At 59.2% G+C, this 57,671-nt stretch carries 50 protein-coding genes and 1 riboswitch (1 of these 51 running past the window's edge); of the genes, 29 read left to right on the top strand and 21 right to left on the bottom strand.

All coding sequences use genetic code 11. The annotated features are described in order from the left end of the window. From Q0J60_RS02470 to Q0J60_RS02455, 4 genes are all read left to right on the top strand, one after another. Positions 1–1,593, top strand: the 3' portion of a protein-coding gene (locus Q0J60_RS02470; protein ID WP_294438647.1) for an MFS transporter. Its footprint begins 87 nt before the window's first position; only the last 1,593 of its 1,680 coding nucleotides appear in the window; its start codon lies off the left edge, out of view; its stop codon occupies positions 1,591–1,593. A 206-nt stretch (positions 1,594–1,799) separates the two neighbouring features. Then, a complete protein-coding gene (locus tag Q0J60_RS02465) occupies positions 1,800–2,168 on the top strand; it encodes a 3-hydroxyisobutyrate dehydrogenase (RefSeq protein WP_294438646.1) in 369 nt (122 codons plus the stop codon). Between the two features lie 198 nt (positions 2,169–2,366). After that, a complete protein-coding gene (locus tag Q0J60_RS02460; RefSeq protein ID WP_294438645.1) occupies positions 2,367–2,999 on the top strand; it encodes an NUDIX hydrolase in 633 nt (210 codons plus the stop codon). Between the two features lie 248 nt (positions 3,000–3,247). Further along, the gene (locus tag Q0J60_RS02455) at positions 3,248–5,065 is read left to right on the top strand and encodes a hypothetical protein (RefSeq protein WP_294438644.1); all 1,818 of its coding nucleotides are present in this window, start codon (positions 3,248–3,250) and stop codon (positions 5,063–5,065) included. 54 nt (positions 5,066–5,119) lie between these two features. Here the strand turns inward: Q0J60_RS02455 and Q0J60_RS02450 are convergent, their stop codons facing one another. Further along, the gene (locus tag Q0J60_RS02450; protein WP_294438643.1) at positions 5,120–5,374 is read right to left on the bottom strand and encodes a hypothetical protein; all 255 of its coding nucleotides are present in this window, start codon (positions 5,372–5,374) and stop codon (positions 5,120–5,122) included. Between the two features lie 199 nt (positions 5,375–5,573). Between Q0J60_RS02450 and Q0J60_RS02445 the strand changes: the two genes are divergently transcribed. Further along, positions 5,574–6,683 (top strand): hypothetical protein, encoded by a 1,110-nt coding sequence (locus Q0J60_RS02445; protein ID WP_294438642.1) that lies wholly within the window; start codon positions 5,574–5,576, stop codon positions 6,681–6,683. Between the two features lie 36 nt (positions 6,684–6,719). Next, on the top strand, positions 6,720–7,670 hold the full coding sequence (locus Q0J60_RS02440; RefSeq protein ID WP_294438641.1) for an EcsC family protein: 951 nt from the start codon (positions 6,720–6,722) through the stop codon (positions 7,668–7,670). Between the two features lie 64 nt (positions 7,671–7,734). Here Q0J60_RS02440 and Q0J60_RS02435 read toward each other — a convergent pair whose 3' ends face one another. Together Q0J60_RS02435 and Q0J60_RS02430 are read right to left on the bottom strand one after the other, a co-directional pair. Then, a complete protein-coding gene (locus Q0J60_RS02435; protein ID WP_294438640.1) occupies positions 7,735–8,187 on the bottom strand; it encodes a hypothetical protein in 453 nt (150 codons plus the stop codon). Positions 8,188–8,219: 32 nt separating this feature from the next. Further along, positions 8,220–8,999 carry an alpha/beta hydrolase gene (locus Q0J60_RS02430; RefSeq protein WP_294438639.1) on the bottom strand — a complete coding sequence of 260 codons (780 nt, stop codon included), beginning with the start codon at positions 8,997–8,999 and terminating at the stop codon, positions 8,220–8,222. 494 nt (positions 9,000–9,493) lie between these two features. Here Q0J60_RS02430 and Q0J60_RS02425 point away from each other — a divergent pair, with 494 nt between their 5' ends. From Q0J60_RS02425 to Q0J60_RS02410, 4 genes are read left to right on the top strand one after another with little or no spacing between them, the layout of a single operon-like run. Continuing rightward, the gene (locus Q0J60_RS02425; protein ID WP_294438638.1) at positions 9,494–10,744 is read left to right on the top strand and encodes an ATP-binding protein; all 1,251 of its coding nucleotides are present in this window, start codon (positions 9,494–9,496) and stop codon (positions 10,742–10,744) included. Between the two features lie 43 nt (positions 10,745–10,787). Beyond that, on the top strand, positions 10,788–11,327 hold the full coding sequence (locus Q0J60_RS02420; RefSeq protein ID WP_294438637.1) for a DUF6933 domain-containing protein: 540 nt from the start codon (positions 10,788–10,790) through the stop codon (positions 11,325–11,327). 49 nt (positions 11,328–11,376) lie between these two features. Then, positions 11,377–13,524, top strand: a complete 2,148-nt coding sequence (locus Q0J60_RS02415; RefSeq protein ID WP_294438636.1) for a Tex family protein — start codon at positions 11,377–11,379, stop codon at positions 13,522–13,524. A gap of 46 nt (positions 13,525–13,570) precedes the next feature. Next, complete coding sequence (locus Q0J60_RS02410) at positions 13,571–13,687, top strand: DUF2200 family protein (protein ID WP_294438635.1); 117 nt, start codon at positions 13,571–13,573, stop codon at positions 13,685–13,687. Positions 13,688–13,712: 25 nt separating this feature from the next. On the opposite strand, the gene Q0J60_RS02405 is transcribed toward Q0J60_RS02410, so the two are convergent. Then, positions 13,713–13,910, bottom strand: a complete 198-nt coding sequence (locus Q0J60_RS02405; RefSeq protein ID WP_294438634.1) for a hypothetical protein — start codon at positions 13,908–13,910, stop codon at positions 13,713–13,715. 257 nt (positions 13,911–14,167) lie between these two features. Between Q0J60_RS02405 and Q0J60_RS02400 the strand changes: the two genes are divergently transcribed. Next, positions 14,168–17,608: a hypothetical protein gene (locus Q0J60_RS02400; protein ID WP_294438633.1), complete on the top strand. Its 3,441-nt coding sequence runs from the start codon at positions 14,168–14,170 to the stop codon at positions 17,606–17,608. A gap of 97 nt (positions 17,609–17,705) precedes the next feature. On the opposite strand, the gene Q0J60_RS02395 is transcribed toward Q0J60_RS02400, so the two are convergent. Next, entirely contained in the window at positions 17,706–19,247 is a 1,542-nt protein-coding gene (locus Q0J60_RS02395; RefSeq protein WP_294438632.1) for a response regulator transcription factor, read from the bottom strand. 155 nt (positions 19,248–19,402) lie between these two features. Here Q0J60_RS02395 and Q0J60_RS02390 point away from each other — a divergent pair, with 155 nt between their 5' ends. The 4 genes from Q0J60_RS02390 to Q0J60_RS02375 all read left to right on the top strand — a co-directional run bounded on the left by Q0J60_RS02390 (position 19,403) and on the right by Q0J60_RS02375 (position 23,899). Continuing rightward, positions 19,403–21,151 carry an FAD-binding protein gene (locus Q0J60_RS02390; RefSeq protein ID WP_294438630.1) on the top strand — a complete coding sequence of 583 codons (1,749 nt, stop codon included), beginning with the start codon at positions 19,403–19,405 and terminating at the stop codon, positions 21,149–21,151. Positions 21,152–21,409: 258 nt separating this feature from the next. After that, positions 21,410–21,943 (top strand): cysteine hydrolase family protein, encoded by a 534-nt coding sequence (locus Q0J60_RS02385; RefSeq protein WP_294438629.1) that lies wholly within the window; start codon positions 21,410–21,412, stop codon positions 21,941–21,943. 127 nt (positions 21,944–22,070) lie between these two features. Further along, positions 22,071–23,123, top strand: coding sequence for an alcohol dehydrogenase (locus tag Q0J60_RS02380; protein ID WP_294438628.1), 1,053 nt, complete (start codon positions 22,071–22,073; stop codon positions 23,121–23,123). Continuing rightward, positions 23,120–23,899: a class I SAM-dependent methyltransferase gene (locus tag Q0J60_RS02375; protein ID WP_294438627.1), complete on the top strand. Its 780-nt coding sequence runs from the start codon at positions 23,120–23,122 to the stop codon at positions 23,897–23,899. The genes Q0J60_RS02380 and Q0J60_RS02375 overlap by 4 nt, the downstream gene beginning before the upstream one ends. Before the next feature lie 79 nt (positions 23,900–23,978). On the opposite strand, the gene Q0J60_RS02370 is transcribed toward Q0J60_RS02375, so the two are convergent. Further along, the gene (locus Q0J60_RS02370) at positions 23,979–24,284 is read right to left on the bottom strand and encodes a hypothetical protein (protein ID WP_294438626.1); all 306 of its coding nucleotides are present in this window, start codon (positions 24,282–24,284) and stop codon (positions 23,979–23,981) included. Between the two features lie 195 nt (positions 24,285–24,479). After that, positions 24,480–25,148, bottom strand: a complete 669-nt coding sequence (locus Q0J60_RS02365) for a nitroreductase family protein (RefSeq protein ID WP_294438654.1) — start codon at positions 25,146–25,148, stop codon at positions 24,480–24,482. 142 nt (positions 25,149–25,290) lie between these two features. On the opposite strand from Q0J60_RS02365, the gene Q0J60_RS02360 reads away from it, so the two are divergent. The 3 genes from Q0J60_RS02360 (at position 25,291) to Q0J60_RS02350 (ending at position 27,976) form a co-directional block, all read left to right on the top strand. Next, complete coding sequence (locus Q0J60_RS02360; RefSeq protein WP_294438625.1) at positions 25,291–25,878, top strand: TIGR00730 family Rossman fold protein; 588 nt, start codon at positions 25,291–25,293, stop codon at positions 25,876–25,878. Between the two features lie 148 nt (positions 25,879–26,026). Continuing rightward, complete coding sequence (locus Q0J60_RS02355) at positions 26,027–26,650, top strand: alpha/beta hydrolase (protein ID WP_294438624.1); 624 nt, start codon at positions 26,027–26,029, stop codon at positions 26,648–26,650. A gap of 390 nt (positions 26,651–27,040) precedes the next feature. Then, entirely contained in the window at positions 27,041–27,976 is a 936-nt protein-coding gene (locus tag Q0J60_RS02350) for a DMT family transporter (protein WP_294438623.1), read from the top strand. A gap of 689 nt (positions 27,977–28,665) precedes the next feature. Here Q0J60_RS02350 and Q0J60_RS02345 read toward each other — a convergent pair. Further along, on the bottom strand, positions 28,666–30,177 hold the full coding sequence (locus Q0J60_RS02345; protein WP_294438622.1) for a sodium:alanine symporter family protein: 1,512 nt from the start codon (positions 30,175–30,177) through the stop codon (positions 28,666–28,668). A gap of 139 nt (positions 30,178–30,316) precedes the next feature. After that, positions 30,317–30,414, bottom strand: a riboswitch (glycine riboswitch). A gap of 316 nt (positions 30,415–30,730) precedes the next feature. Beyond that, positions 30,731–31,504 (bottom strand): SDR family oxidoreductase, encoded by a 774-nt coding sequence (locus Q0J60_RS02340; RefSeq protein WP_294438621.1) that lies wholly within the window; start codon positions 31,502–31,504, stop codon positions 30,731–30,733. 510 nt (positions 31,505–32,014) lie between these two features. Between Q0J60_RS02340 and Q0J60_RS02335 the strand changes: the two genes are divergently transcribed. Next, positions 32,015–32,914, top strand: a complete 900-nt coding sequence (locus Q0J60_RS02335; RefSeq protein ID WP_294438620.1) for a proline iminopeptidase-family hydrolase — start codon at positions 32,015–32,017, stop codon at positions 32,912–32,914. Positions 32,915–33,165: 251 nt separating this feature from the next. Here the strand turns inward: Q0J60_RS02335 and Q0J60_RS02330 are convergent, their stop codons facing one another. The 3 genes from Q0J60_RS02330 to Q0J60_RS02320 form a co-directional block, all read right to left on the bottom strand. Next, complete coding sequence (locus Q0J60_RS02330) at positions 33,166–33,744, bottom strand: DJ-1/PfpI family protein (protein WP_294438619.1); 579 nt, start codon at positions 33,742–33,744, stop codon at positions 33,166–33,168. Positions 33,745–33,951: 207 nt separating this feature from the next. Next, positions 33,952–35,370: an FAD-binding oxidoreductase gene (locus Q0J60_RS02325; protein WP_294438618.1), complete on the bottom strand. Its 1,419-nt coding sequence runs from the start codon at positions 35,368–35,370 to the stop codon at positions 33,952–33,954. A 232-nt stretch (positions 35,371–35,602) separates the two neighbouring features. Then, positions 35,603–36,454, bottom strand: coding sequence for an ADP-ribosylglycohydrolase family protein (locus Q0J60_RS02320; RefSeq protein WP_294438617.1), 852 nt, complete (start codon positions 36,452–36,454; stop codon positions 35,603–35,605). Positions 36,455–36,654: 200 nt separating this feature from the next. Between Q0J60_RS02320 and Q0J60_RS02315 the strand changes: the two genes are divergently transcribed. Next, positions 36,655–37,212, top strand: coding sequence for a hypothetical protein (locus Q0J60_RS02315; protein ID WP_294438616.1), 558 nt, complete (start codon positions 36,655–36,657; stop codon positions 37,210–37,212). Here the strand turns inward: Q0J60_RS02315 and Q0J60_RS02310 are convergent. After that, entirely contained in the window at positions 37,196–38,185 is a 990-nt protein-coding gene (locus Q0J60_RS02310) for a YafY family protein (RefSeq protein WP_294438615.1), read from the bottom strand. The genes Q0J60_RS02315 and Q0J60_RS02310 overlap by 17 nt on opposite strands. A gap of 119 nt (positions 38,186–38,304) precedes the next feature. Here Q0J60_RS02310 and Q0J60_RS02305 point away from each other — a divergent pair, with 119 nt between their 5' ends. After that, on the top strand, positions 38,305–38,637 hold the full coding sequence (locus Q0J60_RS02305; protein WP_294438614.1) for an HIRAN domain-containing protein: 333 nt from the start codon (positions 38,305–38,307) through the stop codon (positions 38,635–38,637). Between the two features lie 239 nt (positions 38,638–38,876). Here the strand turns inward: Q0J60_RS02305 and Q0J60_RS02300 are convergent, their stop codons facing one another. Continuing rightward, positions 38,877–39,617 (bottom strand): YdcF family protein, encoded by a 741-nt coding sequence (locus Q0J60_RS02300; protein ID WP_294438613.1) that lies wholly within the window; start codon positions 39,615–39,617, stop codon positions 38,877–38,879. 37 nt (positions 39,618–39,654) lie between these two features. Further along, on the bottom strand, positions 39,655–42,354 hold the full coding sequence (locus Q0J60_RS02295; protein ID WP_294438612.1) for an RNA helicase: 2,700 nt from the start codon (positions 42,352–42,354) through the stop codon (positions 39,655–39,657). On the opposite strand from Q0J60_RS02295, the gene thpR reads away from it, so the two are divergent. From thpR to Q0J60_RS02270, 5 genes are all read left to right on the top strand, one after another. Beyond that, positions 42,353–42,877 carry an RNA 2',3'-cyclic phosphodiesterase gene (gene thpR, locus Q0J60_RS02290; protein ID WP_294438611.1) on the top strand — a complete coding sequence of 175 codons (525 nt, stop codon included), beginning with the start codon at positions 42,353–42,355 and terminating at the stop codon, positions 42,875–42,877. The two genes, Q0J60_RS02295 and thpR, sit on opposite strands and share 2 nt — an antisense overlap. A gap of 520 nt (positions 42,878–43,397) precedes the next feature. Continuing rightward, entirely contained in the window at positions 43,398–44,576 is a 1,179-nt protein-coding gene (locus Q0J60_RS02285) for a cation diffusion facilitator family transporter (protein ID WP_294438610.1), read from the top strand. A 128-nt stretch (positions 44,577–44,704) separates the two neighbouring features. Continuing rightward, entirely contained in the window at positions 44,705–46,540 is a 1,836-nt protein-coding gene (locus Q0J60_RS02280; RefSeq protein WP_294438609.1) for a radical SAM/SPASM domain-containing protein, read from the top strand. Positions 46,541–46,550: 10 nt separating this feature from the next. Further along, positions 46,551–46,961: a hypothetical protein gene (locus Q0J60_RS02275; RefSeq protein ID WP_294438608.1), complete on the top strand. Its 411-nt coding sequence runs from the start codon at positions 46,551–46,553 to the stop codon at positions 46,959–46,961. A gap of 254 nt (positions 46,962–47,215) precedes the next feature. Beyond that, positions 47,216–48,640 carry an amidophosphoribosyltransferase gene (locus Q0J60_RS02270; RefSeq protein WP_294438607.1) on the top strand — a complete coding sequence of 475 codons (1,425 nt, stop codon included), beginning with the start codon at positions 47,216–47,218 and terminating at the stop codon, positions 48,638–48,640. A gap of 101 nt (positions 48,641–48,741) precedes the next feature. Here Q0J60_RS02270 and asnS read toward each other — a convergent pair whose 3' ends face one another. Beyond that, on the bottom strand, positions 48,742–50,145 hold the full coding sequence (gene asnS, locus Q0J60_RS02265) for an asparagine--tRNA ligase (RefSeq protein WP_294438606.1): 1,404 nt from the start codon (positions 50,143–50,145) through the stop codon (positions 48,742–48,744). 360 nt (positions 50,146–50,505) lie between these two features. Here asnS and Q0J60_RS02260 point away from each other — a divergent pair, with 360 nt between their 5' ends. From Q0J60_RS02260 to Q0J60_RS02250, 3 genes are all read left to right on the top strand, one after another. Beyond that, positions 50,506–51,006 (top strand): YbaK/EbsC family protein, encoded by a 501-nt coding sequence (locus Q0J60_RS02260; RefSeq protein ID WP_294438605.1) that lies wholly within the window; start codon positions 50,506–50,508, stop codon positions 51,004–51,006. Positions 51,007–52,399: 1,393 nt separating this feature from the next. Further along, positions 52,400–52,990, top strand: a complete 591-nt coding sequence (locus Q0J60_RS02255; RefSeq protein WP_294438604.1) for a hypothetical protein — start codon at positions 52,400–52,402, stop codon at positions 52,988–52,990. 136 nt (positions 52,991–53,126) lie between these two features. Further along, entirely contained in the window at positions 53,127–53,801 is a 675-nt protein-coding gene (locus Q0J60_RS02250; RefSeq protein ID WP_294438602.1) for a DUF3800 domain-containing protein, read from the top strand. Between the two features lie 27 nt (positions 53,802–53,828). On the opposite strand, the gene Q0J60_RS02245 is transcribed toward Q0J60_RS02250, so the two are convergent. The 5 genes from Q0J60_RS02245 to Q0J60_RS02225 all read right to left on the bottom strand — a co-directional run bounded on the left by Q0J60_RS02245 (position 53,829) and on the right by Q0J60_RS02225 (position 57,258). Beyond that, complete coding sequence (locus Q0J60_RS02245; protein ID WP_294438601.1) at positions 53,829–54,719, bottom strand: metallophosphoesterase; 891 nt, start codon at positions 54,717–54,719, stop codon at positions 53,829–53,831. Positions 54,720–54,984: 265 nt separating this feature from the next. Beyond that, the gene (locus Q0J60_RS02240; RefSeq protein WP_294438600.1) at positions 54,985–55,485 is read right to left on the bottom strand and encodes a pyridoxamine 5'-phosphate oxidase family protein; all 501 of its coding nucleotides are present in this window, start codon (positions 55,483–55,485) and stop codon (positions 54,985–54,987) included. A 19-nt stretch (positions 55,486–55,504) separates the two neighbouring features. Continuing rightward, positions 55,505–55,933, bottom strand: coding sequence for a PIN domain-containing protein (locus Q0J60_RS02235; RefSeq protein ID WP_294438598.1), 429 nt, complete (start codon positions 55,931–55,933; stop codon positions 55,505–55,507). Next, entirely contained in the window at positions 55,926–56,204 is a 279-nt protein-coding gene (locus Q0J60_RS02230) for a type II toxin-antitoxin system RelB/DinJ family antitoxin (RefSeq protein WP_294438597.1), read from the bottom strand. Before Q0J60_RS02230 ends, Q0J60_RS02235 begins: the two co-directional genes overlap by 8 nt. 40 nt (positions 56,205–56,244) lie before the next feature. Continuing rightward, entirely contained in the window at positions 56,245–57,258 is a 1,014-nt protein-coding gene (locus Q0J60_RS02225) for a VanZ family protein (RefSeq protein WP_294438596.1), read from the bottom strand. Between the last annotated feature and the right edge of the window lie 413 nt (positions 57,259–57,671).

Genomic DNA, 57,671 nt, shown 5'->3' with positions numbered 1-57,671 from the left:
CTCGCGCAGATGGGCGCGACCGGAGACAACGGCGCGCTCTCGCTGTCTGCGACGGCGCTCACGCAGGAGCTCCACGCAACCACCTCGGAAATCCAGCTCGCCAATATGGTGTATCCCCTGGTGGGAGGCGCGTTCATGATTGCCGGCGGCCTCATGGGAACAACCATCGGATGGAAGAGGACGTTCCGCATCGGCATTCTGCTGTGCGCCGCGGGCGAAGTGGCGCTTGCGTGCGCGCCCAACATGACCGTGTTCATCTGGGTGGGGCGCGTTCTGGTGGGATTCGGCGCCAGCTTCATGATTCCCTCCGTGCTGGGGCTTATCCCGCTGCTCTACCACGGCTCCAACAGGATGGTCGCCTTCGGCTGCATCGGCGCCGCCTCCGGCCTTTCGGCGCTGCTGCCGCTGGTGCTGGGCGTGGTGCTTGAGGCCGCCGGCATGCATGTGACGTTCCTCGTTCTGGCGGCGTACTTCCTCATCCTGTTTTTGGCGTCGTTCCTTTTGCCCGCCATCAACCAGACCGACGAGAAGCTTCGGTTCGACGGCGTGGGCGTGGCTCTCGCGGCATCCGGCCTGTTCCTGTTCCTCGTGAGCATCTCGAGCATCTCGTCCTGGGGCCTCATCGAGCCGCTCTCGGGCTGCCCGTTCACCATCTTCGGCATCTCCCCCGCGCTTCCCATCGCGCTTGTGGGGCTGCTTGTTCTCATCGCGCTCGTGCCAATCGAAAAGCGCATCGAGACGAAGAACGGCGTGGCGCTGCTTCCGCGATCGTTCCTGAAAACGCCGCAGGTGCTTGCCGGCCTTGTGGCGAACGCCCTCATGTTCTTCTTCATGGGCGCGCAGTCCATCCTGATGGCACCGTACCTGCAGCTTGTGTCCGGCTGGACGCCCATCGAGGTCGGAGTGATTTCCATCGTGACCGGTGTGCCCACCTTCGCCCTGGCGCTCGGCATACCCAAGCTCCTGCCCAAGGCGAACCCGCGCCACGTGCTTCAGTTCGGCTACCTTGCCATGGCGGCGGCGCTCATCATCATGGCGGCATCCGTCACCTCAGACGGCTCGAACGCCGTAGCCGTCTACCTTGGCGCGTTTATGGCAGGCGTCGGCGCCGGAGCCGTGTCGTCCCACGCGAGCAATGTGGTGGCCCTGGCGCTTCCCGAGCGCGACGCCTCCCAGTCCGGCGGCATCCAAAGCACCATGCGCAACGTGGGCCAGGCAATGGGCGTGGCGCTTCTGGGAGCAATCCTTCTGCTGGGCATCACCAACGCCATTCGCGCGAACGCCGCGGATGACACATCGATCTCGCCGCAGGTCAGCGACCAGATTTCCACGCTCACCATAGACCTTGGCAGCAACGAGGTGTTCGAGCAGCAGATTGCCGGCATCCAGATGAGCGACGCCGAACGCGCCCAGCTTGTTTCCATCGAGGAAAAGGCACGCTACAACTCTGTGCGCTTGGCATACGTCGCCGGAGCCGTCATCGTTTTGCTGGGCCTTGCCACCACCCCATGGATCAAAATAACCTCGCCAAAGAGGAGCGAGCAAGAAAGCGATGGCGAGAAGGACGAAAAGGGAGAGAAAGACCTCTCTTGATTTCACCTTCGCCCGCTAGGCCTTGAGAAGAAGTACGCCGAGGCCGGCAACACCGAATCGGTGGATGCCGAGCTTGCGAAGCTCAAGGCGGAGATGGGTCTGTAGCATCGACAAGCTTCCCGGCGCCGCCCCTTCGCCCTGCCACCCCACAAACCGTTCTTGCGCTATAGTGGAACCCACAGTGCACTGAGCGAAAGGAGCCCACCATGGACAAAGAACTGTTCGATTTCGTGGCAGAGCGCGCCGACGTCCTTGCGACCGCCGATAGCGCCAAGCAGGCGACCAAGGATGCCGCCCTTGCCTGGAAAGAGGCCGTCGCCGCCGATTCGAGCGACGCCGCCGTGGAGGCAGCCACCGCGAAGCTGGTCGATTTCCTCGAGGGGCGCCCGAACACCATCGAGGGCGTGATCGCTTTCCTGGAAGGCCTCGCCAAGGAGATGCTCGGCGAGGAGGCCGCAGCTGCCGGGCTTGCCGCCCAGCTTGAGCGCAAGGAAGCGGGTGCCAAGTGGTGCGACTGCCCCGCCTGCACCGCCGCGACCGAGATTCTCGCGAAGTTCGGCCGCATCGAGTTGTAAGCCCATCGCAAACGGCACCATCGAGGAGCGCTGGAAGCCCGGCGCTCCTTTCTTTTTGACGGCACAGAGCCCTTTCGGCAATGCGCGCGCTTTATACGCTGCATTCGGAATACGCTACGTCGCATTCTGAAATACGATGCCCGCATAACTTGTCGTGGTGCGATATTATGCCGAACATGCAGCGCAGGAGGAGAAGCCATGATTCGCACCAATGATAACGACATGCAGCACGACGCAAGCGAGGAAGAAGTGGCAAAGCTGCGCGATGCCATCGTCGCTTTCGAGCCCTTCAACGAACAGGAAGCGGCCGACAAACAAGTCATTCTGCGAGCTCTGGAAACCGATCAGGATTGCTTCAACCGCAGCGCCCAAGCGCATATGGCCTGCTCGATTTGGGTAGTTGACCCCGCATACGCGCAAACGCTGCTGGTGTACCACAACATCTACGACTCATGGAGCTGGATTGGCGGCCATGCCGATGGCGAACGCAATCTAAGGGCAGTGGCATTGTGCGAGCTCGAGGAAGAAACCGGCGTGCGTCATGCGCGCATCGTGCCGTGCGGCCCGGGAGACATCTTCTCTCTCGAAGTACTCACCGTGGACGGCCATGAAAAACATGGGCAATACGTGAGTTCGCATCTGCACCTTAACGTGACCTATCTCGCGGTAGCCGACCCCGAAGAAGCAACGCGCATCAAGCCTGATGAGAACAGCGGAGTGAAATGGGCACCTCTCGAAGATGCCATTCGCCTGTCCACCGAACCGTGGATTCGCGACCGCATCTATCGCAAACTGATAGATAAGCTTGCCCAGATCCAGCCCCGCATCTAGGCGGCTAGCAAATCGCATAAAAGCGGAGGCAGCATCGGGCGCGGCCCTTGTCCAGCGAAGACACATGTCTTCCATGCCTAAACAACTTTCTGCATCAAGCGAGCCAGCTGCACCAAAACAGCAACCCCCGGATAGAGAGTATTTCTTGCTTGAACTTTTTTCAGTAGTCGCATCGGTCCGATTTGGACGATAATCGCAAGAGAAAAAAGAGGACACCCCGGCTCGTTACTCCATAAGAAAGGCAACCCATGCCCGCCACCATTCAAGACATCCTCGCCAATGCCCCCGAAGGCGTGCGCGACGCGCTGCAGAACCCGCGCGTCCGACGCTGGGCACTTTACTTTATCAAGGCCATCGTTGTGGTGGGACTGTTCTGCCTGCTGACGCAGCTTGCTCCCCACATGCCCGCGGCGTGCGTAGCGCTGTTCTGGGCAGCATTGAGCGCGGTTTCGGCGTTGGGCATGGCGTACGCACTCGTCATCAAGAAGACCCACAAGCGTTCCAAGTACACCGAAGGCGGCCTCATGTATCGCTTCAATGAGGGCCGCGTGTTCAGCCTTATCGCGGCGTTCGTGCTGTCGGCCGTGTGCGCGGCGGGCCTCATCCTGGAAGCCCCCAAGTGGGGCCTTGGCATCTGGGGGCTCGTCGTGGCGGCGATTCCCGTATATGCCGTGGCGTTCTCGCTCATCAGCAAACGCATGCAGAAGGAATACGCGGCGCCGTACCAGGCGGCGAGCGCCGTTAAGTGGAGCGGATGGATCGTAGGCCTGTTGCTGTGCGCGGCCTATGCCGCCATCGTGCTCACCCAGCCCGCGACCCACTTCGCCAACGCCACTGAGGCGTTCGCGGCAGCGCAGCAGCCTTTTGAGGGGTCGCCCTCGATCATCATGTCCGAAGTGGGCATCCTTAACTCGTTCGTCGACGGGCTTACGGCATACGGAGCCTCCGAGGCGGCGGGCGCGTTCTTCCCCGTGTACGTGGCCATTCGCATCGTGCTGGTGGCGTCGGCGTTCTTTGGCATCGCCAACCTGCTGGGCACCTGCGCACTTGAGTTCGAGGAGCTGAAACGCGTGTTCGCCCGCCTGGATGCACGCGAGGCGCAGGGGGCGCATTCCTCCGTGGTCAAGCGCTATGCCGTTATCGCGGGTGTACTGCCGGTCGTACTTGTGGTGGCGTTCGTGGGCGCCAACGCCAAGATGAACCAGATTGCCAGCACCAGCGAGTTTACGGCGGCGGAAAGCTTCGTGCGCAGCCAGGCCAGCGTGGCGGTGGCCGTGCTGGACGGGAAATACTACGACTATCAGCAGGTGGAAGACCTGATCGCGCAGACCGAGGAGAAGTCTGCCGCGCTTTCGCAGGAAGCGCAGGAGAAGCTGGTGCCGCTGATCAACGAGTCGTACGACAAGCGCCTCGAGAACGTGGATAGCTACCTGGACTGGTATTACAGCCTGCCGGCCGACTACGAGCGCTTGGTGAAAATGGTCACGGGCTCGGCGGAAGAGTTCGTGAGCGAACAATTCACGACCAAGATCGAGGCCGGTATCGACGATTCCGCGATTGAGGAAGAACTGAGCGCGTTCACCGAGCAGGCGGAGCAGATCAAAGCCGAAGCGGAGGCGGCGCTCGAAGGCACCGAGATCACCGGCGTGCCCGAATGGTTGATGGAGACGAAGGCCACACTGAGTACGGACTTCCTCTCCAAACCCATGGAGCCCACGCAGAAGCTGATGGACGCCAACGTGCGCCTGGGCGTGAGCGCGGGCGCCGGATTGGCGGCGGGCGTGATGACGAAGGCGGTCACCAAGCCGTTCTTCAACAAGTTCGTGAGCAAGATAACCACCGCCCTGGGCTCGCGCGCCGCGGGCGCAGCTGCCGGTGGAGCCGTAGGAACGCTCGCTGGCCCGCTGGGCACCATCGCTGGCATAGCCGCAGGTACGGCGCTCGGCGTAGGCGTGGATGCCGCCATGCTGGCATTCGACGAGATGCAGAACAGGGACACCTACAAGCAAGAGATCGTGGACGCAATCGAAGAGGAACGCGCAGCTACCTTGGCGTTGGTGGAATAGAGGGTCGGCTAAATCTGGCTCAATCCCCTCACCTCGTCCTTGCTCTGAAAGCATCTACTTTCTTCTCCATAGATCAGCGTCGCTGGTTGGCATCTCGTCATCCTCAAATTCTCCCAGATAAGTGAAGTGATGGTACTTCTCCCCATTAAACTCATATCCTGTGTAGTCATAGCCACGCTGAGTAATCCCCTTATAAGGCTTAAATTCCGCTTCAGCTTCCTCTTTCGTGAACTCATCTGCGTCAAACCAGACGCCCTCAGTCTTGTCGTCTCCCCAGCCAAATTTCTTCGCTTTGAACACATGCCTCATGATTCCCCCTTCCTAGCGCATTCATCAATTATCGAAATTCTAACGTCAGAATTGTTCAAATGATTCAGTTGCCAACCGAATTCCTCAAGACTCTTCAGTGCTATCATCTCTCCACCGCCAACGGCAAATGCATATCCGCTGCCAGCGACAAGCTAGTCAGCGTTTCAACTGGAACGATAAACAAAACAAAAGGACGCCCATGCCTAATACCGCTCAAACACCCTTGGTCAAGGCCTTCATAAAACGCTGGACACCCTATCTCATCAAGGCAATTGTTGTCCTCGGATTGTTTTATGCGGGCATTCAGACAGCACCAACCCTTGAGCCTGTTCCGTTTGCTCTTTTCTGGATAGTATTGAGCTTCATCGGCGCAGTCGGTATCGCCTATCGCGCTATCATTCGAAAAACCCTTAAACGGTACAAATTCCAAGAGGGCGAAATGTTTTATAGGCGCAACGAAGGCCGGTGGATTGCCGTAGTCGGCGGATTCTTCCTGTCCGCCGCAAGCATGGCAACGTTAATTCTCGAAGCGCCAAAATGGGACGGCTTCGAATGGGGGCTGGTAGCAGCGGCAGTCATCGCATACGTCGTCATTTATTTATGCATCGAGAAAAAATACGGGAAGCAGTACACGCCATTATTCAGAACCGCTAGCGTCATCAATTGGAGCAGGGGGATTATCACCGGACTGCTCGTACTAGTCTATATCGGCCTTTCTGCCGTATTCCCACAAGAAACCTGCAATAGCGTCGAGGAGGCGTTTTCAGAAGCATGGCAGCCCTATAGCAACTCCCCAACGGCAATTATTTTCGAAACAGAGAAACTGACAGGGTTCGTTAACGGCCTGACGGTATATGCGCTATCCGAAGCGCAGACCTTTTCATTTGTCTCCTACCTCATCATTCGCGGGATTCTCATCTGTTCTTCGTTTTATGCCGTTGCCAATCTGCTGAGCTTTTGCAGCCTGGAGCTCAGTGAAATGAAACGAATCGTCGTGCCGCTTTGCACGGAGGAAAACGTGAGCAGTAATATCCCAATACAAAAGTATTACGTAATGGTTGCTGCCGTTGGCCCCGCTTTGCTGCTGGTTGCCTTCCTCATAGGCAATCACTGCACAGCTCAAGCAATCAACTCCGACGGACTCACATGGGTAGATAAATTCGTCGAAGAGAAGAAAGAGGTCGCCATATACGTCGTCGATGGCCACTACAAAGAGGACCAGCTACAGATTGGCGTAATCAATGAAAGCAGAAGAGTATCTGACGCCGTTAGAAACGTTTCAGAGGATAAAGAGCAGAATTTCGACTAACATTGCCTTTGCAAAAGCCCAGAAAGGAGCACGTTCATGTCAAGCAATCCTCTACAGAATATAGGCGAAACAATTCAGAATGCAGCAAGCAACGGAGCGAAAGCAGTAGCTCAAGGAGTTCAGGATGCCGGACGCGCCGCTCGAGATGGCGCAGCATCCGCCGCAGACGCCGCGCGAAACGCAGGAAAAGCAGCGGCTGGTGCGGCACAAAATGTAGGCAAAGTCGAAATCTCACCTGAACAAATACAGGAACTTCTCGGAGTTTGTTATGACAAGGCGCTGAATGGCGTTCCGGGCATTAGCCGCTCTCTAGAGGACTACGTTTCGGACTACACCTCACGTTACAAAACCCCAGAAAAGGCCGCCCAGGAACTCATCAAGAACCAGCTCATAAAGTGCACCACATCCGGTGCCCTTTCCGGCGCGGCAGGCTTCTTTGCGCTGCCCATCACGATTGCGGCTATTCCGGCAAATATCGCAAATGTGCTGTATGTTCAGTTAAGAATGATTGCAGGAGTTGCCGCAATCGGAGGATATGACGTTAGAACCGACCAGGTCCAAACCCTTATATACGCTTGCTTGGCTGGCACTTCGGCAACTGATCTCCTCAAAGAAGCAGGATTAAAAGTCGGCCAAAAAATCGCGATGGGGGCTATCAAGAAAATCCCAGGAGAAGTTCTCGTAAAAATAAATCAGAAGGTGGGATTCCGCCTTATCACAAAGTTCGGGCAAACCGGCATCGTTAACCTGGGAAAACTCGTTCCAATCGTAGGTGCTGTCATCGGAGGAGCATTCGACTTTGGCACTACTAAAGTTATTGCGGATACGGCATATAAATACTTTATCGATGCCTCCACGAACAATATTGTCGAAGACAACAATTTAAGCGCCGAAGCGGAGGCAAATTTGAACATGATGGGCGCCAATACGGAGAATGTCGACGATACGGCAGAAAGCAATCATCCTATCGACGAAAAACGCGAGTAGCCGAAAGCTGGGTATTTACATGCAATAAGCTGCGCTCCGTGATGGCACCTGCACGGTGCGCAGCTTATTGCTCCTCCCCTTCCACGCACCTCAAGAACGAACCAATTGAAAAGCTTTCAACGTCCTCAAAGCAGAGCGACAAGGTTTCGAGATACCATTCAGGAATCTCCCTTCCCCGATATGACATCATTTCGCGCCCTCGACACTCAAACCGATTACCCCGCTCGTCTTCATACCAATCTCCTGTTTTACCGCCACCAATATGCTTGCTGACAATAACAGACGTTATCATTCTCGCGCAGTCCGGGATATGCAAAGTGTCTTTGAATATGATCTTATGGAATACATTCCCATCAACGATTAAGGTTTTGTCGTCCGAAGCGAGATAGTCCTCGTATAGCACGTCCAGAGCAGAGAACCCATCTGCAGCATCCTTTGCATCTCTGCTTCTATTCTGTCTTTCCAAAATCGAATCCGATGCCTGCATATCCGCCTCTTCACTCTTCTTGTTTCCCAATTGCAGCACACAATCCCGCGGACCTTCTCGCCCTATCCCATCCACCGGCGAAAGCTCGTCATCAAAAACTCTGCAGCTTCGCGAGCCGGTGTGCTTTTCGGACACACGATATCGAACCCGTGGAAGCACCCCTCAAACTCACGGAAATCAACCGGTACACCCGCCGCCCGTAAACGCCCCACATACGCAACCGTCTCGTCATGGAACGGCTCGATATCGCCTACATAGGTGCAGCATGGCGGCAGACCCGACAGATTCTTCGCCCGTGCCGGTGCCGCGTATATGGGCACATCCTCTACCCCATACAACTCGCCCAGGTACATGCGCCACGCGCTCTCGTTCGCCTCGCTGTTCCATACGGGCGCATTGTTGTCACGCGACGAGGACGTGGGCCGATCATCAAGCATGGGATACAACGGCATCTGGAAACGCACAGACACGCTCCTCTCGTCGCGCGCCCTTAAACACACGGCGGCGCACAGGTTGCCTCCCGCGCTATCGCCGCCCACGGCAATCGGGCGTGACGATCCGTCCGCATTCGTACAATTGTCTTGCATCCATAAAAGCGTGTTGTAGCAATCGTCAAACGCCGCCGGGTACGGTTCATCAACCGACACGCGATACATCGGCGACACCACCACGCATCCTTCGGCCACGAACCGATCGATGAACATGAAATCTTGAAGCGGCGCGCCTAAGGCGAATCCCCCGCCGTGAATCCACAACACCGCAGGCGCCCCATCTGCTGCGCCGCCCTCGGATTCGAAAACCGACACGGAGAAGCTGCTGCCATCCGCACGGCGAATAGACACACGCTTCGGTCTGGGACTTTTCCCTGGCCATATGCGCATTGCATCCGCCACTTTCATCGCTGCCGCGGCAAGACGCAACATCACCGGCCCGTACGAAACCGGAAATCTGCGAGCCATGCGTCCGAATGAGCGCAGCTCAGGATGAATTCTTTCGTCAGGAATGCGCATCTAGCCCTTTCGCCTTCAACTTCCACCGGCATCAGTTTAGCCCATGCTCCGCATCGAAAGCCAAGATTCCGTCTGCATCCTCACCTCGACGTGCACTTCCTCCCAAAAAGCTCGAGCCTTGCTTTATGAAACGCAACATGCCTTCTGGATAACGCACGATACCAAAGCGAACATCGTTAAAAAGCGGCTCGCTGCAATACCGGACAAATCTCTGCGCAATCGAAGATAATCGTTGCCGACAAATAACTTTTTCGTCGCGTATTTTTCCAACGAAAAATTTTTTCGTTGTATAATCGTCGCGTCAATTCGAGGAGAGGAACTTCTTTATGCGAGAATCCGCAACGTTGGAATTCAAACAAGGGCTTTCTAAAACATATCTTAAAACCGTCAGCGCCTTTGCGAATTACGGCACAGGCACAATAGTCTTTGGTGTGGACGACAGCGGGGCGATCCTTGGAATAGACAATCCCGAGGATGCTTGCTTGAGGATAGAAAATGCCATCAATGACTCCCTTAAACCTGTCCCGCATTTCTCGTTGGAAATCGATGAGGAAAACCGCGTAGTTACGCTTACCGTTCAAGAAGGAGAAGACAAACCTTACCTCTACAACGGTAAAGCCTACAAAAGGGCAGACACGTCCACCGTCGAAGTGAGCAGCATCGAGCGAAATCGCCTCATTCTCGCGGGAGAAAACACAAGTTTTGACGCCTTGAAATCTAAATTCCAGAACTTGACATTCGAGCTTTTCCAAGACACGCTCTCCCATGAGCTGGGGCTAGAGCGCCTCGATAGAAACGCGCTCATTTCCCTCGAACTCATGAATTCTGCGAATGAGTTCAATAATGCTGCTGAACTTCTTGCCGACTTCAATCATTTCCCGGGAGTCGACATCGCACGATTCGGTGAGAGCATCAACATCATTCGCTCAAGGCGCACCTTTGAGCATGTCTCTATCCTCGCTCAGATGGAGCAAACCCTTTCGCTCTTCGACGAGTATTATGCCTTCGAGGAAATCGTCGGCACAAAGCGCATTAAGAAATCTCTGATCCCCCACGAAGCCTTTAGAGAAGCGCTGGCGAACGCCCTGGTCCACCGATGCTGGGACGTAAACGCACATATCAAAATCAGCATGTTCGACGACCGTATTGAAATCATGTCCCCAGGTAGTTTGCCGGACGGAATAACCGAAGAGGAATATCTCGCAGGCGGGCCATCAATCGCACGCAACCCCATTCTCGCAAATGTATTCTTTCGCCTTGGCTATATTGAACGTTTTGGGACGGGTATCCCGCGCATCCTTAAGGAATATGCGAATTACACCGTTTCGCCCACGTTCTCCGTTCGCCCCGCATCCATCACGGTCACGTTGCCTGTCGAAAACAGCATACGCATAACGCCTGACGAAGCGAATGCACTTGGCGTTCTGCACAAAGGGCTCATCATGACGCGTGCGGAAATCTCCGAGGCGTCGGGGATTTCCAAGGATAAAACAATCAGCGTCCTCAATGGCCTCATTGCCAAAGGAATAATCGAGAAAATTGGAGCCGGTAGATCGGTGAAATATACGCGTAATTAGCGATTTGCACCAAATGGACAGCAGGCGAAGTCAAAGGGATCTTATGGAAATCGGAGTCACCATACCGTTGCAGAAATTCCTCCGTTGGAAGCAGCCGCCGTACGGAGAAGACCCGCGCCTGCTTTTCTGTTGGGACATCCACCGCGCCGACGTGAACGGACGAAAGCTGCTCGTGGTGGTCAATGCCGCCAATCGGTTCGCAGGCATCCGTTGCATGACTGGCGCCGACTGGAAGAAGCTTGATGCCATCGTGCCCCAGGTGATTGACCAGGCAATGGAAACCGCCGGGGTTTCTGAGCCCTTGCGCTGCGCGTATCTGGATGCCGCTGGCGTGCCCGTATTCACCAAGACGCACGGCCGTAAACCCGTCGCTGGCCTCAACCGCGTGGTTGACGACATCTGGTTCTGCGTCGAGCGCGACCTAGACCGTGATGCCATGTTCCAGGCAGAGCTCAGCACCATCGCCAACACCAGATTCTGCCACTGTGCCACGCGTGCCGACTACGTAAGGCCCGTCGATGCGTTCGCAGAGGATCTGCGCCAATTGCTGAACCTGGCCAATCTCGATGAGGGCATCTGCTAAGCTCCAAGCCCACTCCGTCTTATTGAGCACCACCAACCAAGGAGCACCATTGGACATCATCACCGCGCTCGCACGCGAGCTTAATCTGCCTGCCGCACGCATCCAAACCGTCATCGACCTGATCGACGGCGGGGCAACCATTCCGTTCATCGCGCGCTACCGCAAGGAGGCGACCGGCGGCATGGATGACGCCACGCTGCGCACGCTCGACGAGCGCCTGACCTACCTGCGCAACTTGGAAACCCGCAAGCAGGAGGTCATCCGCGCCATCGACGAGCAGGGTAAGCTCACGTCCGACCTACGCGCCGCCATCGAGGACGCCACAATCATGCAACGCGTGGAAGACCTCTACAAGCCCTTCAAGAAGAAGCGAGCCACCCGCGCGTCCAAGGCGCGTGACGCGGGCCTTGAACCCCTGGCTAACCTCATCCTTCTGCAATCCACCGCCAAGGGCGACCCGCTTGCCATGGCCTCCCGCTACGTGAACGCCGACGCCGGCTTCGCCACGCCGGAGGCCGCCCTTCAAGGCGCTCAGGACATTGTGGCCGAAACGATCGCCGAAGACCCCGAGAGTACCGCCGACCTGCGCGCATTCACCCGCAAGACCGCCGACCTCGCCGTGGATGCCACCGACGCTTCCGAGAAAACCGTCTACGAGCCCTACTACGACTTCTCAGAGCCCACGCGCCGCATCCCCAACCACCGCGTGCTCGCTATCAACCGCGGCGAGAAGGAGGGCAAGCTGCGCGTGCATGTGCGGGTTGACCAGGACGCCGCCATCGCCCGCCTCTCCCGCCGCATGCCGCGCCGCCACGGCATCTTCGCCGATGCGTTGGATGCGGCCATGGCCGACGGATACAAGCGCCTGATGGCGCCCTCGCTCGAACGCGAGCTGCGCGCCGAGCTCACCCGCCGCGCCCAGGAAGACGCAATCGCCGTGTTCGCCAAAAACACCAAGAGCCTGCTGTTGCAGCGCCCCGTGCGCGGCGCCCGTGTGATCGCGTTGGACCCCGGATACCGCACGGGTTGCAAGGTGGCTGTGCTGGACGAAACCGGCAAGCTGCTGGATTACACCACCGTCTACCCCACCCCGCCGCGCTCCGACACCGCGGGCACCAAACGCACGCTGGCCGCCTTGGTGCGCAAGCACCGCATCAACACCATCGTCATAGGCAACGGCACCGCCAGCCGCGAAACCGAAGAGGTGGTGTCTGACTTCATCGCCGAGAGCGCGCCCGACGTGCGCTACACCATCGTGAACGAAGCCGGTGCCTCGGTGTATTCAGCTTCCAAGCTGGCAAGCGAGGAATACCCCGATCTGGACGTCACCACGCGCGGCGCCATGAGCCTGGGCCGCCGCCTGCAGGACCCGCTTTCTGAGCTGGTGAAAATTCCGCCCGCCTCCATCGGCGTGGGCCAGTACCAGCACGACCTCGACCAGGCCGAGCTGGGCCGGGCGCTTGCCGTGGTGGTGGAAGATGCCGTGAACAGCGTGGGCGTGGACCTCAACACCGCGAGCGCGAGCCTGTTGAGCTACGTATCGGGCATCACGCCCACCGTAGCGCGCAACATCGTGGCCTATCGCGAAGAACACGGACCCTTCGCCAGCCGCGCCCAACTTAAGAAGGTGCCCAAGCTTGGCCCCAAGGCGTTCACCAACTGCGCGGGCTTCCTGCGCATCGCCGGCGGAACCAACCCGCTCGACGCCACCAGCGTGCACCCCGAAAGCTACGATGTGGCGAAACGCCTGCTAGAACGCTTGGGGCTCAAGCCTTCCGTGCTCGCGCAGGGCGGCATCCCCGATATAGCGAAGCGCGTGGGCAACGTGGAGACGATGGCCGCACAGCTGGGATGCGGTGCTCCCACCCTGCGCGACATCATTGCCGAGCTGGAAAAGCCCGGACGCGACCCGCGCGACGACGCACCCGAGGTGGTGTTCAGCCGCTCGGTCAAAAGCCTCGACGACCTGCGCGAAGGCATGGAGCTCACCGGCACCGTGCGCAACGTGGTGGATTTCGGCGCGTTCGTGGATATCGGCGTGAAGCAGGACGGCCTGGTGCATGTGTCCAAGATGGCCGACCGCTTCGTGAAGCACCCCAGTGAGGTGGTGAGCGTGGGCGACACCGTGACCGTATGGATCACTGGCATCGATCGCGACCGCGGCAAAATCTCGCTCTCTATGGTAAAAGGGAGATAGTTGAGAGAAAGGTGGCAAGCATGGCATCCGAGGGAAAAGCGTGCGCATGGAGGACATCGAGAATCCGCTCATGCGCGACATCCGCATCCTGGACAAACTCGTGGACGAACTTGCCAAAGGCCGCCCGATGGAAAAGGTGCTCCGAAGCGCTGATGCGAAGTAGCCCCCTCGACGGCGAAGGCGGCGCGCTACCGTTCCCTATCCTCATCGGCGGCCAAGAGTTCGCGCAGGTCGGCGCGGGGTACCTTGGCTGCCAGCGGCTTACGCAGATAGCACAGCTTGTCCTCGCACTGGGCGCACGTAAGACGCGCATTGGTGCGCTCGTCGAAACGCTCGGGGTGGCGAATGGCGGCAAGCTCCCACCGCACGAGGATGACCAGCGCCATCGCAATCAGCAGCCATGCTTGGCGAAATCGGTGAAATCACACGCCCGGGAGTAATGCCGCGCATCAAGAATCGTTTTGCGCGGAACGCACCAAGCGAGCAAAGGACCTAAGCGCTCACCATACCGCAATGCGCGCCGCCCTCGCAGGACCATTTCGCTCTTGCCGAAAACCCGAGGTCGTGACCTACACTTATTCGATTACAGGGCGCGCCTAGATGTATTTCCGAAAAGTAAGCGGCCGCCCGGAATCGAGGCATCATGAACCGCATTTCCTTGGACGCCAAACGTCACTGCTCCAACAGGCCCAACAGCATGCCAGGCATCTTTCTGGCGATTATGGCGATGACGTTCGCGTTGCTGCCATTGTCGCCGCTCGCCGCTCTTCCGGCGTTTGCGGCACCCGAACCAGACGCCGCAAACTCATCATCCGAAAGCGCCATCGACTCATCCAACGAGAGCGAAACCCCTCCGGCGACCGATGCGTCGTCCTCAGCCGCCGCGCCCCATCTGTCCAAAATCGCCGACCCCGACACTTCAGCGACCTGGAAGAACATGTTCAGCGACCCCGCAAGCGAAGACGGATTCCGCGTGTCCACGCAGGACGTCGGACGCATCTGGGTAGACAAATCGGTCTACGCCACATCCGCCGATGCCCAGGCAGCGGGCATCGTAGACCCAACGCTCGCCGACCCCGATCTTGACTTCCTCGTGGGGCTCTCCGCCATCTCATCCGCCGCCGCCATACGCACCGAACAAACGGCGCCGCACGACGTGGTGTTCGTGATAAGCCTCAATTCGACGCTCGGCTCCTACACCTACAACGGCAAGCCCTATGGCGAATACCTTGCTACCGCCCTCAACGAAGCAATCGGCCGACTCATGGACGAGAATTCCGACGACATGGGGCCCGCTGAGCCCACGCGCATCGCCGTGATCGGCTATTCCATCGACGCCACCGTGCTCATGCAGCTGGACACCTACACACCGAACGATGCGGGCGACTACATCACGTTCTCGAAATCGGTGGGAGGAAAGCCCGGGTTCCACATCGTCGCAACGCCCGACACGTCAGACACGGCAACAGCAGACGGCAAGTTCGGCGGCCACGCATACCTCCAGCGTGCCATCGCACTCGCAGGCGACACACTTTCTGACGCTGGCAGCCAGGCCACGGCCGACAACCCGCGCGCGCCCGAACTCGTGGTGATGGGCACCGAGGTCGCCACGGCAGCCAACGTGAACATCGCAGAGCCGCCCGTCTACAAGGGCGAGGCGCAGGGTGACGGCGGTTTTCTGGGGTCGCTTCCCACCGGGTACAACATCGGATACGGCACCGACGTGGCGCTTGCCACGCTGCTCACGATGCAGTACGAAATCAACCGAGTGAACCAGGCGTACGCGGCATCCGGTGCCTCTCTGAGCCTCTACACAGTGGGCCTTGACGCCCAGGCGATGGGGCAATACGTGCTCCAAACAGCCCAGGAGCAGACGAACGACGAAATCGAAGGCACGGGAGAGGCGCTGGGAACCAACCTGTGCGACAACATCAGCGAGGCGCGCGCCGCCTACGCCCAGGCGGCTGAAGCAGGCGAAGCCTCCGTCACGCTCTCGCTTTATTCCGCCGGCAAAAGCGACCTGCAGGCGCGTGACATCACGTTCCCTAACCCGATGAAAAGCCTGCTCAGCCCTGACAACGATTACGCGTTCCACGGCGCCACCGAATACTTCGCCGCGACGGACGCGGGAGCCCTCCCCGACTCGTTCAACGCCGCGGTCGATCGCATGCTGGACATCGAATACAACTCGCCGGTGAATTTCTCGCCCTCCGCCAGCATCGACCCAGCCGAGCGATTCCATATCCAGGACAACCTGGGCCAGTACATGAACGTGAAGCGCGTAAGCGGCATCGAATTCCAGGGACGCCTCCTGGACGGATCCCTTGCTGCCGCCGCCGTGGCGACAAGCTTCGCAGACCCGTGGGATATCGAGGCATACCACGAGGTCCAATACCTCATGTATTCGCTTAACTCCCGTTACAACCTGGGATGGGGCGCATACAACCTGCTCTACGACGCGTTCACCGACGGACAGATCGCCTATTCGAACAAAACCGATTTTTCGAACTTCGCCGCTTGGTACGTGGACGACGACCACGCCATGGTGCCCAGCGATTCTCAAGGGTACACATTCGCTTCGAAGGCTGAGCTTTCCGCCGTCGAATCGGGCCATTGGCGCGAGAAGGCCGACGACGCCACCCGCACGAAAATCGAGGCAGCGCAATCCGCAGGAGCGACCGCCGTATGCCAGACGTACTTCTACATCGGCAACCTGCAGAACCAATACACCGGCGCCGATGTGCCGCTTTATGACTTCGTGGTCATGGTCGAAACGAATCTGGAAACAGGAAACCAGGAGCTTTTGCTTTCCATTCCTGCACAGAGCATCCCGGCGCTGAAATGTTATATCACGCAGCGCACCGACGGCAGTGTGGCCATGGAGCTGAGCGATGACGCGGCACAGCTTTCCCCCATAAAGCTCGTGTTCGAAGTAGGCCCGCGTGAAGACGCCGCCCAGATTGCGCAACGCGTCATGGCGGGCGAGGAGGTTGCGCCCGATGAAATCAAGGCCGCATTAGGAGACGAAGCGGTCGATGAATCGGGCGAACTGCGTCTCTACGAAGCTGCGTTCAAGGACGGCGGAGCGGAGGGGATAACGCCCGAATCCGTCATGTCGACCATCACGGCAAGCACGAATGGCTACTATTCGTTCCTGCGTGACACGCCGTTATTCCAGCTCAAACCAGGACAGATGGTTGCGGAAGGCGCGCAACCCACGGCCGATCAGCTCGACCCGCTCACATCGGCGCCCCAGGCGAATTCCACCTACTATTACGAGGATGCGTATTTCGAAGCCTCGGGGCTCACGCCTGATTCTTCGGCGCCCGCACACGAATCAACAGCCTACATCCCCTATACGATAGGCGCCAACGCGGACGAGACTTCGCAGTATTTCGCACCTGACGATTCCGGGCAATACTGCGCGCTCGCCCATACGCCGAAGTTCGGTTTGTCGGCGCTCGTGGAGGACTATGCCAAGGACCCCAACGCAACCGAATCCGCCCCGTTTACCAAGCAGCTTTCTTTGAGCGATTACACCGCTTTGGGCAAGCCGCTCCTCCGCGCGCGTCTAGGCAACAACGGCGTCCTGGAACTCGCCTACGCGCCGAAGGATGAGCCCGATGTTCCAGACGACCCCGGCGAGCCTGATAACCCGGACAACCCCGAAGACCCCGGGGACGACAACAACCCCGACGTGCCCGATAATCCAGGAGAACCAGATAATCCGGACACGCCGGACAATCCCAACCAGCCAAGCGACCCTGATCAACCTGATGATCCCGACACGCCCGACAACCCCGAACGGCCCGAAGACCCCGGCAATCAAGAAACGCCGGGAAGCTCCAATCACCCCAACACGAACCCAGGAGACACCGCAGAAACGCCGAACCAAACTCCCAACGGCCCCGGTAACCCCTCCCATGAATCGAACGGCACGGATAACGCCGCATCGAACGACAAAACCATTGCCGCGACGAACGACCTTGCAGCGCCTCTCGTCACATTCTCCGCTATCGTCACACTTGTCACCGGAATAGTCATCGCAATCGCCGCATTCAAGCGCACATCTTCCCGAAAGTAGCCTTCTCTGGACCCGTGAAGCACAAAGGGCCGAGCATCATGCTCGGCCCTCAACATCATGTCGATTTCGAACGCGCCCAACCCTAACGTCCGACATCTCACTGAGCGTGTTCCTCGAGGCGCGCCTCGATTAAATCCAACAACTCCTGTTTGGAATGCACATTGGTCTTGGCATAAATGTGCTTGATATGGGTCTCGATAGTGCTCTTGGAAATCATCATGGCTTCTCGCATATAGGGAACCGACCTGCCCCTACCCAAATACTGCAACACCTCAGCCTCGCGTGCCGAAAGCTTGAATTCCTTGGCTATTTCGTCCATAGCGTCCTGACGCCCGTACGCCGATGTCTCCTCCTGGTCGCCGATGGCAACTCCGTCGACGGCGAATTCGCCTCCGCCCTTAAATTCGTCGAACCTCCCCTGCAAATGCAGGAACAGCGGAAGCATAACCACACAGGCACAAATCAGAAAGAGACAGACAGCAACCACGTCCGCACCAGACCGCGTCGCCCAGACATTCAGCAAACCTCCCAGCAGAAAGCCCAGCTGGACCACCGCCCTAAAGATGCCGAATGTCTCACTTGGCAAGCAGAGCCTGTGCGCAGTGATGCGGGCGAAAATCGCATAGAACAGCACTTCGACGCATAGCGCCGCCGAACAGGCAAGAACCGCCGCGCACATGTTGGAGAGCGGAGTCCTCAACGCGCAAAACGATAAGGAAAACACGATAAGCGGAATCGCCCACTCATAGAGAAACGAGAAATTCATCCTCCTGGTATGGGCAATAGCGAATATGGCGATAGCTCCCGTCAAAATTCCTCCGGCGATATAGAACACGATGAAATCCTGCACTTCCACCGTGAATTGCATCATAGGAAACCCCGTGACCACAAAACCCGTCGCGATGCTGCACGCCATAGAGCAGAGCGCAAGTCGGGAAAGAGGAAGGACAACGCGCGAGAATGGCTCCTTTGGCGTGGGGAACACATATTCCTCTTGTTGAGCGTTTTCACCAAGCAAGAGCATCATGCATGAAACAAGCGGCAGCAGAGCCGACACCACTCCCGATACGGGCGAAGGCAAGAGGTACACCACCAATGCCGCGAGCACGAAGACCGCGAGTGACGAAGGAATGCATGACTCTGCCGTCTCCTGATCGATGCGACAAAATAGCTCACCCCAAGCGACCCATAGCAATGCCGAAGCCAATCCGCCCATCGCGCTGACCGCTAAAAGCAGCGGCCCCGACGGAACGATGAAGAACAGAAGAGTCGCCGCCGAAACAACCGCGGCAGACGCAAAGACAGATTGAGGCTTCAGCGGAATCTCTTTATGTGGACGAAACACAATCGCCAGCAAACCCACCGCCGAAAACAAAAGCGAAGTACGCAGCGTAGTGAAGGCCGCCACAGAATTATCGGCCGAAAAGATGCCATGAGAAAACCAGGAGCAATATACCCAGGCAAGCAGTAGGCCAAGGCCGAAATACCTAATCCTCGCCCTTTCCAGAAACGAATCGAGCGAACGAACCCAAGCAAGCATATTTCCCTCCGACCGCATAACCCCTCTGCAGCGCCATTCTAGTTTGATACATCCCCATAAGCAACTCACGTGAAACAGGGGATGCTTTTGATCTGGCAAAACGAGAATTCACGTGTTAACACGATGGCGCATGCGCGCAAAAAGACGCACAGTAGTGGAGTCGATACCGGTGAGGGCGAAACCCCGCCGGACGACATCCGGGGACTATGCGAAAGACGCGAGGGAGGCGCCTTTCGCAATGAAAGGAGACAAGGATGAGCAAGACCGAACTGACTCGTCGCAACTTCCTCACAGGAGCGCTTGTCGCAGGCGCTGCAGCCACCATGGGATTGGCAGGCTGCTCGCCCTCGACCAGCTCGAGCTCCGAGGAAACGAGCGACGCCCCTGCGGAGGGTACGACCGAAGCAACCGCCGCCACGAGCGACACCCCCGCATGGCTGGGTGAGGCGCCTGCTATCACCGACGAGGACTGCGTCGAAACCGTCGACACCGAGGTGTTGGTGGTTGGCGCCGGATGCTCCGGCTTGGTAGCGGCCAACTTCGCCGCCATGGAAGGCGCCAAAACCCTTCTCATCGAGAAATACGAGGTGGGCACTGGTCTGCGCGGATCCGCCATCGGCGCCGTGGGCTCCAAGAAGCAGAAGGAGGCCGGCGTTGACATCGACCCCCTGGAAATCTGCAACGACCTGGTGCACTATTCGCTGAATAACTCTTCGTTCGACCTGCATCGCCTGTGGGCCGACAATTCCGCCGAAGCTGTTGACTGGTACTGCGACCTGTGCGACGGCGTTGACCAGTGCAAGATCGACCTCGAATGGCTCATGCCGCCCCATGAGACCCGCTACAAGTGCTGGCCTACCGGTCATGGCGCCATGCTCGATAACGGCAAAGCCGGCAAAGATGAGGCAAGCGCCGAGGGTGTGACCTACAAGATTATCGAGGGGAACTTCCTCGCCCAAGACGGCGCCGAGCTCAGGTACCAGACCGGCCTCGAATGCCTGATCAAGGACGGCGACAAGGTGGTGGGCGCCTACGCATCCAACGCCGACGGCGAATACATCCGCATCAACGCTTCCAAGGGTGTCATTGTAGCGACCGGCGGCTACGCTAACAACGCCGACATGTTCATGGCGCTGCAGGCCGATTCCGCCAAGAGCCTGTGCGGGGTGGTTCCTTTCGCCAACTTCAACGCCCAGGGCACGGGCATCAAGGCGTGCCTGTGGGCGGGCGCCGTCAAGGATGTCAACCCCACCTGCATGGTCTTCGACCGCGGCCTCATGCGTCCCGACCAGCTGCCCGGTAGTCCCTTCGACATGGATTTCGCGTACTTCCACATGGCGACGCAGCCCTTCCTCAAGGTGGACATCGAGGGCGAGCGCATCACCAACGAATCCTCGCCGTACGACTTCCTGCCGCACGCGCTGGCGCAGAAGAGCTCTCAGCGCGCCTGGTTCAACATCTGGGATTCCAACTGGCCTGAGGATATCGACCGCTTCCGTACCATTGGCTGCTCGACGCTGATCAAGCGCGAAGGCACCAACCAGATGGACCCCGAAGGCGTGGACGGAACCACAGCAATCATCGACGAGATGGTGGAGAGCGGCCTGATCATCAAAGCCGACACCCTCGAGGAGATTGCCGACGCGTTTGGCATCGATAAGGAGACGTTCCTGAAGACCGTCGAGGATTACAATGCCCTCTATGATGCCCAGGAAGACACCCAGTACGGCAAAGAGGCGTGGCGCCTGTCCGAGCTGCGCAATCCTCCGTACTACGCCTGCAAGCTTTCCGGCATGGTGCTGTGCACGCTCGACGGCATCAAGATCAACACGAAGTTCCAGGCGCTCGACGCCGAGAACCAGCCGATTGAGGGCCTGTATGTCATCGGCAACGACTCGGGCAATTACTACAATGGCACTTACCCGAACCTTGCCGCCGGTCTTAACGCGGGCCGCTGCGTGACCTTCGGCATGCTGTGCGGCAGGCAGGTCGCCAACTTGTAACACGTTCCTTACGAAGCGCATTCGCCCGGCATCCGCGCCGTCGGCGAATCCATACCCTCCCCTCCCTTGAATGGGGCGCCGCGCTGCCGGCGTCCCATTCACGTATACGCCAATTACCGTCCCCTATGCTGCATTTTTGTGCATCCCCACCATTCTGAAACGGCAACGACACGTGCATCATGCACAATGAAGCCCAACAAAAACCGGAGCAAGTCGAATGCGACGGACAATCGTTCCGCCGAAAGGAAAGAGGCTTACATGGGCAGCAAATACCTCATCGTGGTAGACATGCAAAACGACTTCATCGACGGCGCGCTGGGCACGCCCGAGGCGCAGGCCATCGTCGATGCCGTGGTGCGCAAGGTGCAGGACTTTCCCGGGCGCGTGGTGTTCACACTGGACACGCACCAGGCTGACTATCTGCAAACGCAGGAAGGGCGCAACCTGCCGGTGGAGCACTGCATAGAGGGAACGCACGGGTGGCAACTCGCCGAAGCGCTTGAGAGCATCCGCGCCGAACACGACCTGCCCGCCTACCGCAAGGTCACGTTCTGCTCGGTGGAGCTCGCGCAGGATCTGGCACGCGAGAACGCACAGGAACCCATCGAGAGCATCGAGCTCGTGGGGCTGTGCACCGACATCTGCGTGGTGTCCAATGCGCTTATGCTCAAGGGCTTCATGCCCGAGGTTCCCATCAGCGTGGACGCGCGCTGCTGCGCCGGTGTGACGCCCGAGGCGCACGAGGCCGCCCTCGCCACCATGGCAAGCTGCCAGATCGCAGTGGAGCGCTAGACCCCTGCGCCAACCTCGCACCCGCCCGGAGCGCCTAAACCCTGCACTCCCCGCCATCGCCCCGCTTGCCGCCATCACGCTCCCCCGCTAAGATTGCCCCAGTTAATCGAAACAGATGGAGGCACGCATGAAGGCGCTGGTACATGACGGATACGGCAACATCTCGCTGCAGGAGCGGCCGATGCCGCACATCGAGGAAGCGGCCGATGCCATCGTGCGCGTAACGCGCTCTACTATCTGCACGAGCGACCTGCACATCATGCGCGGCGCCGTGCCCCGCGCGCTTCCCGACACCGTTCTGGGGCACGAGTTCGTAGGCATCATCGAGGAGGTCGGAGGCGACGTGGCAGGTCTTGCCCCCGGCGATCGCGTGGCCGTGAACTGTGAGACGTTTTGCGGCACGTGCTATTTCTGCAAGCACGGTTGGGTGAACAACTGTGTGCACGGCGGCTGGGAGTTGGGATGTCGCATCGACGGCTGCCAGGCCGAGTTCGTGCGCGTGCCTTTTGCCGCTAGCGCTTGCACGCCTATCCCCGATTCCGTGAGCGACGAGGACGCGCTCTTTTTGGGCGATATCCTCGCTACCGGTTGGTGGAGTGCAAAAATCGCCGAAATCGAACCGGGCGGCACGGTTGCCGTCATTGGCGGAGGACCCGTGGGCATCGCCACCATGATGTGCGCACGCCTCTACGATCCAGGCTGCATCATCCTCATCGAACGCGACCCGGCACGCGCAGAGCTTGCCAATAAGCTGCGCCTCGCCGATCGCCTCATCAACGGCGACGCGCCCCTCGACACCATCGAGCTGGCGGTTCAGGCCCTCACGCGCCACGGCGGCGCTGATGCCGTGATTGAGGCGGCAGGCGGGAGCACCACATTCGAGATGGCGTGGCGCATCGCACGTCCCAACGCCGTCGTGGTGGTTTCCGCCATGTACGAGCAAGACCAGATTCTGCCCCTGCCCCGCATGTACGGCAAGAACCTCACGTTCAAGACCGGCGGCGTGGATGCAAGCGGGCTAGACGAAGTGATGGCGCTCATCGAGGCGGGCAAGCTCGACACAGGCTGCCTCATTTCGAAGCGCTACCCGCTCAACGACATCCTCGAGGCGTACCGCGCGTTTGAGGCGCACGAGGACGATTGCCTCAAGGCGGTCATCACGCCCTGGGAGGATCGATGAGCAACGAGACTGCGATTCTGCAAAGTGAATCTGCCTGCAGCGGGCACGTGCAGGAGGGGCTGACCTTCTCCGAAAGCGCGCCCGCCGCAGCCCTCCCGGACGGCCTTGATCTGCTCGAAACTGATGCCGGCCTGACGCTTGCGGGCGACGGCATGACGCTGCGCGCCGATTTCAGCGAGATGATTCCCCGCATCAAGCAAGGTCGCCTTCAGCAGGAGCTTCTGGTGCGCGCCGCCAAGATAAAGGGAGCAGAAGAGCCTTTGGCGGTGGACGCTACCGCTGGATTCGGCCAGGATTCGCTGCTGCTTGCCGCCGCAGGGTTCCGTGTGCTGCTGTTCGAACGCAACCCCGTCATCGCGGCGCTTTTGCGCGATGCCCTGCGCCGAGCGGCGTCCGTCCCCGAGCTCGCCGACGCCATCGCGCGCATGTGTTTTATCGAGGGCGACAGCGTGGCTGCGCTCAATGGCATGGGTTCGGTCGATGACGGCGCGCACGCCGGCGGCGCGTTGCGGCAGCCTGACGTGGTATACCTGGATCCGATGTTTCCCGCGCGCACAAAAAGCGCCGCAGTCAAAAAGAAATTTCAGCTGCTCCACCACTTGGAGCAGCCCTGCGAGGACCCTGACGCGATGCTGCATGCCGCGCTTGCCGCGAAGCCTCGCAAAATCGTGGTGAAACGCCCGCCCAAGGGCCCCTATCTGGCGAACGTGAAGCCCAGCTATTCGCTTGCGGGCAAAGCGGTGCGCTATGACGTCATCGTTCCGCCGCGGGGCTAACGCCGCCCGTGCGTCGGCGACAACGGTTGCCGTCGATGGGTCCAAACCCGGCCGGCCATGCTGCGCTGCATTCTTGCGTCTACTGCGGCTTCGACGTCAGATGCCAGCCGCCGCAGTAACGGCACTTGTAGCTACGCAGACCACGCGTCCCGTGCTCGGCGCACAAACGGATGGCCTCTTCTGCATCGGCATGACTCGAATAGCGGTTCTTTGACGCACATGCCTTCTCGTAGAGCGCCTCGTCGTGCTCCATCGCCTGCTGCTCGCTCCGCTCTTCTTCGCGTGCGAAAATGTCATCCAAGCCGCCAAGACCGCCCTCGCCCAGCTGCGACTTAAACGCAGCAACCTTCTTCATATTCGCCGAAGGCTTCCTGCTCTTGCCCATAACGCCTCCATCCGCCTGCACCGTGCACCGAAGCCGCAACGCCCAACGGCACCGGAATTACCCCGATGGCTCCGCTCTTTCTCACGAAGAATTGTATCGCACTTGCCCTGGCAGGTTTCTGCTGTCGCCGCATCAGAAAAGCTCGAACGTTCACGCAGCAAGATACGCCATTCGAAATCGACGGCGTATGAGCAATTACGACTCCCACCGCCAATCGGCTTTACACTCGTTGGCCGCCTCTTCGAAGTTGCGCTTGACGATACCCAAATCAACCGAATTCCAACCGCCCGTTTTGGTAGCCTCGGCCTTGACCGTTCTGCCGCCGGCTCGCAGCGTGATGCGGAAGTTTTGATTGTTCATGGCGGTGGGCGCGAGCTGCGCGGCTTCCATGGCGGCACCAAACCATGCAGGAGCCGGTGCGCTCTCTATAACGCTCAGTTCTGAGACGGATTTCGTCTTGCGCGGCTTCCCCTGAGTTTTGCCGTAGCCAATCGCCATCCCCAGACGCACCTTCTTGCCATCCGTAAGTTTCGCTTTGGATTTCTTGCGCGCCATGATGGCGACCCAACAGGTGTTGAGCCCCATCTCCTGCGCCGCAAGTGCGATACGCTGCCCCCAGTAACCAATGGCCTCGTCCGCCTCCGACCCCTTCGCCAGAAATGCAATGTGGGTGCTCGCTCCGCGAACGATCCCAAAACGAGCAACGATGTTGAACGCCTCGGGATTGTCGGTCACCAACTGAATATCCAACCCACTGCAAACCGCCACGTCGGCCACCAGGTTCTTGAGCATATACAATTTATTGCCCTCAATCGGCGTGTCCTCGTAATCGCGCACCGAATGACGCGCGCGAATAGTGTCCATGACGCCCATATTGTCCTCCCATCGAAATTGCAGGATTGCCCTTTCCGCTTAACTACTTTACGCATGGCACACGACGGAAACAACCGGACGTTGCGATAGAATGGGCGTTTGTCATCGAGTCGTTATCAGATGGGGGTACCCCATGAACATAGCCGTGTACTGCGGGTCGAGCTCCGCTAAGAACCCGCATTTCACCGAATGCGCCCGTGAACTGGGCGAATGGATTGCTCGCAATGGCCATACACTGGTCTATGGCGGCAGCTCCATCGGGCTGATGGGCGTGGTTTCGCGCGCTGCGCTGGACGCAGGCGGCAAGGTGTACGGCGTGGAACCACGCTTCTTCATCGAAGCCGGCGTGGCGCAGCATGACCTCACGCACCTCTACGTGACCGACGATATGACGCAGCGCAAGGCGAAGATGATTGAGCTCGCCGATACGTTCGTCGCCATTCCGGGTGGTGTGGGCACTCTGGAGGAGATTTCGGAAATCTTTTCGCGCATCAGGCTGGGGCTTGGACCGGACGAATGCTTCCTCATGAACATCGACGGCTTCTACAACCCGCTGCGTGACCTGCTTCGGAGCATGTTTGACCAGGGATTTCTCTCGCAGGTCGATATCGACCGCATCCACTTCCCGGAAAGCGTGGAAGAGTTCGCCGGCATGCTGGACGAGTCGCAGAAGAACCCCGCCCAACACCTTGCCACCGCACCGGAAATGATCGCGCAGTAGCCCCGGAAGCAGAAGCGCAATGTCGTGCCCCTCCCCAACATATCGAATTCTTAACCGTGGCGACGGGTCGCCGTCAATCATCTACGTAGTCGACTCGGTGGAGCATCCGTTTGATATTGCCTCGATAGCAGAAGGCCTTTCTTCAGCAGTGGCTTCCATTCCAATCGCCAACTGGAATGATACGCTCACGCCATGGCCAGCGCCGGTATTTTACGACGATGAGCCTTGGTTCGGCGGGCATGGGAGCGAGACGCTTGAGGAACTGACCTGTCGCACGATCCCCGCCATCGAAGCAGGGCTGGGCATCGCTCCCGACGTCGAAAGCCCTCATTCGCCCCTCCCCCGCAAAGGAAGCAGAACAATCAAGCGTGCCATCTGCGGATATTCGCTGGGAGGCCTGTTCGCGCTTTACGCATTCGTAAACGACACTCGTTTCGATGCGTGCGCAAGCATTTCGGGTTCGCTGTGGTATCAAGGCTGGATGGACTATATCCGCGAAAAAACGGGGTGCGCGCCCTCCAAACCTGCCGACGTCAATCGATTCGATGGACACGAGAGATACGCGTTTCTCTCCGTCGGCAAAAAGGAATGCAAGTCAGGCTTGCCTCTATTCCGTTGCGTCGAAGACAACATGCACGCGAGCGCCGACCTGCTCCGCGACGCCGGTTGCCAAGTGGACACGGTAGTCGGTCCCGGCAACCACATGCAACACATTCCCGAGCGCTTCAAAGCAGCGCTTGGAGCATTAGACGCATTCCTTACGGATTCGTAACTCATTCATCCTCGGCTTTAAATGATTCTATGCAACACACGATAGACCCATTATTGGGACAAGCGGCACAACGCAATCTGCCACAATCCACAGCAGCAACCCCAACCACGACACAAGGAGGAATCTTTCATGGGCTGCCTGCTGAACCTGATACTTGCTCCGTTCACGATGCTTGCCGTGATATGCGGTCTTAACAAATAGCAAAAGCCGCCGTACACCGCCCGCAGTTCATCGCCCATTGAACCCCTGGCATTCTTGCTCTACCATGGCGTGATGCCATTACCCCGCGCCCTCGCTGTAGCGGTCTAGGGCGCGGAATGTATGTGAGCCGTGCGCAACCCATCGCTCGCATGTGAACAAGCACTACGCCATCAAGGGAGGTGACCCGCCGTGTCGCGCATTGACTTCGACGCTATTCCGGCGTCTACATATAAGCTGCTCCTCATCATCGTGACCGCCATTTGGGGATCCACCTTCATTATGATGAAAGACGTCGTAGGCTCCATTGAACCTGCGTGGCTGATAGGCATTCGCTTTTTCTCGGCTGGAGTCATCCTGCTCATCGCGCTGCGCAAGCACGTGGCGCGCTTCATCTCGCGCAAGGTGGTGAGCATGGGCGTGCTACTGGGAATCTTCGATTTCACGGCCTTTCTTTTTCAGACCATTGGCCTCCAGCATACCACGCCCGGCATCAATGCGTTCCTCACCGCCACGTACTGCGTAATCGTGCCGTTCATCTGGTGGATTGTCGCGCGCCGCCGCCCCACGCTCATCAACGTGACCACAGCCCTGTTCGCCCTCGTGGGCATCTGGCTGGTCTCGGTGAGCAGCTCCGATTCTGGGCTGACGTTGGGCATCGGAGAAGGGCTCACGCTGATCGGCGCCGTGATGTTCGCCGTGCACATCGTGTTCGTGTCCAAGTTCTCGCAGCTCGGCGACGTACTCACGCTCACCGTGCTCCAATTTCTCACCGAAGGCGCCTGCGGCCTTCTGGTGGGCGCCGCGTTCGAAACCGCGCCGACGCTTGCCGCGTTCACGCCCAGCGTTGTGGCCCAGCTCGTGTTTCTCGTACTCTTCGCCAGCATCTTCTGCTTCGGCACACAGAACATCGCCCTGGCGCACGTGCCGCCTGCTCAAGCATCGCTATTCTTGAGCCTCGAATCGGTATTCGGCGTCATCTTTAGCGTCGCGCTCTACGGCGAGGTTCTTACCGCACGCCTCATCATCGGCTTCGTCGTCATCTTCATCGCCATCGCAGCAAATGAAACGCTGCCCCAGATGGGCGACAGATTCCTTAAGAAGAAGCAACGAAGCTCGACAAAATGAGAGCCCGACTCTTCCCCAACGCCCCACGCCACCGTTCCGCTCGCCAATCCTCCATGCCTCACCGCGCTTGATGGCCGAGGGGAAACATGCCATCCAATTTCTGCAGCTCGCAGCAACACAATGCAGCCACCATGCCTGCCTTTGAGCTCTTAGCGCGCCGCCATGGGAGACGCGGCACGGTATCGGATAGACATTGCGCGTATTTCGACCACAATGGAAAACATAATCGTTGCGCCGGGCGCCCCGCCGCGAGCCCGACATTCTGCCACAGTCTATTCTGGCCGGCTTCGTGCTGAAACACTCCTTATATGTACCTTTTGGCTAACCTAATGCTGAAAAACGCTTTAAATGCACTCCGCCTGAAGGCGTTCCACTCGGAAATTGCGTGGCATAGCAACAATGATCAGGCGTTTTCGCATTCCTGCAAGCGTGCGAAAACGTCAGGCAGGCTTTACAAGGGAAACGTCGTGCGCATATAAGGCGTTTCTCAACAACGGCAGGCCCGATTCATGCATATAAGGCTTTTTCAAGCACAGAGGGGCGTGACCCATCATCGCCAGATCCAAAAGGCAAGCAAATGGCCAAACAAAAAGCGGAGCCCGAAGGCCCCGCTGAAAAACGCGATCTTTTACGCACCAACACAAACGAAACGCCCGCAGGGCCAGACCGCTTGCCTGCCCAGCACTCCGCTACATCCCCAGCTCTTTGACCTTTGCCATGGCCTCGGCCTTGGGGGTCTTCCAGTCCTCGGAGTCGTCGCCGCGAGCCTCCATGTTCTCCTCGACGCCGTCCGCAGCGTTCAGGCGCTTGAAGTAGTCGCGCGCCTCCTTGGCCACCACGCCCGACAGCGCGAACAGCGCAATCATATTGGGCACGGCCATGCACGCGTTGAAGATGTCGGCGATGGTCCACACGGCCGAAACGGTCATGTAAGGGCCGATGAAGATGCACAGGATGTACAGCCAGCGATACGCCTTCACGCCCCGCTTGCTGCGGTTGCTGAAGTACTCGAGGCAGCGCTCGCCGTAATAGCTCCAACCCAAGATGGTGGTGAAGCCGAACAGCGCCAGGCACACCATGAGCACGAACGACACGACTTCGCCCGGCAAGAACGGCAGACCCGCCTGGAACGCCGCCGTGGTAACGGCCGCGCCTTCAAGACCGATCTCATACGTGTCGGTAAGCACAAGCGCCAAGCCGGTCATCGAGCAGATGATCATGGAGTCGATGAACGTCTGCGTCATGGACACCAGGCCCTGACGCGCGGGCTCTTTGGTCTGAGCGGCAGCCGCCGCGATAGGAGCAGAACCCAGACCGGCCTCGTTAGCGAAGATGCCGCGCGCCAGGCCCATCTGCATGGCGATCAGGATGGCGCCCAGCATGCCGCCGCCGAATGCCTGCAGGCCAAACGCGCTGCTCACGATGGTCACGATAGCGGCAGGAATCTTATCGATGTTGTAGATGATCAGCGCGAACGAGAACACCAAAAACACCACGACCATAGCGGGGACCACGCGCTCGGACACCGTGGCGATGCGCTTCACACCGCCGATGATAACCAGCCCCGCGCAGATGGCGACAATCAGGCCGCCGATGATGGTCGCGACGGAAACCTGCACTCCGATCAGCGGAACAGTGACCAGGTAGGCGTTGTTGGGGTCGAAGAACCCGTTCACGGCGCTGGAGATGGAGTTGACCTGCGTGAACGTACCGATGCCAAACAGACCAACGCACATGCCGAAGAACGCGAACACCTTGGCGAGCCACTTCCACTTCTGGCCCATGCCGTTCTCAATGTAATAGAACGGACCGCCCAGCACGTGGCCCGCGTCATCCATGGTGCGGTACTTCACGGCAAGCAGGCCCTCGGAGAACTTGGTGGCCATGCCGAACAGCGCCGCCATCCACATCCAGAACAGCGCGCCCGGGCCGCCGGTCACCACGGCGGTGGCGATGCCCACGATGTTACCCGTGCCCACCGTGGCGGACATGGCGGTACACATGGCCTGGAAGCTGGAGATCTCGCCGCGGCCGTCCTTCTCGTTGCTGAACGTGTACTTCAGCGCTTTGGGAAGCCACTTGAACTGCAGGCCGCGCAGACGGATGGTGAGGAAGATACCGCCCACAAGAATCAGGGCGATGAGGGGCGGACCCCAGATAAGGCTGTCGATGGTGGTGAGCAGCTGATTGAAAGCGTCCAAGATGATCCTCCTTCTTAGCTTCAGACGTTTCCTTTGAGCTGCGTATCCTGCGCATCCGGCAACGCATACGCGTCACATGGAATTTGCAGGCGTTCTGAAGTTTTCCAGAAGGAAGAAGTGCGCGACGCCTAAGTAGGAGGCGTCTTGCTCTGTCCTTTGGCCTGAGAGTTTCGATGCGAATCTCGCATCTTGCCCCTTCGGCACCCGGCTTGCCCGGGATTCTCCAGAGGCCCCATCCACATCCAGTCTTGCCTTGCGCAATCCAGGACGCTTCAACGGGGAAACGCAAATATGTGGTCGATATTGTAAATGCCGAAAAGCGTTTGTCAAGACACGCTTTAGCGTGAAAAAGCGAATGGCGAAAATCCAAGGCATCACAGCAATCAGTAACAAAAGACGCGCCGCACTGACACCCCCTATCATTTACGTCGCCCCCCGTTAACGCCCCTGGCATGCAAAAGCTCCCGGCGATGAGCGCGCGCCGGGAGTCCAAAGGAGGTTTGCCATCAGGCGAGCCCCGAGCGTACGGCGACGCTCGGCGGCTCCGCGATGATTACATGCACGTATAGCCGCCGTCGACGGGAACCATGATGCCCGTGACGTAGGAAGAAGCGGGCGATGCCAGGAACAGGACCGCGGTATCCAGCTCGCCCTCGTTGCCGTAGCGCTCAGCGGGAATCATGGTGCGGGCGTTGGCCTGGAAGAACTCGCTGTCCAGCGTCTCCTTGGTGAGCGGCGTGTAGAAATAGCCGGGGCAGATGGCATTGACGTTGATGCCCTTGACCGTCCACTCGGCGGCAAGCGCGCGGGTGAGGTTGACCACGCCGCCCTTGGCCGCATGGTACGGCGAGGAGCCCGCCACCTTGTTGCCCACCAGACCATACATGGAGGCGATGTTGATGATGCGACCGTAGCCGGCAGGAATCATGGCCTTCTTGGCAACCGCGCGGGCCACCTTGAACGTGCCAAACAGGTCGATGTCCATCTCGTGGCTGAACTGCTCGTCGGTGATGTCTTCGGCGGGAGCGACGGCACCCGTGCCGGCGTTGTTGATCAGGATGTCGATGCGGCCGAACTTGTCCATGACTTTATCGACCATATCCTCCACCATCTGGGTATCGGTCACGTCGCAGCGCACGGCGAACGTCGGAACGCCGAATTCCTGGGCGATCTCGGCAGCTACCGCATCGATCTTCTCCTGACGGCGCGCGATGGGAACGATCGTGGCGCCCTGGCTTGCCAGCGCCTTTGCCATCTGCACGCCCAAACCGCCCGAGCACCCCGTGACGATGGCGACCTGCCCGCTCAAATCGAAGTAGTTCTTCATGCGATACGCTCCTCACTCTTCATAACGACATGCGCGACGCTGCCGCGCGCGCCTATCACCTATAGCGGCGAGCGCATCCCGAACGCGCGCTCGTCTTGCTACCTGCAAATTGGCAAGGCGGTCCACCTCGCCCGATTGCGACTCGGATATCCTTTGCTATATAAAAGGTAGCAAATACCAAAGCGTCGCGCATGCCCTGTTAGATGAACGGGCGATATAGGCTGTTATCAGGCATTTTATGTTTCCGCAATGTTTCACGCCTCCGGCGAACGGCAAACAGAGCGCCCCGTTGTCCTCCATGGCCCTCATGTCACACGCTCAAACCATCCCCGTGCGCATATGCACAGAGCTGACTTCGTCCCATGGCCAAGGTTGAACGTTACCGCCTTTGAAACTGCCCGATTTCTCCTCCTCCTCAGACCCCGCATGTTCTACCATGGATGGCAACAAAGGCTGGCGCGCTTCGCACCCTACGTCGCGCCGGCACCCCGACGACAGATGGGAGGCCCTATGGCTAACATCAAGGAAACCTACGTCGACTACCTGGGCTTTAAGACCTACTGCAAGATTTTTGAGCCCGAAAACCCCGATCCCGCCAAAAAGCCGCTGCTGGTGCTGCACGGCGGCCCGGGCGATTGCCACAACTACCTGCTCACCTATGGCGAGCTGGCCGACCGCGTGGGGCGCCGCGTCATCTTCTACGACCAGATCGGCTGCGGCAAATCCATGATTCCTCACCAGGAAGACGATTTCTACACCTACGACCTCTGGGTGAACGAGTTCTACACCGTGCGGGAGGCACTGGGGCTTGATGACATCCACCTGTTCGGCAATTCGTGGGGCGGCATGCTGGGCATGCTCTGCATGATGAAGGACGACACGGGCGTGAACTCGTTCGTCATCAACAGCTCGCCCGTGCGCATCCAGACCTGGCTGGACGAAGCGAACCGCCTGCTCAAATACATGCCGCAGGACATGCAGGACGCGCTGGCCGAGGCAGAGCGCACCGGCAACTACGATACGCCCGAGGCCAAGGCCGCGGCTGACGAGTATTACAAGCGCCACGTGGTGGGCTTCTCCGAGAACGACCCGAATTACCCGCAGATGGTGAAGGAGTCGTGCGCCGGCGTGGGCGAATGCTACATGATCATGCAGGGCGCAAGCGAGTTCGTGGTCACCGGCAAGATGCGCGACTGGGACATCCGCGAAGGCGTGAAGAGCATCAAGATTCCCTGCATGGCGCTCTCCGGCACCGACGACGAGGGCACGCCCTACACCATCAAGGAAGGCGTGGACCTGATTCCCGACTGCGAGTGGACGCTCATCCAGGGCGCCCCGCACATCGCCAACGCCACGCACCCCGAGGAATGCCTGCAGGCAGTTGAAGGTTTCATCAGCCGCTTCGACTAGGCCAGGAGAACAAGTGCGGTCATAAGGCTTCATGCCGCTGAGCAAACGGGCGCTTGCCGTCGCAAAACGCGAAACGGCAAGCGCCCGTTCTCTTGCGTGCCTGTTTTGTCCCATAAGCCACTTTCGCGCCGCATCGCGATGCCGAGCCCATCGCCGCGGCATACAAAAACTCCCCGGTCCGAATGCTTACGCATCCAGAGCCGGGGAGCAAAGCGCGTGCAAACCGGCGTTTGCACGGCACGCCTACAGAACTAGATCTCCCAGGTGGCACCCATCAGCTTGGCGAACTCGCGGCAGATGGCAGTGTCGGCCGGCCATGCGGGAGCGGTGACCAGGTTGCGATCGACCACGGCCTCATCCATGCCCACCTCAACATAGGTGCCGCCCGCGTTGGTCACATCGGGGCCGACGGCGGGATAGGCGGTTGCCTTGTAGCCTTCGAGCACACCGGCAGCGGCCAGGACCTGCGGGCCGTGGCAGATGGCGGCGACGGGCTTGCCGGCGGCGAAGAACTCGCGGGTGATCTCGAGAACGCGGGGGTTCAGGCGAATGTACTCGGGGGCACGACCGCCCGTGATGAACAGGCCCTCGTAATCCTCAGTCTTCACCGCGTCGAAATCGGCGGTCAGCGCGAAGTTATGGCCGCGCAGCTCGGTGTAGGTCTGCTCGCCGAGGAAGTCATGGACGGCGGTGGCCACGGTCTCGCCAGCCTTCTTGTCGGGGCACACGGCGTCCACCTGATAGCCCAGCATAGACAGTGCCTGGAACGGGACCATGGTCTCGTAATCCTCGGTGAAATCGCCGCAGAACAGAAGAACCTTCTTGGACATATGCAACTCCTATCTTCGTCGCTTGTCCCAAGGCAAACGCCTCAGGTGTTTACCAAATTCTATCAGCGCCGCGCCCGAACCGCCGCTCGCCGCCGCCCACGTGCCGCATCCGGCGGCAGAAGGCGACAGGGACCCCGTCAGTCGTCAGGCCACGGCGCCCGCTATGCCAGCGCCCATGTAGCGGGCGTGACGATACTGCGCGACTCCTTAGCGGCACACCTTGCCAGGATTCAGGATGCCCTTGGGATCGAACACGCGCTTGATGCCGTCCATGAGCGCGATGGCGGTATCGCCCGCCGACTCGCGCAGATAACGCTTCTTGGCGTACCCGATTCCGTGTTCGCCCGATACCTGGCCGCCGAGCTCGGCGCACTTGGCATAGGCTGCATCCATGATCTTCTCCGTGCGCGCAAGGAAATCGTCGCGATCGACATCGTTGCCCACGCAGTAGATATGCAGGTTGCCGTCGCCCGCATGGCCGAACGAGCGGATGCGCACGCCGTTTTCCTCCCCTCGGTCATGCACGAATTCCAAGAACTCGGCGATGCTGTCCACAGGCACCACCACGTCCATCTCGTCGCACAGGTCGGCCTCGGACTCTATGACAGTCAGAAACGCGCTGCGAGCGGCCCACACGGCATCCTTCTCAGAGGGCGTGTCCACCACCAGCACGTCGAAGGCACCCGCCTCGTCGGCCACGCCCGCCAGAATCTCGGCGCGCTGGAAGATTTCATCTTCATCGTTACCGTCGAGCGTAACCAGGATATAGGCACCCGCCTCCTGGCCCTGCACCACCGTAGGAAACACGTGGTTGCCGGTGAAATCGGCCGAAGAATCCACGATGTCGCGCTCCATGAACTCAATCGACTGCGGGCTCAGACCGGCCAGCTTGATGGACGGCACCGAGCTGATGGCCGTCTTGATATCGGCGAAGGGAAGAATGAACGAGGTATCGGCCTGCGGATCGGGGATCAGTTTGAGGGTGAGTTCGCAGATGATGCCAAGCGTGCCCTCGGAGCCGATCATCAGATGCAGCAGACTGTAGCCGGAGCTCGTCTTGGTGACGGCGGGGCCGAGCTCGAGCACCTCGCCGCTGGGAAGCACCACGGTCATGGCCAGCACGTAATCGCGCGTAGTGCCGTACTTCACGGCACGCATGCCGCCGGCGTTGGTGCTCACGTTGCCGCCCACCGAAGCGGTCTTCTCGCCGGGATCGGGCGGATACATGAAACCGTGTTTTGTAGCGTCTTCCGCCAGATCGCACAGGCGCACGCCGGGCTGCACGCGCACGGTAAAGTTGCGCTCGTCGTATTCGAGAATCTTATCCATGCGCATGGTGCACAACACCAGGCCGCCATCCCGTGCGACGCACCCGCCTACCAGGCCCGTTCCGGCGCCGCGCACCGTGACGGGGATGCAGTTATCGTTGCACAGCTTCATGATGGCCGCGACCTCTTCGGTGGAGGCGGGCAGGCACACCGCGTCGGGCGTATGCGTGCCGTAGATGGGCATCTCATCGCGCGTGTAATCCTCGCCGATGTTCTCGCCGGTAAGGCAATTGTCCTCGCCGACGATGGCGATAAGCTGCTCGATCAGCTCGGGTGTCAGTTCGCGAAATTCAAACATGGGAATCTCCTGGCGAATCAGTTTGGACATACAGGCTTATAGTACGCCAGCGACGCAAAACCCCATGCCGCTCGCCGGTCAAATTCGGCCGATGGCATGATGGGGAAGCGAAATGCCGCAGCCGTTTGCCGGTTCTTGCGCCGGTTCTTAAAAGCATCCGGCTAATACCATGCAGAAAATCCTGGAAACGACTTTCACGCGGAAAACCTGAAGCGGGTTTTGCTTTCGCCCGCTAGAACAAGCAGCGCTCAATCACGTCTTTGCCGCGAAGCGTTTCCACCCATTCCTTGGGAATGCCTTCCATGCCGTACACGATTCCCGCCAAAGCCCCTGCGACGCATGCCGTGGTGTCAGTGTCGCTTCCAAGGTTCACCGCCGCAAGCACGCATTCGGCGTAGCTCTCAGTGTTAGCAAGACACCAGAGCGATGCCCCCAACGTATGGAGCACGTAACCGCTCGATTCAACATCCTCACGCTTCCATGCGTAGACATCGGAAAGATTCGCCAGCAGAGGATCGGCCTCATCGACGAATGCGTCATAGATCGCATCCGTCGCCTCTTTGCGCGCCATCAGGTCGCGGGCGATGCGCACGAATACGACGCACGAACGCTTCGAGAGAGCATGGGCATGCGTGATGGCGGAAACGCCTTCGATATCCTCGTCGGACGCACGCGCGAACGCCAGCGGGATGATGCGCATGAGCGACCCGTTGCCGTTGGAGCGCTCGCCCTTGCACCCCTCCCCCTCGGCAAGCGCCGTGGACACGGTATTTCCCACATCGAACACCACGCCGTCCGGCGTGTAGCTGCCCCGATAGAGCCAATCTCCGAATCGCTTGCGCATATCATCGCAGTCTATGCCGCCGCGTTTCGCGCGAATGCTGTCGCAGGTGGCAAGCAGCATCGACGTATCGTCAGAAAACGTGCCTGCCGGCCTATTGTGCGAGCCGTGCCCCACCATGTCGACGCACTCGAAGGTATCACGCACCCGGAATTCAAAGGGCACGCCCAGTGCATCGCCGACGGCAGCGCCGTATACGGCAGCACGAAGATTGGACTTCGATGCGGGATTCGAACGATTCATAAGCGCACCTTTCAAAAGAGCCGTACTGAATCAACCTATGCTTGCTTGCCCATGATACTCCGGGATTTTTTCTTGCATGTCCCAGAAACAGCCCATGGCAGATGGACGATGCCGATAGTATCGTACGCAAGTTCGCAAATCATTCAAGAAACCGGCCGACACGCCATGCCCGGGCGCCTCGGACGCAGCAAGGAGCCTCCATGAGCCAAGAGCAAACCTCCACCTCGAAGAGCGCGGCGCTTGCCGGCATCGAAGGCGAATGGATAGCGGATATCCTGCGCGTCTGGGACGAAGAGAACCGCGCGTGGAACATTCACGCGCCCATCACCATCCGTATGGAATCCGCCGATTTTATCGTGGGCATCGACGACGACGGGCAGCTTGGCTGGGCTGCAAGCGCACCGCAAGCGAACGATGAAGCCTCTCAGCATGAAGTGCGCCGCGAAGCGCCGCTCTCCCTCTATGCGGCAGACGAGGGCAAGAGATTCGTGACGCATGAGTTCATCAGGTTTCCCGCGCTGTCCGAAGCGGTTGGTTCACAGGTCGACAAGGCTACGGCAAATCCAGAGCCCAGCATTTCAGGTCCCAGCACGCCAATGGCGAAGAGTCAATCTCTTGAACTGACACTCGACACGAAGGCCATTCTGAAAGTAAGCATCCTCGACGACGGCTCGCTCGTGGCGCGGCTTGCCCCGCAATGCACCTTGCCCGCCCCTCAAGATCCGCCGGAAGCGCCGTTCCTCACAGCTGGTCGATAAGCTTCTGAAGATACGCGCGGTATTCGTCGACCAGCCCCTGCGGTTCGGCTATCTTCACGGTGCCGCCTAAACCGGCGACCCACCCGAAGAACTGCTCGCTTTTGCGCACGATCACGAACGCCTGGACGCGGCCCGTCTGCGCATCGACAGGCCCCATCTGCACGGCGTCGCCGAAGCGATCGAACACGATATCCGCCTTGTCCGCCGCCACATCCAGCGCCACATTCACCGCATCGCCGCCGAAGCGCCCGAAGTTCTGGTACTCGGCATCGTCGAACGCGTGGCGCGTGATGCGCTCGTTGCGCGTCGCCGGCTCGTCGGTCACCTTGATCCGATGCATGCGGTCTATGCGATAGTCGGCGAACCCCTCATGGCTATCGCTGTACATGGTGACGTAGTAGAAGCCTCCCGCATACACCACCTTCACCGGCGTAAGAACGTAGGGATCGCCGTTGTGCTGAATTTGGCGCTTGCCGTCAGGGCCAAGCTTGAAATAGAGGAACGACACCTTGCGGCGCAGGCGCAGCGCCTCATGGATGATGTCCACGTTGCTGAATACCGAATCGTTCTTGGATTTCACGCGGCCTGCCACATGAATACGCTTGTCGAGCAGAGCGCGTTCGCGATCGCTCGCCAGGAGCTTGATGTTGCGCACCAGGACGTCGCACTGCCGCCGTGTAAGGAAGCGGCTCGATTCCACGGCGTCCACCATCAGCATGAGCTCCGAGATTGAGAAATCGCGTCGCGCGATGGCGTACTGCACGGGAGAGCGCTGGTAGGTGGCGATGTCGAACCCGAATTCGCGCAGCGTCTCGATGTCGCGATAGATGCTTTTGCGCTCCGCCTCGATGCCCTGAGCCTCAAGGCGCTCGATGATGTCGCGCATGGTGAGACCGCGCTCGGAATCGGTCTCGTCCTGCAGCATGCGCATGATGGCCAGCAGCTTGAGCTTCTGCTTGTTATTCGCAGCCATGACGCCCCCCTTCGGATTCACAAAAACTTTCTTGCCCACTGTACCACAAAAGGGACATTCGAATCTGAAAAGAAGCGTATTCTGCAACCATCGAAAGCAATCCAAGGAATCGAGGAACCATGTACGAGCCGTCTCGCCGCATCGACGCATTCTTCATCGCCGGTTTCCAGCATTGGGACGGCGCGCTGGTCCTGAGCGAACTCAAGCCCGGCATGCAGATCGACCTTGTCGCCGAGCCTGAAAATCCGTACGACCCCGAAGCGGTCGCGCTGTTCCGCCAGAGCGTGAAACTGGGCTACGTGCCCGCAAGCCAGAACAGCCTGCTTTCGCTACTTGCCTTCTACGGCCACGGCAGCATCTTGGAGGCGCGCGTACTCCAGGTGAAGCCCGACGCCGATCCTTGGGAGCAAGTCCGCATCGGCGTGTTCGTCAAAGACGCACGCACCGAATAGCCCATCCCCAGACGCAAGAAAGGCGGATGGAGGGCGGCAGCCGGTCGTCCCTTTCTCTCCTTTCCTTTCCGGTTATCCTCTCCGGGTGCCCGCGCTTCGCATTCGCCTTTCTTGCATGTCAACCAAAGCCCTTAAGAATTCCTATTCACAACGTGGCCCCGAGCGACTTCCCTTGTGTCGCTCGGGGCCACCGTCTTACCGTTAAACATGCGCACAGCGCGAGGTTTTCCACCCGACTGCTAGAGATTCCCCGCCAGAAAGTCTTTCGTGATGCCAAAGTATTCGCGCAAGATGTTGTTGGGCAAGTAAAGCGGGTTGGACGGCGCGGCGATACCGCACGTATCGGTTAGCCCCTGCTTCTTCGCAAGGCTAACGCCGCGGAACACGTGGAAATTGTTGGTCACAACGCCAACCGAGGCATCCGGCGAATCCATGAGCGTCATGCTGTAGGCGATGTTCTGCTGCGTGTTCAGGGCGCGCGGTTCAAGGATGATGCGCGACTCGTCTATGCCGATATTCACCAGATAGTCGCGCATGCCCTCTGCTTCGGTGAACGGCTCGTTCGCCCCTTGCCCGCCCGTCACGATGCATTGGGTCTCGGGGTTCTCTCGCAGGTAATCGGCAGCGGCATCCAGCCGGTAGCGCAGCACGATGCTCGGCCCCTCCTCTTTGACCTGGGCGCCCAGCACGATAATGTAATCCAGCCCGGGCTTGCCCACCGCGTTGAAGCTGCCGGCAATGAACGCCGTTTCCACCGCGCACACAGCCACGACCGCAGCGAGCGCGACGGCGCCCGCCCACTTCGCCGCCGCGGGAACCCTCTCAATCCACTCGAAATGAATGCCGGCCGCAACCGCGAAGAACAGCGCCGCAATGCCAAACCACACGGCGAAAAACATCGTGCCCGAGCCAACGGCGAGGATGCAGAAACCGTACACGACGCACGCGATGCCGAGTATCGTCAAGATCAATTCCGCCATATCGCACTCCTCTTCACTCGCTTCTCAAATGGCGAACCTATCCCAGCACGTCTTCCGCGAATCCCACGTGGTAGTTCGCAAACGTCGCCTCGCCGCTTTCCTGCGTCGCATCCAAATCCACGTCGGCACGAATCATGAAATCACGGTCGTCGTCGGAATCCTTGAACGTTTGCGCCACGTGCCACACGTGCGCGCTTTCCTCGTCGGACTCATCGATGACCAGATAGGCCATCGAACGCGCGTCGCCGTCAAGCATGATCTCCTCATGCTGCTCGTAGAACGCATCCAGAAGCTGTTGCCAGCGGCGCTCCGGATATCCCAGGTCGGCATCCAAATCGCCCAGATCTTCCAGCTTGCCCAGCGCCGCCAGCCTCACGCGACGGAACAGCGCGTTGCGCACCAGCACGGTGAGTCCACGACGGTCGCGCACCACGGACTGAGCGGCATCGGGAGCGGCGGCGTTTTCGGCATCCTCCGAGCCGGCGTTTTCCCATTCGTCCACCAAGCTGGAGTCGATCGAGTGCACCACGAAATCCAGCCATGCGGTGATGTCCTCCAGGCGCTCATCGCGACGCGATTCGGGAATGGTGCGGTCCAACACGCGGAACGCATCCGACAGGTAGCGCAGAAGCAGCCCCTCCGAGCGCGCGATCTTGTAGCGGTTCACGTACGTCTTGAAGTCGGAGGCCGTCTCCACCATGTCGCGCAGAATAGACTTAGGGCTCGGCTCATAGTCGCGCGCCCACGGCACCGTTTCGCAGTATTTGCCAAAAGCGAACGTTATCACGTCCTCCAGGGGCTTCGGATACGTCACGTCGGCCAAGCGCTCCATGCGCTCCTCGTATTCGACGCCCTCGGCCTTCATCTCGGCCACGGCGCGCTCGCGAGCCGCACGCTCTTGGGCGCGCAGCACCTGACGCGGGTCTTCCAGCGTGGCCTCGACAAGCGAGATCACATCCAAGGCATAGTTGGGGTCCTCGGGTTCCAGCAGATCGAGCGCCGCCAGCAGGAACGGCGAAAGCGGCTGGTCAAGCGCAAAATCCTCAGGCAAATCAACCGTGTTGGCATACTCGACCGAACCGTCCTCCAACTCGTGGCGCTCCACCACGCCCGCATCGATGAGCGTGGAGAACACCTCCGAAGCGCGCTGAGTGAGCGCGACCTTCTGCTCGTCGGACTGCGATGAATCGGCGATGAGCTTTTGGGTGCGCGCCCACGCATCGCCGCCCTGCGATACTAGCGAGAGCACCATCGAATGCGTGATGCGCATGTGCGGCACAAGTGTCTCGGGCGGCGCCTCGCGCAGACGATCGAAAGTCTGCTCGCTCCAGTTGACGAACCCCTCCGGAGCCTTCTTTTTCTTGAGCTTGCGCAGCTTTTTCTCGTCGCCCGCGGCCTTGAGACGCGCCTTCTCGTTCTCGATTTCGTGTTCGGGCGCCTCGGCGATTACCAGGCCCTCGGTGTCGAAGCCCGAGCGCCCGGCGCGACCGGCAATCTGATGGAATTCGCGCGCTCGCAGGCGGCGCTGGCGCACGCCGTCGTACTTGGTGAGCGCCGTGAACAGCACCGTATGGATGGGCACGTTGATGCCCACGCCCAGCGTGTCGGTTCCACAGATTACCGGCAAGAGCCCCTGCTGAGCGAGCTTTTCCACCAGCAGGCGGTACCGTGGCAGCATGCCCGCGTGGTGCACGCCCACGCCGCATCCCAAAAGGCGTTGCAGGATTTTGCCGAATCCCGTGGTGAAGCGGGTGCCCTTGGCGGCGGCCTTCACCGCCTCGCGTTGCTCCTTGGTGGCCACGCCGTAGCTGGCGAGCGCCTGCGCGGTGGCGATGGCGGCGTCCTGCGAGAAATGCACAATGTAGATGGGCGCCTTACCCTCACGCAGCGCCAGCTCGACGGTAGATTCCACTGGCGTTTTCACGTATTCGAACGCGAGCGGCACGGGGCGCGGGGCATCCGCCACCACATCTACCGCGCGTCCGCTCTGACGCTCCAGCGACTGCGCGATCTGAGTCACGTCGCCCAACGTGGCGCTCATCAGCAAGAACTGCGTCTGGGGAAGCGTGAGCAGCGGCACCTGCCACGCCCAGCCGCGATCGGATTCACCATAGAAGTGGAACTCGTCCACCGCCACGCATCCGATATCGGCGTCCTCGCCTTCGCGCAGCGCCTGATTCGCCAGAATCTCCTGCGTACAGCAGATGACGGGGGCCTTGGTGTTGATGTGCACGTCGCCTGTGATCATGCCCACGTTCTCGCGACCGAGCAGGTTCACGAGATTGAAGAACTTCTCGCTGACCAGCGCTTTGATGGGGGCGGTGTAATACGACGTGCGCCCGGTGCACATAGCCATGAAGTGCATGCCCAGCGCCACCATGGATTTGCCCGACCCTGTGGGCGTGCCCAGAATCACGTGGTTGCCAGCTGCCAGATCCATGAGCGCGTCCTCCTGATGGGGCCACAGCTCAAGCCCCAGCCCCACCGTCCATTCGAGGAACTGCTCGAACGCCTCATCGGCCGTGCGCCAGGGCTCGGGCTCGCTTCCGTCCTCGGGCTCCCACCAGCTCGGCGCGAGCTTCCCCAGCGCGCCATAGGCGTTCGCGCCAGATTTCGCAATGATTTCGTCGCTTGTTTCGACCTCGACCTCGTGGTTCTGCACGGCATCCTGCTCTCTCTTGCAATCTCTGATCTGCCGTATTATATCCTGCAAAGCGACGACGAAAGGAGCCGTCATGAGAACGTTCATAGCGCTCGATTTGCCCGAGGATTTCGCGGATGAGACCGCCGCACTCGCCCGTGCGTTGCGCGACCACGTCGAGGGGCGTTTCATGAAGCCGGAGAGTTATCATCTGACGCTGGCGTTTTTGGGCGACATCGACGAACGCGACCTCCAGCTTGCCATCGCGGCAACCGAAGCTGCTTGTAACGATACCGCTCCCATCAGGCTCTCGTGCAGCGGATTGGGCACGTTCGGTCGCAAGAACGACGCCACGCTGTGGATGGGGCTCGCCGAAGCGCCCGAGCTCATGGCGCTCGCTTCCCGCATACGCGAACAGCTCGACGTCCGCGGCATCGCATTCGACAAGAAAGGGTTCAAGCCCCATATCACGCTCGCCCGTCGTGCCCGGCTCTCGCGCACCGCGCTGCCCGCCCTCCCCTTCCCGCATGACGACGAGGCCCTGCGCGTCACCGTGTACAAAAGCGAGCTCACCCCCGAAGGCGCCCGGTACAAGCCGCTGCATACGGTCACGATGTGACTCCGAGCGTCATCCACGATACGTTCCAGGCACCATCCACCTACGCTTTGACAGTCCCTTCGGACAGCGAGAACCGATTTCGTGGACGTTTTTGCGATTTTCCCGGCGAATACACGGCACTCCCCCTCGTTTTGCGCTCCCCGGTAAAGAAATCCGGCATACGATAATCGAGAGCATCTCCCATATCCCCAGGTCGTCAATGTTTTCGATGCAATACTGCTTCTCGGGCAACAGTTCAATACCTCTCTTCCAACCGGGAAAATCGAAATACCGTCCACGAAATCGCATTTATCTTGCACGCGCCCTTTATTTCGAGCATGACTCGCCCTAAACGACTACACTTGCGTCAGACTCCAAACAGAGTTGCGCCCCAGGCTAGCATGCAGCTTCGGGCACTTTACCGCTTTGAGAGCGATGACACACCGCGCATCATCCTTGCGTTTGGAGGATAACGGCACATCGCACATTGCATCGGTGCCCGAAAAACGACAGCACTTATTTCGCGAGAGGAGCAAAAAGCGTGACCGAATGGCTGGTGCGACACTTCGTCAAAGGGTACGAGGATGCGGAAGACCCCGCGGTGCGTACACGATACGGGCAGTTCGCGGGCATCGTTGGCATCATCTGCAATATCGCTCTGTGCCTGGGCAAGGGAGCCATCGGCCTGATTGCCGGTTCGGTGTCCATCATTGCCGATGCCTTGAACAACCTCTCCGACGCGGCGAGCAACGTGATCAGCCTGCTGGGCTTCAAGCTGGCAAGCAAGCCGGCCGACCCCGGCCACCCCTACGGTCACGGGCGCTACGAATACCTCTCCGGTCTTGCCGTTGCCGTGGTCATCGTGATCATCGGCGTGGAGCTCATCCAGACCTCGCTCGACAAGGTGCTCAACCCCATCGCCACCGAGTTCAGCCTGGCCGTGGTAGCCGTGCTGGTGCTCTCCATCCTGGTGAAGCTCTGGATGTCGGTGTTCAACCGCACCATTGGGCGCCGCATTTCGTCCACCACGCTCGAAGCCACCGCGGTGGATTCCCGCAACGACGTGATTTCCACGGGCGTCGTGCTGGTGTGCGCCATCATCTCGCACCTGACGGACGTCGACCTGGACGGCATCGTGGGCATCGCTGTGGGTGCGTTCATCGTGTACAGCGGCGCGTTGCTGGTGCGCGACACCGTGAACCCGCTGCTCGGTCAGGCACCCGACCCCGCACTGGTGAGCCACATCCAGAGCAAAATCCTGAGCTACCCCGGCGTGCTGGGCACGCACGACCTGATGGTGCACGACTACGGCCCGGGCCGCCAGTTCGCAAGCGCCCACGTGGAGATGGCCGCCGAGGCGGACCCCATGGAGAGCCACGACCTCATCGACAACATCGAACAGGATTTCAAGGAGAACGACGGACTCATCGTCACGCTGCACTACGACCCCATCGTGACCGACGACCCCGAGGTGAAAGACCTGCGCAACCAGATCAACGCCCTAGTGAAGACGATAGACGCGCGCCTCTCCATTCACGACCTGCGCACCGTGCCCGGCCCCACGCACACCAACGTGATCTTCGACTGCGTGAAACCGGCCGATTTCGACATGAGCGACGAGGAGCTGCGCGGACGCATCTCGACGCTTGTTTCCGCCGAACACCCGCAAGCCATCTGCAAAATCACCATCGACCAGAGTTACGTGAGCCCGGAGCAGTAATCGCGAGAAAACACCCGAGCCGCCTCCTAGCAAGCAAAATTCTCGTCAAACAGCGCAAGGCCTTCGCGCTTCGCCATGCGCGCGCCCTATACTTGGATGCGTTCCCATCCTAGCCAGGGAGGCGGCGCATGCAAGACATCGAACGTGACATGCGGGGCTCCATTCCTCGGTTCGTCCATCTGCTCTATGTTCCCACGCAAGAATGCAACCTGCGCTGTGGCTATTGTTACCTCGAGCACGACAGCGGTCCGGCAACGCGATCGTTCGCGAATCCCTCGGAAACGCTCGATGCCATCGTAACCAAACTTCGCGAGGCGAACGTAGTGCCCTTCACGCTCAGCCTGCACGGCGGCGAGGTCACCTGCCTGCCGCGCGAGGACTTCGCCAGCCTCGTCTCCTATATCGATGCGTATTACCGCGAGAACGGCCGGATTATCACGGAGGCGGGTTTCAAGGCGGGTAGGCCCCACATCAAAACGAATCTTTACGCCATCGACCGCCACATAGAAGCAATTGAGCGCTACAACGTATCGATGAGCGGAAGCCTTGACCTGCCTTTCTCGCTGCACGAACAATTCCGTCGCACCGCCGGCAATCAACCCACCCTGCAGCGCATCCTGGACAACCTGAAACTGCTGGAGGGCCTTCCCAACCGCAAGAAAGCGTCGGCAACAATCTTCCACGAGCATTTCGAGCGCATAGACGAGATTGTGAAAGACGTCCGCTACCTCCACGAGCACACCTGTCTGGACATGAATGACTTCAACTTCATGATTGGGTTCGCCGACGAACGCTGCCCCCTCACTCCGCTCACCCATGAAGAACAGGTGGCGTTTTACCGCCGCATGCATGAAGAATTCGACGGCACCGATCTGAATGACGGGGTGAACGGCGCATGGTTTGCCGAGTTTACTCCCGCCTATTGCACGGGATGCGATAACTGCGGCGATAAGTTTATGCTCGCCGATGCCTCGGGAGACGTATGGTCATGCGTACGCGGACAGGGGCACGAGGAATTCCATTACGGCAACCTGCTCAAAGACTCCGTCGAAGACGTTCTGCAAACGGCACGTACGAAGATTTTCGCCGCCCACAACGCTGCCCCCATCCCCGAGGAGTGCGTTGCATGCCCCTATTTGTACCTGTGCAAAACCGGATGCCCCTTCGTAAAACGCCTGTACAAAAGCGGCGCTTCCTACACCTGCAAGCTCCAGCAGGCAATCTACCATGACCACCCACACCTCTACCCGCCCAGCCGCAACCCGCGCTCTGACGCCTACCGATACGCAGCCGCGATGCGCCCCGCCCAAACGGCATCGCTCCTCACCATCGAGCGTCCCGCGCTCACCGACAGAATGCCCTCGTTGCGCGAGATTGTCGCACAGGACCCGGCGCTCGAAGGCGTGTTCGACGACGAGGCATTCCGCCTTGTCGCCGATGGCGCATCGTTCGCCATGAAATCCCAGGTGCTACGCCCCGAGCGTACGATTATCGCGCTCTCGAAGAACAGCGATGTCGCCCTGTATATCCGAAAGGACATCATGGAAGCAGCGTGCCGATGGCCCGTGAACAATGCGCTCTACCTCATGCTGCTTTCGGGCAACACCGTGACCTACGGCGACGAGGGGCGCACCAAGCAGCGCCACGTGGCAACCCACCAGGTATTTTTCGACACCCTGGCGTCGCGCCCGTCCGACGACCCCGACTGCTACCGCTTCGAGCTGGGGCCGCTGCTTGCCGCCTACTGGGATGAATTCTCGCGCGAACGCCCGAACAACCTGTTCGCCACCACCTCCGCACTGCGCGACAGGCATTACGCGAAACACCGCGACAACGCGTATTACCACATCCAAACCATTAATCTGCCGTTTCAAAACATTGAGTTCACCTGCGACGATGATAAGGACGACCCAGGGGAAGAAATCGACGCTTGCCCCGCTTACGGCGCCCGGCCACAGGTATAAGGAGGAGAGCATGGCATTCTTCAAACGACGCAAAACAATGAAGCGCTGCATGGCGCTGCAATCGTACGTGCACGGCATCAACAGCGACACCGCACGCAAAATGACGGATTTCTTGATGCAGAACAAACGCAACTATATCTGCACCAACCGTCAGTTCCTCATGTTCGTAACAGGAGCGGGGGCGGTAGCCCTCACCATGCCCATCTCCCCCATCCGCAACGATTTCGACTCCATCACCCTCACATGCGATTTCGCCCAAATCGTAAGCGCCCCGGGCGAGCAGCCCAAAACCTACCGTAGCGTGAGCAACACCACAACCGCAGGGAGCGATACGGCCACGTACGACGATGGCGAAGACAGCGGCGACTTTGGCCTGTACACAAACAATAACAATAACAACAATAATAATAACAACGGGTAGCGATGCGCCTCTTCCCGCGCGAGAGACCGATGCGTCCCGTTTTCGCGCAGCGCTGACGGGGCAGCTATCAGCTTCATTATGTTCTTGATCCCCGTTCAAATACCTTGGCCCCTTCGCCACCGTTTCATCCACGCGTTCGTGGAAAATAGCGACAGAGTAAAACTTTCTGACGAGCCCAGCGCACGAAAGGCGCGCTAAGCCGTATACTTTATTTTTTCGGCTAATGCCGACGGCAAACGACAAAAGGGGTCAATATGGGCGGATTTTTTGGCGCTACGTCAAAACGCGACGTGGTTCTGGACGTGTTCTTTGGCGTGGACTATCACTCCCACCTGGGCACGAAGAACGCAGGCATGGTGTTCTGCGGAGGAAACGGAACCTTCCAGCGCGAGATTCACTCCATCGAGAACACGCCGTTTCGCACTAAGTTCGAAGACGACCTGAACGGCTTCCACGGCAACGCGGGCATCGGCTGCATCAGCGACACCGACCCCCAGCCTCTGCTGGTGCGCTCGCATCTGGGCACCTTCGCCATCACCACGGTAAGCGCCATCAACAACGCCAATGAGCTGATTGACTCCTGCTTCGAGGGCGGCAAGCGCCAGTTCATGGCCATGGGATCAGGCAAGGTGAACGACACCGAGCTCATCGCCGCGCTGATCACGCAGAAGGACGATTTCGTCTCGGGCATCAAATACGCCCAGGATGCCATCGACGGATCGCTCACGCTGCTCATCATGACCGCCGAGGGCGACATTATTGCCGCACGCGACAAGATGGGCCGCTTGCCTGTGCTCATCGGCAAGAACGACGAGGGCCATTGCGTGGCGTTCGAGAGCTTCGCATACCACAAGCTGGGCTACGATGACGAATACGAGCTCGGCCCCGCGGAGATCGTGCGCGTGAAGCCCGACGGCTACGAGACCATCGCCCCCGCCGGCGACGACATGAAGATCTGCGCGTTCCTCTGGGTGTACTACGGCTACCCCAACTCCAATTACGAAGGCGTGAACGTCGAAGTCATGCGCTACCGTAACGGCGCCATCATGGCGCGCGACGAGGCGGAGGCCGGCACGCTTCCGCAGGTGGACTACGTGGCCGGCGTGCCCGACTCCGGCCTGCCTCATGGCATTGGCTACGCCACCGAATCCGGCCAGCCGTTCGGCCGCCCGTTCATCAAATACACACCCACCTGGCCGCGTTCGTTCATGCCCGCCAACCAGGAGGTGCGCAATCGCGTTGCCAAGATGAAGCAGATTCCCGTGCCCGAGCTCATCGACGGCAAAAAGCTGCTTTTGGTGGATGACTCCATCGTGCGCGGCACGCAGCTGCGCGAAACGGTGGATTTCCTCTATGACGCCGGCGCCAAAGAGGTGCACATGCGCTCCGCCTGCCCGCCCATCATGTTCAGCTGCAAGTACCTGAGCTTCTCGCGCGGCAAGTCGGACATGGACCTCATCGCGCGTCGCGTGATCGACGAGCTTGAAGGCGAAGAGGGCGTGAAGCATATCGACGAATACGCCGACAGCTCCACCGAGCGCGGCAAATGCCTGCTCAAAAGCATCTGCGAGCAGATGGGCTTCGACTCGCTCGGCTACCAGAGCCTTCCCGGCCTGCTCGAGGCCATAGGCATCGATCCCACGAAGGTGTGCACCTACTGCTGGGACGGCAAGGAGTAAAAGCCAACACGCGCGAAATACGTCATAGAGAAGGGCCCCACAGGGCCCTTCCTTTTTATCTTTATGTTGTTAGTTTCGTTACTCGCAGGGCGGCGGAACCCTTAGAACTCTGCGTTGCCCACGGTGCGGGGATGCGGGATGACGTCGCGGATGTTGCTCACGCCGGTCAGGTACATCACCAGGCGCTCGAAGCCCAGACCGAAGCCCGCATGCTTGCAGGTGCCGAAACGACGCAGATCGCAGTAGTACTTGTACTGCTCGGGATCCATCCCCAGCTCAGAGATGCGGCGTTCAAGGACGTCCAAGCGCTCCTCGCGCTGGCTGCCGCCCACGATCTCGCCGATGCCGGGCACCAGGCAGTCAGCCGCGGCAACCGTCTTGCCGTCATCGTTCAGGCGCATATAGAAGGCCTTGATCTCCACCGGGTAGTCGGTCACGAACGTAGGCTTCTTGAAGTGCTGCTCGGTGAGGTAGCGCTCATGCTCGGTCTGCAGATCGATGCCCCAGCTCACCGGGAACTCGAACTTCTGCCCCTTAGCGACCGCCGCCTCCAGAATCTCAATGGCCTCGGTATAGGTCACGCGCGCGAAATCGGAGCTCGCCACATGCGTGAGGCGATCGAGCAGGCCCTTGTCCACGAACTTATTGAGCATATTGAGCTCGTCGGGGCACTTTTCCATCACGTAGCGAATGACGAACTTGAGCATGTCCTCGGCGAGGTTCATATCGTCCTCGAGATCGGCGAAGGCAATCTCAGGCTCAATCATCCAGAACTCGGCCGCATGGCGCGCCGTATTGGAGTTCTCCGCGCGGAACGTGGGGCCAAACGTGTACACATCGCCGAACGCCATCGCAAAATTCTCGGCATTGAGCTGGCCCGATACAGTCAGGCTTGCCGGTTTGCCGAAGAAGTCCTGCGTGTAGTCCACGGTTCCGTCGTCGTTCTTCGGAACGTTCGCCAGGTCAAGCGTAGTCACGTGGAACATCTCGCCCGCGCCCTCGCAGTCGGACGTGGTGATGATGGGCGTGTTCACATACACGAAGCCGCGATCCTGGAAGAACGTGTGGATGGCGTGCGCCGCCACCGAGCGAATGCGGAACACCGCGCGGAACAGGTTAGTGCGCGGACGAAGGTGCTGCTGCGTGCGCAGGAACTCCGGCGTGGTGCGCTTCTTCTGCAGCGGATAGTCGCCCGCAGAGGCACCCGCCACCTCAATGGTCGCGGCGGTCAGCTCGAAGGGCTGCGGCGCATCGGGCGTAAGCTTGACCTCGCCCGTGCAAATGACGGCCGCACCGGCGACCTGGTGGGCGATTTCGTCATAATTCGCCAGCGTATCGCGGCTCATGACCACCTGCAGATCCTTAAAGCAGCTGCCGTCGTTGACGGTGACGAAGCCGAAATTCTTCATGTCGCGCACCGAGCGCACCCAACCGGCAACGGTAACAGTGGTGCCGCCCAGCGATTCGGCATCGGCAAAAAGCTGCGCAATCCTGGTTCTTTCCACGGAATGCTCCTTTTCTCGCGCGCCGCATCCGCATCTTGGGCGGCGCACCCAACGTCATCTTCGATACAGCGTGCCATGATACCGCAGCAGGCATACAACATGAAACCGAAATGCAGGCTCTCTGCTGCGGAATACCGTCGCGAGCTCGTTCGCGCGCTGCTCTTTATTCAGCGGGGTGGCCGCCCCTGCGCGAATCGGCACCAGCAACCGGGCGAATTATCACCTGCCCTCAGCGAATCGGCACCTGCCGCGCTGCCGAAAACGCCCCACGCACGTGCGAATGGGTCCCTTTTCGCCGCGAAACCCTCGCGAAGCATATACACTGAAAACGAATCGAACGAACCGCAAAGGAGATTACGCATGGCAATCGAGAAGGTTAAGGAATTCTTCCGCGCGCAGGGCATCGAGGATCGCGTTCTGGAGTTCGAAACGTCTAGCGCGACGGTGGAGCTGGCAGCGCAGGCGGTTGGATGCGAGCCGGAGCGCATCGCCAAGACGCTCTCGTTCCACGTAGGCGACCGCGTGGCGCTCATCGTGGCGGCGGGCGACGCACGCATCGACAACCCCAAGTTCAAGGCGCAGTTTGCCACCAAGGCGAAGATGCTCAAGGCCGACGAAGCCGAAGAGCTCATCGGGCATGCCGTGGGCGGCGTGTGCCCCTTTGCTGTCAACGATTGTTGCGACGTATACCTGGATGAAAGCCTGCGTCGTTTCGACGTGGTATATCCCGCCTGCGGCAGCGCCAACAGCGCCATCGGCCTGACGCTCGATGAGCTGGAACGCTACGCCGCACCCAAAGCCCGGATCGACGTGTGCAAGCTATCACGACAAACCAAGATCGAAAAACCGGCAGTGAGCTAATCCGAGCAGCAGAAAGACCTGGCTGAGCCTTCGTTTCCCACAGAAGGCTTAACTGTTTCCCTAATCGCACAGTCTAGAACCTGGGTGATGGATTGCTTACGCCGACCCGCAGGGACGCGCACCGATTGTCAACAGATAGCAGACCACCCTCGCAATCTTGGGCTAGCTATCGCCGCCCCGCTTCACTCGGAGCAGATAGGCGTAGAGGTTAAAATAGGACTACAGGCTCTACAGGTCCATGCCAATAGCGCCAGGGGCGGCGCTCTGATTCACGAGCAAGGCCTGTTCACAAGCTGCATCCACCCCAAGTAGACGGGTCGCGAAAGTCGGCCTTATGGCTATTGCCCTCGAAGACGTTCTCCCTAACCGGAAGGCTATAGGCTCGCCACTTGTCATGAACGAGTTTCGCGCTCTCCTCGACATTACGCCCCCCCTATCCGGACGGAGGAGGGTGTGCCGTGCCCGCAGACCACGGCCACCGACCCTCTCCGGGCGTCGACCCCGACCGCGATGCGGGTCTTCTACCGTAAGAGACCCCACTTGCGCGCCCGTCCGTAGCCCTTCGAGAGCCCGGCGTCGTTGACGCACATCTCGTCGACCACACCCTACCCCTGAGCGCGATGCGGTCCTGATAGCCGTCGATGACGGCGAAGAGCCGGCGGTGCCATTCCCGGGTCGGCCGACGGCAGATCCGGCGCATCTCGTCACATGCGTCGAGCGACACGGCGAACAGCGTCAGGCAAATGAAACCCAACCAGGTAGCTAGCGTTTTCTTACTGTTCTCGAGAACCGTACCGGTGAGCAAGGTGAGCTCGGCGCCGCGGCCAGAGCAGCACCAGAGTCTGGCATCAGGCGGCCCGAAACCGTCCCTCCGGGACGATGCTTCGCTATGCGACGGACAGGCGGACCGCGGACAGAAGAGCTCGCGGTCGGCAAGGTCGTCGACGAGCCTCGAATAGGGGTCCGCTTTTCTCATGGCGGAACATTCCCATCTGCCTAAACGTCACCCGGAGAAACCCTCATCAAACAAAGACCCAGGTGAGCGTTCGAACAGATTCTCTGTTTGACCGAGAAAAGTATGGCGCGGCATTTGTCGGAGCAAGCCACTCATCACTTAGGTTCTCAAATGCCAGACTTCCTAATAGAAATTCCGATGAAAGACCGGGCGAAGCTTAGCAACGCCACTTAACCGATTTAATCCGAGGCCGCGCAGTCTCGGCCTTGCGGCTCTGCTCGAATTATATAACTCTATTTTTCTCGATAGTTCTCTAATTTTCTCTCCTTTTGCTCTGGACATATCGCGATGGCTCGTCTATCCTGTTCTTGTCGATAGAAAGGAATTGGAATGGGTTCAATACCATCACTCTACTTGTCAAAGATAGCTTGGGAAATCATGAGAGTCTGCGAAGAATCACAGACCGCTATCCTATCGCCCCAATATCTTAGCACTCACTGCCCGAGCAACCCCTCCCCAAGCAACATAAGCAAGCAAATCAGTTCTCTTCGTTCGCTTGGCTTCGTCAATGCGCAAAATAGGCTTACCCCACAAGGAAAACGTTGGATTACCCCGGGGACTCGTCGTGATGCAATTAACGGTGCTCTCTCGTCGCTATACCCACCCAATATTCTCGAAAGATTCCGTAGGAGCGATTTACCCCCCGTTTCCACTGCATGGTTTGCCGAACAAACGGGAAAAAACGAAGGCGTTGCACAAAAAACTGTAACATCTATCCGCATCCTGCTTGAAATGGCAGAAGATGCGCCTCTCGCACCCCAGGACAACAATGCAGACAACATAACGAATGGTGGCGACCACTTACAGGAGGACATCGTGGAGCAAACTCCTTCAACCCCACCCCCATCCAGCATATCGAACGACTCATACAGACCAACGGTTCGCATCTCTCTAAACGAGAGCCGGGACCGCATAGAAAGAATCATTGCCATCGCCAAAGCAAATGAATTGTCAATAGAATTCTACTAATCCAAGCAACAATCAGAATACCCACATCAGCCCAGGGCTGCAACATGCTATAATATGGCCCTGGGCTGGTCGACATGACCCTGGTCCACCCTTCGGCGGGGATAATTCCCCGCCTTTTCTCTCCCTGGAGCAAGCTATGCGAGAACTTAGCATTTTCATCGACGAAAGTGGCGATTTTGGCCCCCTTGAAAGTCATGCGCCATTTTATCTCATTACTCTCGTGCTCCACGATCAGGCCAAAAACATAGAAGACAATATCATCTATTTGAAACAGCACATAGTTGAACGAGGCTTTCCCGCGGAGCACGCTATCCATTCTGCCCCGCTAGTCCGTCGAGAAGGAGATTATGAATCCCTTGACATGGTAGAACGAAAAAAGCTTTTTCGTGCATTGCATAATTTCATGAGAAAGAGCGACATTCTCTATCACACTTTCGTATTTAATAAAACAGACTTTTCGAGCCATGACGAAATGGTCTCTCAAATTGCACGAGAGATGGGGCATTATGTCAGAACGCACATTAATTTCTTTGAGCAATTTGGCCGAGTAATTATATATTATGATAATGGGCAAAAAGAAATATCAACAATCATCAACACCCTGTTCAATGCCCTCTTCGAAGTTGAGGTGCGCAAAGTCTCCCCATCCGATTACTGCCTCTTCCAAGCAGCCGACCTCATTTGCACCCTTGAATTAGCAGAAGCAAAACTTGCCACCATCGGATTAAGCAAGTCAGAAATAGAATTCTTCAATGGAGCACGCACGCTTAAGAAGAATTATCTGAATCCCATGCACAAAAAGCGCCTTTGATTGCTCCGCACCGACTCAGTCATCTAATTAGCGCGTCATATAGTACGCATACGCGTCGTCGCGCCAGTCGCCCTCTCCGAGCGTGGCGTAATCGACCACCTCTACTGCCCCGCCGTCATCAACTAGCAGCATGCTGCCGTCGCCGATAGGCGCGAGCATGCTCGTAAGCGAGAACGTATCGCATGTCCATACGATGGGGGTCACCGAATCGTCGCCCGCACGCACACCCTCGCGGCCGTTCGACGCGTGCCACATACGCATGCCAGACGAGTGGCGCGGCCACAGCTTCAACCACTCGCACGTGAACACCGGCGTATGCCCCACAATCTGGTTGACTCCCGGCAGGAAATCCATCGCCAGCTCGCGCTTATCGGCCCACAGAGGCCCCGCCACCTCAAACCCGCCGCGCGCGGCACCGCATGAATCCAGATCGCGCCAACGCGTGCGGTCGGAGAACATCTCGTTGAGCAGGCGCGCCGCATCGGCCGCCGAAGCGTGCGACGCGTCCCATGCGCCCAGGTCGAAATTATCATTCGCCCATGATGAGGTCACACCTGCGTGCGTGAGCAGGTAGCCGTTCGTCTCGGCGGCCATGACGATTCCCAATCCGTCCAGAATCGCGTGGACCTTCTCCATGATGCCCCACTGCGTGCCGGGGCCGTCCTCTTCCATGAGATAGCGCATGTCGTGGTTGCCCAGCACCACGTCTACCGTCATGCCTTGGTTGCGGCGCTCGCCGACCCAGCTCGCGAACGTGCGGAGGGATTCCAAGGCGAACGAATCGGAGGCACCCCAGTCATCGCAGTAGTCGCCCAGAAATGCGACGCGCCGTACATCATGAGCCGCAATAGCCGCATCGACACGCGGAAGAATCTGCTTTTGCTTGAGGTGGGTATCGCCTACGACCAGGGTTTTCATCGCGAAACTCCTCCTTGTTCCCATCGCCGGCCCATCTCGGCCTGACGAAGCCTTTTTCTTAGCACATTACGCTTCGGAAGGCGGCAGCGCACACATCGCACCATTTTGCGCGAAACGAGCGGCCAATAAGCACAGGCATAACTCGGAGGCGGCTCTACTACGCGCTGAAAAGGCTCCGAATCTGCATCCGAATCTGCAGCGCCGCAAGATGCCGAAACATCAACTCAACGGTCATCGCCCATCCGACAAAGAGCATCGACACCGCTTACTTGGGACGGCGCTCCTTGCCCGTGAACTCACGCACGTCCACACGAAAAACCGCCACGCGATCGACGGCCGCCTCCGCGAACTCGCACGGTGCTCCCGGAGCCGCATGCTCCATGATGAGCGCAAGGGCGCGCACCTTTTCCGCCGCATCCTCGATGGGACGAATGCGTCCCATTCCCATGATGCTCCGATATGCTCGCGAATATGCGCACGAATAATCGCCCTTGATGGTTCCGCCGTCGCAATCCATCTCGATGGCCACGTCGCACCCGCGTGAAAAACTCTCTGCCTTGCGCCCCTCGGCAGCCGAATGGATGTAGAGCGTGAGCCTGAGGCGCTCGTCAGGACCGTCAGGGCGATCCTCCCATTCATACCCGAAATTAACCGGCACGATGAACATGCCACTTTCGTCCACGGCGCCGATGCGCACCACATCGCACGCCTCCACGATCGCGCGCAAGGCCTCGAAATCCCTCACCTCGCGCTTCGCCAACCTCATCTGCCGCATAGCTCCTCCATCATGAACAAATATCAAGATATTCTGCGCACGTAACCGAACGCACCTTTGATTTGCAAAACGCCTTGGCATCTCGTGTCAAAATAAAGTCCACATCGTTGAGCTCGGCGCATGCACGAATAAGGCCATCTTCGAAATCAGGTTCGTTAGAGCGAATGGACACATCGCACTCCTCCGCTCCGAGCGGAGCAATAACGAGCAGGCTCATGAGCCAGGCAATTGCGGTGCGCGCATAAGATTCATCGTATTGCCTTTCCAATACATAGTATGCATCTTTTAAAGATGCCGATGCTACAAGGCCCATATCGCCCTCGCCGTTACATCTTCGCAAAACTTGGCATGCTTCGTCGGATTGAGGGCGTTCTTTGCATACGGCATCCAGCAAAACGTTGGTGTCGAACAGCAGCCTTCTGTCGTTGAAATTACGCATATCGACTCGCAATCATATCTTTCATCTGGTCATCAGTGAGCGTCGCAAGCCATGTAGCAGAGGGAAGAGACGCTCTGAACTCCATAAACCCTTCGAAGTTGTTTAATTCTGGCGCCGAACGCTCTTCCTGCGGAACCTCCCCCGTGCGAGCAATATGCTCCCATACCATTCGAATTACATCGGCCGTTGCCAACCCCGCCGCATGAATATAGCGATCAGCCTGCATCTTGATGCGTTCGTCCACCCTGCCCGACACCACCGCCGTTGCCATAATGCAGTCCTTTCGTTGTAAGACGTATACATGTATACAATTATATCAAATCATAGGGCATGCAGCGCTTTATGGCGTAGAAGATGAGCAGCAGCGGCACGGCCAGGGGGAAGTACGGCAGCGCCAAGCCCAGCACAATCAGGCGTAGCACGAAAAACGCCACGCGATGCCAGCCCGTGCGCTCGCGCGTCTCGCAGGTCATGCGAACGAACGACCCGCCTGGCGTTTGCCCCTTGCGCACAAATGGTACTACGCCCTCGACAACCACGAACAACACGCCCGACACCCAGAACATCCACGAGTCCTTGAATGCCTCCGAGTTCGCCAGCCACGCAAGTTCGGACACGCTCCACACCACGAACGAGATGATTGCGCATAGCACCATGGTTGCCACGCCTACAAGTGTCATATCCAGCCAGAATGCCACGAAACGACGCAGAAAGCTCGGAGATGCGGTGACCTCGTCCTCCTCCGCAAGCGCGCCCGGCGGCAGAACGCGAGCAAACCAAGAAGCCGCAAGCCACCCGACAATCGCGCCGGACGTATTCCAGATCAGGTCGTCCACGTCTGCCGTACGGAAGGAATATGAATAGATGCCGAACAGCCCTGTGCCCTGAGCGGCCTCGATAGCGAGCGACACCGCCAGCCCCAAAAGCGCCGACTTTACGAGTCCCATGCGCAAAAAGCGCCCCGCGATGAAGCCAAGCGGTACGAAAAACACCACATTGAACAGAATCTGCAGCACGGCGTGGATGCCATCTTTAGCGATATCTCCCACAAACGCAAGCGGATTCAGCTGCCATGGAATGCCGTAGGTGATACCCAGTCCCTCGTTACCCGAAGGCAGCGGGTAAAGCGTGAAGCAGCCCAGACCCAACATGTAGAGCACCGCCAGATACACCGTGACGACCGACGTCAACCTAAGTCGCCCGTCGCGATGGTAGAGATACGCCAGAATGGGCAGCGTGAGCGTGAACGAGAAGAACGGCCATGCGGCAAGCGCAACGGCGAAGTTCTCGCTGTATCCCCCGAGAAACGTTTCGATGCGCCCCATGCTCGTCTCCTCCTTCACTCCGATTCCGTCTACGTCCTACGGGCCCGACCCCTCCCCGTCCAATCGGGCGGGCAACATATCCCGTCCTTTTGACGTTAAAATCCGCGCATCCGAAAGATTTAAGCGTCAAAATGACGGGATTCCTTACGACGATCGAGCGCGAGCCGCGCTCGTCGCGAGCACCCACAGTCAGTATGCGCCCTGGAATCGCTCACAAGCGGCTTGCGGCCAAACCGTCATCCCAAGGTGACGTCGATGAAAGGTTCCCGTCAGGTTGGATTTGCGCGCCAAATCAGTGAAAACCCCTGTTCGTCCCAAGCGGTCTTTTGCTAGAAGTGCCGCCGATATCCAGCAAGGCAGAATGCGCCTCGCGAGCCCCACCGGCGCGAGCCGCATGCAGGATGAAACCAAGG

The organism is uncultured Slackia sp., from assembly GCF_944321625.1.
In the GTDB taxonomy this organism is placed as follows: domain Bacteria; phylum Actinomycetota; class Coriobacteriia; order Coriobacteriales; family Eggerthellaceae; genus Slackia.
The sequence above is the reverse complement of the archived record's forward strand: the minus strand, read 5'-3'. Positions and strand labels throughout refer to the sequence as shown.

What these genes read in the sequence shown, in the direction of transcription:
- Q0J60_RS02465 (WP_294438646.1), top strand. Translation starts at nt 1,800, where the DNA reads ATGGACAAAGAACTGTTCGATTTCGTGGCAGAGCGCGCCGACGTCCTT.
- Q0J60_RS02460 (WP_294438645.1), top strand. Translation starts at nt 2,367, where the DNA reads ATGATTCGCACCAATGATAACGACATGCAGCACGACGCAAGCGAGGAA.
- Q0J60_RS02455 (WP_294438644.1), top strand. Translation starts at nt 3,248, where the DNA reads ATGCCCGCCACCATTCAAGACATCCTCGCCAATGCCCCCGAAGGCGTG.
- Q0J60_RS02450 (WP_294438643.1), bottom strand. Translation starts at nt 5,374, where the DNA reads ATGAGGCATGTGTTCAAAGCGAAGAAATTTGGCTGGGGAGACGACAAG.
- Q0J60_RS02445 (WP_294438642.1), top strand. Translation starts at nt 5,574, where the DNA reads ATGCCTAATACCGCTCAAACACCCTTGGTCAAGGCCTTCATAAAACGC.
- Q0J60_RS02440 (WP_294438641.1), top strand. Translation starts at nt 6,720, where the DNA reads ATGTCAAGCAATCCTCTACAGAATATAGGCGAAACAATTCAGAATGCA.
- Q0J60_RS02425 (WP_294438638.1), top strand. Translation starts at nt 9,494, where the DNA reads ATGCGAGAATCCGCAACGTTGGAATTCAAACAAGGGCTTTCTAAAACA.
- Q0J60_RS02420 (WP_294438637.1), top strand. Translation starts at nt 10,788, where the DNA reads ATGGAAATCGGAGTCACCATACCGTTGCAGAAATTCCTCCGTTGGAAG.
- Q0J60_RS02410 (WP_294438635.1), top strand. Translation starts at nt 13,571, where the DNA reads ATGGAGGACATCGAGAATCCGCTCATGCGCGACATCCGCATCCTGGAC.
- Q0J60_RS02405 (WP_294438634.1), bottom strand. Translation starts at nt 13,910, where the DNA reads ATGGCGCTGGTCATCCTCGTGCGGTGGGAGCTTGCCGCCATTCGCCAC.
- Q0J60_RS02400 (WP_294438633.1), top strand. Translation starts at nt 14,168, where the DNA reads ATGAACCGCATTTCCTTGGACGCCAAACGTCACTGCTCCAACAGGCCC.
- Q0J60_RS02390 (WP_294438630.1), top strand. Translation starts at nt 19,403, where the DNA reads ATGAGCAAGACCGAACTGACTCGTCGCAACTTCCTCACAGGAGCGCTT.
- Q0J60_RS02385 (WP_294438629.1), top strand. Translation starts at nt 21,410, where the DNA reads ATGGGCAGCAAATACCTCATCGTGGTAGACATGCAAAACGACTTCATC.
- Q0J60_RS02380 (WP_294438628.1), top strand. Translation starts at nt 22,071, where the DNA reads ATGAAGGCGCTGGTACATGACGGATACGGCAACATCTCGCTGCAGGAG.
- Q0J60_RS02375 (WP_294438627.1), top strand. Translation starts at nt 23,120, where the DNA reads ATGAGCAACGAGACTGCGATTCTGCAAAGTGAATCTGCCTGCAGCGGG.
- Q0J60_RS02370 (WP_294438626.1), bottom strand. Translation starts at nt 24,284, where the DNA reads ATGGGCAAGAGCAGGAAGCCTTCGGCGAATATGAAGAAGGTTGCTGCG.
- Q0J60_RS02365 (WP_294438654.1), bottom strand. Translation starts at nt 25,148, where the DNA reads ATGGACACTATTCGCGCGCGTCATTCGGTGCGCGATTACGAGGACACG.
- Q0J60_RS02360 (WP_294438625.1), top strand. Translation starts at nt 25,291, where the DNA reads ATGAACATAGCCGTGTACTGCGGGTCGAGCTCCGCTAAGAACCCGCAT.
- Q0J60_RS02340 (WP_294438621.1), bottom strand. Translation starts at nt 31,504, where the DNA reads ATGAAGAACTACTTCGATTTGAGCGGGCAGGTCGCCATCGTCACGGGG.
- Q0J60_RS02335 (WP_294438620.1), top strand. Translation starts at nt 32,015, where the DNA reads ATGGCTAACATCAAGGAAACCTACGTCGACTACCTGGGCTTTAAGACC.
- Q0J60_RS02330 (WP_294438619.1), bottom strand. Translation starts at nt 33,744, where the DNA reads ATGTCCAAGAAGGTTCTTCTGTTCTGCGGCGATTTCACCGAGGATTAC.
- Q0J60_RS02325 (WP_294438618.1), bottom strand. Translation starts at nt 35,370, where the DNA reads ATGTTTGAATTTCGCGAACTGACACCCGAGCTGATCGAGCAGCTTATC.
- Q0J60_RS02320 (WP_294438617.1), bottom strand. Translation starts at nt 36,454, where the DNA reads ATGAATCGTTCGAATCCCGCATCGAAGTCCAATCTTCGTGCTGCCGTA.
- Q0J60_RS02315 (WP_294438616.1), top strand. Translation starts at nt 36,655, where the DNA reads ATGAGCCAAGAGCAAACCTCCACCTCGAAGAGCGCGGCGCTTGCCGGC.
- Q0J60_RS02310 (WP_294438615.1), bottom strand. Translation starts at nt 38,185, where the DNA reads ATGGCTGCGAATAACAAGCAGAAGCTCAAGCTGCTGGCCATCATGCGC.
- Q0J60_RS02305 (WP_294438614.1), top strand. Translation starts at nt 38,305, where the DNA reads ATGTACGAGCCGTCTCGCCGCATCGACGCATTCTTCATCGCCGGTTTC.
- Q0J60_RS02300 (WP_294438613.1), bottom strand. Translation starts at nt 39,617, where the DNA reads ATGGCGGAATTGATCTTGACGATACTCGGCATCGCGTGCGTCGTGTAC.
- thpR (WP_294438611.1), top strand. Translation starts at nt 42,353, where the DNA reads ATGAGAACGTTCATAGCGCTCGATTTGCCCGAGGATTTCGCGGATGAG.
- Q0J60_RS02295 (WP_294438612.1), bottom strand. Translation starts at nt 42,354, where the DNA reads ATGACGGCTCCTTTCGTCGTCGCTTTGCAGGATATAATACGGCAGATC.
- Q0J60_RS02280 (WP_294438609.1), top strand. Translation starts at nt 44,705, where the DNA reads ATGCAAGACATCGAACGTGACATGCGGGGCTCCATTCCTCGGTTCGTC.
- Q0J60_RS02275 (WP_294438608.1), top strand. Translation starts at nt 46,551, where the DNA reads ATGGCATTCTTCAAACGACGCAAAACAATGAAGCGCTGCATGGCGCTG.
- Q0J60_RS02270 (WP_294438607.1), top strand. Translation starts at nt 47,216, where the DNA reads ATGGGCGGATTTTTTGGCGCTACGTCAAAACGCGACGTGGTTCTGGAC.
- Q0J60_RS02260 (WP_294438605.1), top strand. Translation starts at nt 50,506, where the DNA reads ATGGCAATCGAGAAGGTTAAGGAATTCTTCCGCGCGCAGGGCATCGAG.
- Q0J60_RS02255 (WP_294438604.1), top strand. Translation starts at nt 52,400, where the DNA reads ATGAGAGTCTGCGAAGAATCACAGACCGCTATCCTATCGCCCCAATAT.
- Q0J60_RS02250 (WP_294438602.1), top strand. Translation starts at nt 53,127, where the DNA reads ATGCGAGAACTTAGCATTTTCATCGACGAAAGTGGCGATTTTGGCCCC.
- Q0J60_RS02245 (WP_294438601.1), bottom strand. Translation starts at nt 54,719, where the DNA reads ATGAAAACCCTGGTCGTAGGCGATACCCACCTCAAGCAAAAGCAGATT.
- Q0J60_RS02240 (WP_294438600.1), bottom strand. Translation starts at nt 55,485, where the DNA reads ATGAGGTTGGCGAAGCGCGAGGTGAGGGATTTCGAGGCCTTGCGCGCG.
- Q0J60_RS02235 (WP_294438598.1), bottom strand. Translation starts at nt 55,933, where the DNA reads ATGCGTAATTTCAACGACAGAAGGCTGCTGTTCGACACCAACGTTTTG.
- Q0J60_RS02230 (WP_294438597.1), bottom strand. Translation starts at nt 56,204, where the DNA reads ATGGCAACGGCGGTGGTGTCGGGCAGGGTGGACGAACGCATCAAGATG.
- Q0J60_RS02225 (WP_294438596.1), bottom strand. Translation starts at nt 57,258, where the DNA reads ATGGGGCGCATCGAAACGTTTCTCGGGGGATACAGCGAGAACTTCGCC.